Here is a 40,591-nt window from a genome sequence, read left to right on the forward strand (position 1 = left end):
GGGGTGCTGCCGAAGTCCAAGGTCGATCTGTACGCGGCGATCCGCCGTGATGCGAAGGCTGGTCTGTCGATTCGTGCTCTTCAGCGGAAGTACGGCGTCGGGTTCCTGACGGTGAAGGAGGCGCAGACGTCGGCCTGGTCGGAGCCGCGGAAGAAGCTTCCGCCGCGGCCGACGCGGCTGGATCCGTACAAGCCGTTGATCGACGAGATGCTGCGGGCCGACCTGGATGCGCCGCGCAAGCAGCGGCACACGGTGAAGCGGATCTTCGAGCGGCTGCTGGACGAACACGGTGCGGACGGGATCTCGTACCAGATGGTCCGTGGCTGCGTCGCCGACCGGCGTGAGGAGATCCGGGTCCGGGCCGGGCGGGGTGTGGTGGAAGCCTTCGTCCCGCAGACGCACAAGCCCGGAGCGGAGGCGGAGGTCGACTTCGGCGACGTGACGGTGCGGCCGGCCGGCGAGCTGGTGACCTGCTACCTGTTCGCGTTCCGGCTGTCCCGCCCGGGCAAGGCCGTCCACCGGATCTTCGCCTCGGCGGGGCAGGAGGTGTTCTTCGAGGGTCACGTCCACGCTCTCAACGTGCTGGGCGGGGTGCCGGCCGGGAAGGTCCGCTACGACAACCTCAGGGCCGCGGTCGCCCAGGTGCCGGGCTTCCCCCCGGCATCGCGTCGAGGCCGAACGCTGGGCCGCGTTCCGCTCCCGCTACGGTCTGGAGGCTCTCCACTGCCGGCCCGGAATCCGCGGCGCCCACGAGAAGGGCGGGGTGGAGGGCCAGATCGGCTGGTTCCGCCGCAACCACCTCGTCCCGGTGCCCGAGGCCGCGACGCTCGCCGAGCTCAACGCGGTGATCGACCGGTGGGACCAGGAGGACGAGAACCGCCGGATCCGGTCCCGTCCTCGCACGATCGGCGAGCACTTCGCGGCCGAGCAGCCGCTGCTGGCACCGCTGCCACAGGAACCTTCGAGACAGGCCGATTGTTCACCCTGCGGGTCGACCGCTACAGCCAGATCAGCGTCCGCACCAACCGCTACTCGGTGCCGGTCCGGCTGATCGGCCGGACCGTCCGAGCGATGCTGCACGCTTCCGAGCCGGTGGTCCACGACGGGCGGAACGAAGTCGCCCGGCATGAACGGCTGATCGCCAAAGGCGGCACCCGCCTCGAACTGGACCACCATCTGGAAGCTCTCGTGCGCAAGCCCGGCGCTCCGCCGGGAGCGACCGCGCTCGACCAGGCATGCCGGACACTGAGGCTGCCCACCATACGGTTCCGGTTCTCCGAGCTCGCCGAAACCGGCGGACGCGAGCAGATGTCCTACCTCGACTTCCCCTCCGAGCTCCTCCTGGCCGAAGGCGACGACCGCGCCCGCCGCCGCTCCGAGCGACGCATCAAGGCCGCCGACTTCCCCCGCGACAAGTCGTTGCGCAAGTTCGACTTCGACGCCAGCCCCAACATCGACCCGGCCATGGTCCATACCCTCGCCAAATGCGAACGGATCAGGAAGGGGCTGCCGCTCTGCCTCATCGGCGACTCCGGCACGGACAGGCCGCACCTGCTGATCGCGCTCGGCACAGAGGCCGCGATGACCGGCCACCGGGTCAAGTACGTCCTGGCGACGAAGCTGGTCGACGAACTGGTCGAAGCCGCCGACGAGAAGCAGCTGACCAAGACCATCGCCCGCTACGGCCGCGTCGCCCTTCTCTGCATCGACGAACTCGGCTACATGGAACCAGATCGCCACGGCGCCGAACTCCTCTTCCAGATCCTCACCGAACGCGAGGAGAAGAACAGCGTCGCCATCGCCTCCAACGAGTGCATCTCCGGCTGGACGAAGACCTCACCGACCCCCGCCTCTGCGCGGCCGTCGTCGACCGCCTCACCTTCGGCGGCAACATCATCGAAACCGGCACCGGCACCGGCTCCTGCCGCCTCGCCACCACCCGCGCCCAAGCGGAACGAGCAGCCGCCTGAGCGCAGTCAGCCTGCTCTATCGAACGGGCCCGCGTTCATCGACGATCACGGTCGGCTCCGACAGGAAGACATCCCGGCTGACGAGGCCGTAAGCGATGTTGAATGTGTCGAGCCAGTACGACCAACCGCGGATTCCCAGGGCGCTGGTGAACCGGTAGTTCAACTGCCAGCGGACCCACTGCCCGGGAAGCAGCCGAACTGCCGGCGGCCTGCGCGGCCGAGGTGGCAACCCGAAGAGCGGCTCCACCCGAGCGAGCACTCGGAGCCGATCACCTTCGTCCCGCAGGCTGACACCGATCTGGCGAAGGTCCTTCTGGCCCGAACGCGGCTCGAAACCATCACGCTCGGACATCTGGACGAAGTGGGCAGACCCGGAGGGCACCTGAGGCAACGAAAAGCCGACCGGCGCCGCGTTCCTGCGGGCAGCGGCCTCCCCGCCCCGAGACTGCTTCGTCCACGACGTCTTGATCCACTGCACCGTGATGTCCACCGCACCTGCCTTTCGCCGAGAGCCTACGGTCGACATCCGCTCGACGTCACCCGGGTTCCGACGCAACTGCCTGCTGCCAGTTCTCGGCGACATTCCAGACGGCCAGAGATCCGGACGCTCTCCGAAACCGCCGACAAGCGCTCTCCGATCTCACCTCCGCAGCCACCTCGTAGTCCGGCAGCCGTCTGCCACCAGGCCCCGACCAGGTCGCCCTTGGAGGCCGGGCGGGTACGGGCGAGCACGTGGAAGACGGAGGTGTGCCGCAATCGGGCGTGGGCGGGCGCATGCTGCAAGGATGTGGCCTGGTCAAGACCGGTCCTGCGGGCCCTTTCGACGAGCAGGACCGACCCGGTCCGGGAGACGACCTGGCGGCCGTCGTCCTGGACGCGGACACGGGGATGGGATCCGACAGAGTGCTTCACCTGGGAACTGCCTCCGGCGGTGGCAGGAACAAGGACCTCGGCAATTCTCATTCTTGCTGGTCAGAGGCGCTTCCTGCTTTCCTGGCCGCCTGCCGGACAGCCCGCCTCATGAAAGCGTGAGGCTAATACTCCAGTCTGACTTCGCGATCTTGCTGCGGATCCGGCTGGGAACGGGTACGGCCACCGCGTGATCATCGGTTGGTGTGTGGACAAACGAAGATCGTGCGGTGGCCGCAGGCCATAGCGCAGACCCTGCCCGCTGGCGGATGATGTCCGACCAGGCCATGGCCCGGATCGCGGGACGGTTCGGCCGGGTTGAGCCGCGGGCGAGTGCCCGCGCCTGTCTGCTCGGGCTGCTGTGAAGGCGGAGCGGAGGAACTGCTGGCAGCTGGCCGAACAGGCCGGCCATGCCCGACCCGGACCGATGCAGCGCCTGCTGCGCTACGCCCGCTGGGACGCCGATGCCGTCCGTGACGACCTGCGCGCCTACGTGGTCGATCACCTCGGCACCGACGGCGCGGTACTCATCGTGGACGAGACCGGCTTCGTGAAAAAGGGCCATGCCTCGGCGGGCGTGCAACGCCAGTACACCGACACCGCGGGACGCATCGAGGACTCCCAGGTCGGCGTGTTCCTCGCCTGCGCCACCGAGCGGGGACGGGCGTTGATCGACCGCCGGCTCTACCTGCCCGAGCACTCCTGGTGCCCCGATCACGGACGCCGCCGAGCGGCCGGGATCCCCGAGACGGTGCAGTTCGCGACCAAGCCCCGCCTGGCCGGTGAGATGATCGCCGCCGCGCTGGACGCCGGGATCACCGCCTCCTGGGCGACCGGCGACGAGGCTTACGGGCAGGACTCGCAGCTTCGTGGCGCCCTGGAGGCACGCGAAACCGGTTACGTGCTGGCCGTCGCCCGCTCAACGCGGGTGAGGATCAACCACGGCCGCACCGTTGTCCGCGCGGACACCGTCGCCGGCCGCCTGCCCGCCACGGCCTGGCAGCGGCACAGTGCCGGCAACGGCGCGAAGGGCCCGCGCCACTACGACTGGGCCTGAGTCCACATCGGCAGCGGCAGCCACCACCACCTGCTGATCCGCCGCAACCGGTCCACCGGCGAACTCGCCTTCTACCAGCGCTGGTCACCCACCGAAGTGACCCTGCCCGAACTGGTTCGCGTCGCCGGTGCCCGCTGGAGCGTGGAGGAATGCTTCCAGGCCGCCAAGGGCCAGGTCGGCCTGGACCACTACCAGGTCAGGCACCGGACCTCGTGGCACCGGCACATCACACTCGCCATGCTCGCCCTGGTCTTCCTGACCGCCCTCGCCGCCGACGCGGCCCCCGGACCGCCCGCAGGCACACACCACTTCCTCCGCGCCCGCGATCCGATCACGCTGACCGTCCCGGAGATCCGACACCTACTCGCCGCCCTCGCCCCACCAGCCATGACTGCGGCCCGGCTGCTGCACTGGTCCAACTGGCGCCGACGCCACCAGGCAACAGCTCGACGCAGCCACTACCGACGACGAAGTGCCGACGAACCCGCTGGATAGATCACGAAACCGCACTGGAGTACCAGACCTTAAAGCACAAATTGAGTGCCTGTTTCTGAACTCTGTGTCAGCAGGTCAAGGGGTGTCACTGGTGAGCTGACGCCCCGAGTCGCTACCGGACGAGGTAGCTCTCGATGTGGTCGATCACCGCTGACACGGCCTGCCGGTAGGCGGTGCTCGACCGGCGGACCTGGGACAGCAGCATGCCGCCCTGGATGGCGGCCAGCAGGGCGGTGGCGAGCGCGGCGGTATCGGCGCGCTCGCTCAGCTCGCCGCGTTCCTGCATGCGTGCGAGTCCCGACCTGATGGGGCCTTCCCACCGGTCGAAGGCGGAGACGAGTCTGGTCCGTGCCGACTGGTCGCTGTCGGCGAGTTCGCTGGCGAGCGAGCCGATCTCGCAGCCGCCTTCGCATCCTCTTGCGTCCTGCCGGTTCCCTGCCCGGTCGCACCACTCGCGCAGGGCCTCGATGCTGTCCAGGTTGTCCAGCAGCGGACGCTGCTGGGCGAGCCGGGTGTCCGTCTGGTGGTCGATGACCGCCAGGACCAGGCCCTGTTTGTCGCCGAAGTAGTGGTAGATCTGCGACGCGCTGACCCCGGCGGCCGCCTGGATGTCCGGGATGCTCGTGCCTCCCGCGCCGCGGTGGAACATCAGTTCCGCAGCGGCCTCGATGATGCGTTCGCGGGTCTTGCGGCCACCCTTGGTGAGCCGCTGCCTCTTCGACTCTCCGGCCTTCACTGGTGCGCTCATGTGCCCACGCTACCCAAGTTGGAATTGACATTCCAATCATGCTCCGTCGAAGATCCTGGAAAGGTCATTCCATACCGGGTGGCCGTCTCTTCGGCCAGGTGAGTGCCATGCCCCTTGACCCCCAGATCGAGACCCTGCTCAAGCAAGTGGCCGCAGGAGGCGGGCCGGCGCCCGAAACCCTGACGGTGGCGGAGAACCGCGCGTTCGGGCGCGCCTTCGGCGCCCTGGCCGGCGCTCCCGTACCGGTCGCCGACGTCCGGGACACCGCGGCCGCTGCCGACGGCCGCGACATACCCGTCCGTATCTACCGGCCTTTCACCGATCCGGATGCCGGGCCGCTGCCCGTGACGCTCTTCTTCCACGGCGGCGGGTGGGTCTTCGGCGACCTGGACACCCAGGACAACATGGCCCGCATCGTGGCCAGCCGCTCCGGCACGGTCGTGGTCTCCGTCGACTACCGGCTGGCACCCGAGCACCGCTTCCCGGCCGCGGTCGACGACGCCTCTGCCGCGCTGACCTGGGTCGCGGGCAACGCCCCGGGCTTCGGGGGCGACGGAGAGCGCATCGCCGTGTTCGGCGAGAGCGCCGGCGGCAACCTCGCTGCGGTTCTCGCACAGGAATCCCTGCGCCGCGGGGGACCTCGCATCACGCTCCAGGTGCTCGCCTACCCGGCGGTCGACCGGTTCGACGACAGCCCTTCGATGTACGAGAACATGACGGGCCCGGTCCTCTCCCGTTCCTACCTCGAGTGGTTCTGGGGCGCCTACCTCAGCACCCCGGACCAGGGCGCCGACCCGCGGGTCTCGCCTGCGCGCTGCGACGAACTGGCCGGACTTGCTCCCGCCGTCATCGTTACCGCCGAGAACGACCCCCTGCGCGACCAGGGCGACCACTATGCCCGCAAGCTGGCCGACGCCGGCGTGCCGGTCCAGCACCTTCCGGTCGAGGGAGCCGTTCACGGCTTTCTCTCGTTCACCGGCTCGGTGCGCCTTTCGCGGGACATACTGAACCAGCTCTCGGACGCTGTGGCCGCGGCCTTCAACTGACCCGGCCTGTGTGGCACCGCTCGATCAATCGGCGCCTGCCCTCCGCGGACGGCGGTGCGTTCGCATGGGTCATGTATTGATTCGCCTTCCGCGTAGGCCGGGGCTTCGCGGGACAGGACGAGGCAGTTACACGAGCACGTCTCGTCGCGTGTCGGCGGCTGCGTGTCGGTTGACGGCCCAGACCATGAGTGCGCAGAGGGCGAAGGCGGCGCCGAGGAGGCTGGATCCGGCCCACCCCGCGGCGGAGTACACCGCGGTGGTGCCGGTTGCTCCGACGGCGGAGCCGAGGGAGTAGAAGAGCATGTAGCCGCCGATGACGCTGCTCGTCCGGTGTGAGTATGCGGCCGTGAGCAGGTGTTGATTGCTGACGTGTACTGCCTGCACCGCGAAGTCGAGGACGATCACGCCGACGACGACCGCCCAGAGCGACCAGGACGCTTGGCCGGTCGCCGACCATGAAGCGGCCAGGAGCACAAGTGCACCTCCTGTGACGACGTTGGCGCGGCCGGCGTCGGCCCCCCGTCCGGCTCGAGAGGCGCCCAGCGCCCCGGCGAGCCCGGCGATCCCGAAGAGGCCGATCTGGGCCGTGCTCAGGTGCCATGGCTCGGCTCCGAGCGGCAGGGCCAGGCCGCTCCACAACACGCCGAAGGAAGCGAACAGGAAGAATGCGATCAGTCCCCGCGAGACGAACAGGCGCTCACGGAACAGGCCACCCAGCGAGATCAGCACCGCGCCGTACGTGGCCCGGACGTCGCGCGGGTCGGCTGGCAGGAGCTTCAGCACGAAGCAGGTGAGCGCGATGAGGAGCACGGCGAGTACCACGTAGATGCTTCGCCATCCCCAGAGTGCAGCGAGACCGCCCGCGAGCACGCGCGCTCCGAGAATGCCGATGATGACACCGGAGGTAACGGCGCCGAGTGTGCGGCCGCGTTCCGCTGCCGCAGACAGGTCGGCGGCGAAGGCCACAGTGGTCTGAACGACGACCGCGAACAAACCTGCGATGACCAGCCCGGCAAGCAGGAGCCACAGCTGGGTGGCGACTGCGGCCAGGGCCATGCCGACCGCGGCGAGGAGAAGATGCCCGGCAATGAGCTTGCGCCGGTCGAACATGTCCCCGAGAGGGACAAGAAGGGCCAAGCCGATCAGGTAGCCGAGCTGCCCCGTGGTGACGATCCATCCCAAGTCGGCTTCCGGCAGGCCCAGGTCATTGCCGATCCGGGCCAGTACGGGCTGCGCCACGTAGATCGTCGCGACCGCGACCGCGCAGATCACGGCGAACAGCATCCTCCGGCCGGACGCAGGACTCACCGCCACACCTCCAATGAGTAGCAAACTGCAACCAAAATGAAGGTACGGCAGAATGGTTTCGATCCGCAACTCTTCAGGAGGAGTGATGGCTCGCACAGCGCCCCGTGCCGAGGGGATGTCCTGGACCGATCCCGCCTGCCCCGTCGCGCGCACCCTCGACCTGGTCGGAGATCGATGGAGCCTGCTGATCATTCGCGACGCGATGGACGGTGCGCGAACATTCACCGACTTTCAGCACCGCACCGGAATCGCGCGCAACATCCTCACCGACCGGCTGCGACGCTTGGTCGAACGAGGGATCCTCGATCGGCAGACCGCCCCGACAGGGCGGCGACAGAACTACGTCCTCACAGAGGCGGGCCGAGACCTCTTCGCCGTCATCGTGGCTGTGCGTCAGTGGGGTGAACGGCACGCCTTTGCGCCAGGTGAAGCTCACTCGGTTCTCGTCGATGAAAGTGGTCTCCCGCTCCCGGAGCTGCGTCCCACCGACGCGCACGGCAGGCCCGTGGACGTCGATACGACCTCTGTGCTGCACGATCGCTGACACAAGGGAAGCCGCCTGACACTTCCGGCGGTCGGCGACATGTCCGGCCGGCAGCGCCGGGGCAACCGCGAGATGGTGGGTAACGCCTCCCGGCGGGTCACGGCGCCGTTGGCGCGGAGCGAGTTCGACTGCTGCGGCCCCGTACGGCCGGCGTCGACAACCTCCTGGCCCGCAACGACTAGCGGTGGCTGACCGTGCCGCGGCAGTTCTTCCGCTGGCCGTCGGGGCTCTCTGGACGGGGGTGCACTTCGAGGGCCCGAGCGCTGCTCAAGTTCCCGACTTCGGCGAGGAATCCGCGCGGAGACCGTCCGCGGACCCCGTGGCGCGCCAGCCGAGAAGAATCGTGCGGCACGCCTGTTCGGCGAGCCGTTGCGCCCGCTCGGTCCCGACGGTGTCGAGATGTCCGAGTGCGGCCATGCCGTGCAGAGTGCCCCAGAGGATCTCGCAGGCATCCGATTGATCAGGCAGGGTCACGCCATGCGCGTGAGACCACGCATCCAGCAATTCGGTGAGCAGGTCGATGGCGGGCGCCGCAGCACGTCGACGCTCATCCGCGTCGGTCACGGTGCCGTTCATGGCTTGGTAGAGGTGGGGGTGCTCGCCGGCGAAGCGGACGTACTGAGCGGCGACCCGCACGATGTGTCCGTCGATGTCCGATGCCTCGTCGACCCGTCTCAGCTCGGCCAGCAGCTGGTCGTAACCGCGTACGACCAGTTCCAGCACGAGCGCGTCCTTGTTGGCGAAGTGCTGGTAGACGATCGGCGCTGTGTATTCCATGTCAGCGGCGATACGCCGGATCGTCAGTGCCGCGGCGCCCTCGGACTCGAGAAGGCGCATGGCGGTCTCGACGATGCCGGCGCGGATGTTGGCCCGCTCGCGAGCGCGTCGTGTACTGCTCGGCATGTCCCGTCACTTCGCTTCGATGTGGCACTGCACAGTATCGCCCCGCTTGACGGTCGCGTCACCACGCCCTTAATCTAACGTTGGTAGAAAATCTAACAACGTTAGGAACGTGATGATTTACCACGTCAACCGCATCAAGCTCAAGGCGGATGCCCCGCCGGCGCAGGTGGAGGAGGCACTGGAGAGCCTGCGCAATCAGGGCCGGCAGGTGCCCTCGGTGAAGTCGTTCGTGGTGGGCCGCGACCACGGCGCCGATTTCGACTGGGGCGCCACATACGTCATCGAGGACCTCGACGGCCTCTGGGAGTACCTGACGCATCCCGCGACGCTGAACTCCGACAAGGTCGGCCTGCCCGTGGTCGAGCGACTCGACATCTTCGACATCAGCGACGACGAGGACCCCGAGCTGGCCGCGAAGATCGAGGAACTGCACCGGCGTCGTAACGAGCTGAGCCCCGAAACGCGCGAGATGCTGGCCGACGTACCCGCCTATCTCGGCGCGGGCCTCGAGGACGACCCCGAGAACTGATCGCCGGCCGGTCTCCGGCGGCTTGCACCCGTTGCCGGAGGCCGGCCGCCGCAAGTACGTCGAAGCGGCCCGGCCGTAGCGGCGTGCACCTGGGTCATGACAGCCGGAGCTGCCTTTCCTCTGGGCTTGGGAGCTGGTCAGGTGCTCCGGGCGGCTCGAACCGAGTGTCCGCCCGAGGAAGCGGAAGGTGTGCTCCAGGTCGAACGTGCGCATGAGAGCTGTGGCAAGCAGGCCCTGCTCACGTGGTGCACCTGCGCAGGACTACGAACGCTGCGGGCCCGGTGAACTGACCCACGTTGACGTCAGCCCGCCTCGACGCATTCCGCCGGCCGCACCGCTACAACACCCGACGCCGTCACTCACGCCTCGGGCACCACAGCCCGATCGCCTACGAGACAGCCGCCCGATCGACACCGACCACGCCCGCACCAGCCGCATGACCCGTGTCCGGAACACGGGGTCAAGGCCCCACCAACGTAGCCCGTGCTTCGCCTGACTCGGCTATCGAGCCATCCTGTGCCGGGGTGCCGGGGTGCCGGGGTGCCGGGGTGCCGGGGTGCCGGGGTGCCGGGGTGAAGGAACGGGAATACGGCCGGATCGCGATCGCGTTGCCGCTTCCGCGGTGGACAGTCGTCGGCGTCCGTCGTCGAGGACGTTGTGGCTGTTCGGGGCTATGACCGAGCTGCGCTGCGGCTCGTAGCCGGCGGTCCCGGTGTGGGCGGTCCCGTCGGGCGCCATGCAGGATTCCAGGTACAACGCGATGGGCCGTGGCCCGGCCCAGGGGGAGGCCGAGAAGGTGACTCTTCGTCAGTTCGAGTATGCCCTGGCTGTGGCGGAGGCAGGCTCGGTAACGGCAGCGGCGGAGTTGTTGCGTGTTGCCCAGCCATCGGTGTCGCAGCAGATTCGCGGCCTGGAGCGGGAACTCGGTGTGACGCTGTTCGCCCGTACGCCGGCCGGGCTGGTGCCCACCGCGGTCGGCCGCGCGTTCCTGCGGGACGCGGAGGTCGCGGTGCGGGCGGCGCGGCGGGCGAGGGCGACAGCGCGGGCCGGTGCCGAGGAACTGGAGGGTGAGCTGGTGGTCGCGGCGCAGATGGGCCTGGGCACGCGGCAGCTGCCGGGCGCGCTGAGCGCGTTGCGCCGCCGTTTCCCGCGGCTGGAGATCACCGTGTTCGAGGAGGCGAATCCCGCCGAGCTGGAGCGGCTGGCCCGCCGGGGAGTGGTGGACCTCGGCCTGATGGGCGGGCCGTGCAAGGAGGGCCTGTACGAGGGCCACCACCTCGGCGACGAGGAGTTCGTCGTGGTGCTGGGTCCCGAGCACGCGCGGCTCGCCGAGGACCGGGTCGAGCTGCGCGAAGTGGCGCGGGAGCCGTGGATCAGGTTCGACCACGGCAGCGCGCTCGACGGCGTGCTGCGGGACGTCCTGCGGGACAACGAGCTGGCTCCGGCCACGGTCGCCCGCGTGTCCCAGACGGCGACGGCGGTGCGCTGGGCCGCCCACGGTCTGGGGGTGACTCTCGTGCCGGCCTCCGCGGTGCCTCCCGGGTTCGAGCACCTCACGCGTCCCGTCGTTCCCGCCGTTTCCATGCCCACCGTCGCTGCGGTCCGGCCCGGCGCGGGCCCGGCGGAAATGGCCCTGCTGGAATTCCTGCGTCAAGAGACCTGGTACTACACCGGATTTTCCGGTAACCGGTCAGGGCCTGCTCACAGCTGGGTGGCGCCTCCGTCCACTACCAACTCGGCGCCCGTGGTGTAAGTGGCGTCGAAGGCCAGGAACGCCACTGCCCTGGCGACTTCTTCCGGAGTCCCGAAACGGTGCATGGGGTTCTCCGCGACCCGTTCCGCCTTGAACTGCTCTGCGGCCTCTTTGGGCATCGTCTTCTCCAGGATTCCCGTGTCGACCGGGCCGGGGCTGACCGCGTTGACGCGAATTTTACGCGGAAGGAGCTCGCGGGAAAGGCTGCGGGCCATGGAGCGCAGCGCTGCCTTCCCGGCCGCATAGACGCTGGACTCCAGCAGGCCCATGACGTTCGCGACCGAGGTTGTCAGGACGACGCCGGCGCCCGTGCTCAGCAGCGGGGCGAGCTTCTGCACGGTGAAGAAGGCACCCTTGACGTTGATCGCGAACGATTCGTCGAACATCTCCTCGGTCGTCGATACGAAAGGCGTGGGGATGGTGACGCCGGCGTTGACGAACAGGGCATCCACCGTGCCGAGTTGATCCCGTGCGTAAGCAGCCAGAGCGTCCAGGTCGGGGAGCGAGGCCACGTCGCCCCGGAAAGCCAGCGCGTGCTTGCCGAGGCGCTCCGCGGCGGCGTCGAGGGTGCTCTGGGAACGGCCGGTGATCACCACGCGTGCTCCGGCGTCCACCAGCAGCTTCGCCGTCGCGAAACCTATGCCACTGCTGCCGCCCGTGATCACTACGTTCTTGCCGCTGTATGTCTCGTTCATTTCCAAGATCCTTGCTTCTTCATTTCCTCGCCCAGTTCCTTGTCCCGCTTCATCGACGTCAGCCCACGGGGAACTCGCCGCCGTCCACCGTCAGGTTCCTCCCGGTCAGCCAGCTCGCCCGGGCCGATGCAAGGAACAGCACCGCGTCCGCGATGTCGTCGGGCCGGCCATCGCGCCCCAACGGAGGGACGATGTCGTCCTGGCCCGCCCCCTCCTGCAGGCTCCTGTGCTGTTCCCGCGTTGCCTCGCCGCCGGGGGTGGCGGTCCTGCCGGGAGACACCGCGTTGACCCGGACCCCGAACGGGGCCAGTTCCAGAGCCAGTCCCCGGCTGTAGTTCTGCAGCGCCGCTTTCGCCGCCGTGTAGTGCAGGAAAGCCGGTGCGGAGGTGGGGACGGCGGCCGAGGAGACGTGCACGACCGCACCCGAACGCCGCTCCCGCATCCCCGGAGTCAACAACGCGTCCAGTCGCACCGATGCCAGGTAGTTCAGATCCAGCTGGTCCTGCCACTCCTCGTCGGGGATGGCCAAGGCGTTCTTGAAGGGGCGCGCTCCACCCGCGTTGTTGACCAAGATGTCCACCCCGCCGAAGGCCTCCTGCGCGGCCTCGGCGACTGCCTTCACTCCGGCCTGCGTCCGCACATCGGCCTCCACGAAGACGGCGCCCTCCGGCACCGTGCTCGTCCTCGACCTGGCGGTCGTGAGCACCTCGGCGCCCGCGTCCAGGAACCGGCGCACGACAGCCGCGCCGATCCCGCGCGAACCGCCCGTGACCACGACTCGCTTTCCTGCAAAATCTCGCACTCGTGAATCAATATTGGCTGTGGTCATGCCGCTTGCCCTCTCAAATGCGAATCGATCCGCTCGGCGGTAAAGGGGAGACGTGTACGGGCGCTGATGCCGAAGAACCGCGGTACGCGTCTTGCCCCGTCGAGATGTCTCACCGTAGATCCGGAAAGGATGGGGAGGCAAAGACGGAAAATGAGCAGATGCTATAGGGGTTCCCTATGGGCAACCCGGTGTGTCGACGATCACGTAATTCCCCACGATCTGCGTGATCAGCGTCACGTAACTCCCCACCCCCGTGGTCATGACTTCCCACCGGGGCGCTGAGCTCTTTCAGCGTGGCCACTGATCGGGTGACGGGCTGGCTTCCCGCAACGCACGAGGCTCCCGTGCCGTTGGAGGAGGTGTTCTACGTCTCAACCCACCGGCGCGGGAGCCTCGTTGGTTGTCTGTCCTGCCGCACTCGACCTGCCTCACGCCCTGGTCGAGTGGGTCACCATGCTCATCGTCACCCGTGAGGGTGACCGCCGCTGCAGGCTCTCGCCGCACCAGCGTGCCCTGGTCGGCCTGGTGTACCTGCGTCGGCACGACACCCCGGCGCAGATCGCGGCCGGTTTCGGGATCTCGGTCGGCACCGCTCACGCCTACGTCGCCGCCGTCATCCATCACCTGTCCAAGCGGGCGCCCGGCCTGTTGCGGGTGCTGCGGGAGACCGATCCCGAGCACGTCCTCCTGGACGGCACGCTCGCCGAGTGCGACCGGGTCGGCGACGGTCGGGCCGACTACTCCCACGAACACCGCCGTCACGGAGTGAACGTGCAGGTCGTGACCGATCCCGCGGGCGGACTGCTGTGGATCTCACCTGCGCTGCCCGGCCGCACCCACGACCTCACCGCGGCCCGCACCCACAAGATCATCCGGATCTGCGAACGCCAGGGCGTCCCTGTCCTCGCCGACCGCGCCTACATCGGCGCCGGCCCCTGGGTGACCACACCGGTCCGACGCCCGCCCCGCCGAGAACTCACCCCGACCCAACGCACGAGGAACCGGGCACTGTCAGCGGCACGAGCACCAGTCGAGCGGGGCGTCGCAAGGCTGAAGTCCTGGCGGATCTTCCGCAGAGCCCGCTGCAGCCCCAACCGCCTGTCGTCAATCGCCGCAGCCGTCCTCACCCTGGAGCGTCAGCGCTGAAAGAGCTCAGTGAGTGGCCGGGGGCCGGACTTTCCGGAGCGCCAGGACCGGTCCTCGATCGGGCGTCGAGCGTCCGTCGAGCGGGGGACCGGTTCCGGCCGTCCGTCGTACGTCACTCGGCCGGTGCGTGCGTCACGTGACCGGTACGTGCGTCGTCACGTCGCCGGTACGTGCCTACACCGGTGCCGCCGCCAGGACGGGCACGGTCACCGTCCCCTGCTGCGCCGACGGCCGGGAGATCCGGCCGCGGCGGCCGGCGAAGACGTAGAGGCGCAGGACGAGGAAGCGGCCTGCGCCGGCGAGGCCGGAGGCGCCGAGGTAGACGATCTGCTCGGTCAGCATGCCGGGGGAGGGCTGCACCAGGTGCAGGACGTGCACGGCGACGCCGGTCGCCAGGTAGGCGGTGGTCGCCGAGCCTGCGGACTGCCAGTGCTCCCGCCATCCGGCGCCGCGCCCCTTGGCGAAGGTGAAGCGGGCGTGGAGTTCGGTGCACAGCAGGGTGGAGGCGACGGTGACGACCGCGTTCGAGAGCGCCCAGGGCATCGTCACCGCCAGCAGCGGTACCGCGAAGCCGGAGAGGACTCCGACGCCGCCACCGAAGATGACGAACCGTACGAAGGAGGCGACCGGGCCGGGGCGGGCCGGAGTCGCCACCCGGGGCTTCTTCGCAAGCAGCGACTTCATGGCGGCGTCCTTCCGGGAGTCGGGAGCTTCTACAGACTGCGGGCGGTGATGTCGCCGTAGGCGGTGGTGGCGTGGATGGTGAGACCGGCGGAGGCGCCGTCGGTGTTGTCGAGTGTGTTGCTGATGCGGCCGTAGGTGGTACCGGCGTCGAGGGCGGCGGAGGTGCCGCGGGCGGCGCCGACGGAGATGTCGCCGTGCTCGGTGCGCAGGGTGACGGCGCCGCGGACGGCCTCGTCGACGCGCAGGTCGCCCTTTTGGGTGCGCAGCTCGGCGGAGCCGCTCAGCCGGCCGACGGTGATGTCGCCGGCGAGGAGGGTGAGGCGGGCGTTCGCGGTCTCGTCGAGCTTGACCGCGCCCTGCGCGCCCTCGAAGGTGACGTCGCCGAGCCGTCCGACGCCCCGCAGTTCGGCACCGGCGGCCCTGGCCTCGACACGGGAGCCCACGGGGAGCTGGACGGTGACCTCGAGGGCTCCGGAGGGACCGAGGGTCCGGTTCCTCGCCGCCGGGGCCTTGATGCGCAGGACGCCGTCGGCGTAGGCGACCTCGGTCTGCTCGGCGGCCTGCACGTCGCGGCCCTTCGCGGCGTTCGCGGGCAGGATCTCGACCGTGGTGTCGGTCCGGTCGGCGGCGATGAACCGGATGTGTCCTGCCGGGACGTCGAGGACGGCCGCGACGGGGGCGGGGGTGTCGAACTTCTGCAACTTCCGCGTCGTGCTCTTGTTCTTCTGCATCGCGCACTCCTTCGGCCCGTTGTTTCTGATGATGGAAACGCTACGTTGCATTCATTGAGGCGGCAACACGCTCGTTGCGCCTGATGGACATATTCGCAGTTCATGGCCAGGAAATCGTTGCAATGGATCTAAAGCTAACGCAACGTCTTTCGTCCTGCTCGTTGCAATTGATTGAGGGTGAACGCTATAGTGGGGGCGCCACGGACCATGTGAGGAGACCGCGATGCCGGGAGGCAGGCTCACCCAGCAGGAACGCCAGCAGATCGCGCTGGGACTGGCCGACGGCCTCGCCTACGCGGAGATCGCCAGGCGCCTGGACCGCCCCACCTCGACGATCACGCGTGAGGTGATGCGCAACGGCGGCCCCACCGCCTACCGCGCCGACCTGGCCCACCGCGCCACCGAACGCCGCGCCCACCGCCGCAGGCAGACCGCGCCCCGGACCCCCGGGACGGCTCCGCAGCCCCACGGACGCGACGCCGAGGCGGTACGCGAGTACGAGGAGACGTTCACCACCGTCCTCATGGCCTCGGGCATGCCCAAAATGATGTCCCGGGTCATGGCCTGCCTCTCCCTCACCGACGAGGGCAGCCTCACCGCGTCCGAACTCGCCCAGCGCCTCCAGGTCAGCCCGGCGTCCATCTCCAAAGCGATCGCGTTCCTCGAGAGCCAGGCCTTCGTCCGCCGGGAACGCGACGAACGCCGCCGTGAGCGCTACGTCGTCGACGACGACGTCTGGTACCAGTCGATGATGGCCAGCGCCCGGTCCATCGCCCAGGTCGTCGAGATCGCCCGGCAGGGCGTCGGCGTGCTCGGCCCCGGCACCCCGGCCGGCGCCCGCCTGGAGAACATCGCCCGCTTCCTCGACTTCGTCTCCGAGAGCACCGCCCGCGCCGCGGAACAGGCCCGCGAGATCCTCTACACCAAGCTCGGAACGGCCTCGGACGGCGCCGCCTGAGCCACGTCGGGATCGCGGACACGGAGCCGTCTCGACGAGCACCGCCAGTGGATGCCGCGGCGGCGCCCACTTCGGTGCGCGTCCTGATGTGGCCGGCCCTCCCCGGGCCCGGGGAAGCGGCGCGGGCACCTCGCGTACCGGCGACTGCTCCGACGCCTGCGCGGTCATGGGTACTCCTGGCGGCGCGACGCACACGATTACCGGCAACCGTCCCAAGGTTCACCGGAGCCCTGCTCAAGCTCCACTGAAGCCCCACTGGAGAACAGCCGGAGAACTGCCGGAGGAACCGCCCGCCGTCAGCAACGCGCGGCCCCGTCCACCGCCGCGCACGCTCCGCCCCAGGCGTCCACGTCGATCGCGACCGATACCCACGTCGATCGCGACGGCCCCGTCGCCGGACGGCTCAGGACCGTCCGGGAGAGCTCCGGCGATCCGGCCGTCCCGCCGAGCGCTCCAGGGTGGCTCGGGACTCGACCGGCCCACGAGTCCCGACACTTACGCTGCCCGGCATGGTTCGCACTGATGAACACGACCGGGCACCGGTGCGCCGACGCCAGGGACCGTAAAACTAACGGCTGTTCCGCCCAGCAAGGAGGAGAAGTCGAGTGACGTATCAGAGCGTGGAGTCGGAGCAGATCGGGGCCGCTGGTGAGTCGAGCCGGGCAGAGCCGGCGAGGCCCGGAGCAACCGTTCGAACGGACCGGTCAGAACCTGCACGTTCACGCCGTGGCGACGATGCTTGTACGAGCAGTCGGCCCGGCCGTCGCCCCCACGGCCGCACTCGGCGAGCGTCCCGTCGAGCAGCACGTACTCCGGTTCGTGCCCGCGCAGGACCTTCAGCGGGCCGGGCGCCCGGGCGGCCAGGAGGTCGACCACCGCGGTGGTGCAGGCGTGGGCGGTGCTGGCCGAGATGCCGAAGCCGGCCGCCGTTTGGGCCAGGGTGTCGTGCTTGCGCAGGTACACCAGACCGACAAGCGCGCGTTGGTGCGGCGGGAGCTTGCAGCGGCGGTCACCCTCGCGGGTGACGATGAGCAGGGTGACCCACTCGACCAGCGCATGAGGCAGGTCGAGTGCGGCAGGACAGGAGACCACCGAGGCACCCGTGCTGATGAGGCGAGACTTCGAACATCTCCCTCAACGGCACAGGTGCCTCGTGCGTTGCGCCCACCCCGCCGTCACCCCATCGGCGGGCACTTCGAAAACGCTCGGTCAAGAAGAGCCGAAGGGATCAGGGACGGCGCCGAATCTGTGAACGGGAAGGACGGGCCGTGTTCCCGCCGGGCGGGACGTGGAATTCGAAGTTCGTGGAAGGTGCCGTCGTGGAGAGCACGTCGACCCGTTGCCCCGCCCGGATCCGCGATCAGTTGTGCTCCTCGTCGATGGTGACGGCGACCCCGTCCTCGACCTGGACGACGACAGCGACGCTGCCCTTCTTGGCCGCGGCTTCGAGGTCTTCCTCGGTGCAGGGCGTGACGGTCTCCGCGTCACCGCAGATCCAGCCGGCGCCGTTGATGACGGTGTCGGTGGCGGTGAAGAACGCACGCTCGTCACCGTCGCGGCTGAGGGAGTACTTGCCCGGGGCCAGGTACCCGAGCGTGCCGGAGAAGAGCCCCGACCTCTCGCCCTCGCCCGTACCGTTGCCGCTGTCGGTACCGGTGCCGCTGTCGGTGTGGTCCTCGATGATGCTGACAGCCACTCCGTCCTTGACGTCGACCGTCGCCCCGAACCCCTTCTTGGCCGCGGCTTCGAGCTCCTCCTCGGTGCACGGCGTGGCGGCCTGGCCGTCCGCGTCGCCGCAGATCTTGCCCGCGCCCTCGATGTCGGTGTCCTCGGAGGTGAAGAACGCCTGCTTCGTGCCGTTCGCGTCCGTGACGGTGTACTTGCCGGGGGCGAGGTAGGAGACCGTGCCGACCCACTTGCCCGACACCGTGCCGCTCTTCGAGCCACTCTGGGCCGACAGGGACTCGCTGCCGGCACCGGTGCCGCTCCCGCCGGCGTCGGACTTCCCCTTGGCGGCCGAGGCCGTGGCCGTGGCCGACTTGCCGCCGTCCTCCGTGGCCTCTCCCTGGCAGGCGGTCAGCAGCATCGTCGTGGCCACCAGGGCCGCGGCGGCGAGGACGGACTTGCGGCGGTGCGTGCGAAGCATAGTGGGACTCCCCCTGTTGATGGTGATGTGGCCGGGCCGGACTGGTCGATCCGGCTGGTCTCTGCCTCATCGATCACCATCCTGAACGGTGCGGCGACCCCCTGGGAAGCGCGGTTACGGTGTCATGACACTCTTGTCATGGTCACAGGACACCGCTTCCACGTCCCCGAGTCCATGCGGCACGGCCGCCTCTTCCTCACCGGTGACACCGCACACATCGTGCCGCCCACCGGCGCCAAGGGCCTCAACCTCACCGTCGGCGACGTGGTCACCTCCACGCGGGCCCTGGCCCACCACACCGGAACCGGCTCCGACGAGCTGCTCGACGCCCACTCCGCGACCTGCCCGCGCCGCGTCTGGCAGGCCGAGCGGTTCTCGTACGACATGACGCTCATGCGGTACGGCGCGCGACCCCGACTTCGTTCTGCCGGATGGCACGCTCGCCGAGTGCGACCGGGGCGGTGACGGACGGGCCGACCACTCCCACAAGCACCGCCGGTACGGCGGCCCGACGGCGACGGCGCCGGACCCCGGGACGAGAACCCCTCCCCGGCCCTCCTCCGGTGCCCCGCTTCCGCGGTCCGGGACCGGCTCGCTCACCGTGTCCCTCCTCCGATCCGGTGCCTGCCGGTGCGGGCACGCGGTCCCCCGCCGGGTTCACCGCCGGTTCCCGTCCTGCGGCGGCCGACGAGCGCCGGTACGCACATGCGCACGCACCCCCTGCAGGCCGAACAGGATGAGAAGCTCGACCACACCGCCGTCGGCGCTGCCCAGCCAGTGCGGCAAGGACGTGTCGAACTCGGCCTCCTCACCCGGCGTCAGCACCAGGTCGCGGTCGCCGAGCACGAGCCGCAGACGGCCGTCGAACACGTGGAGCCATTCGAAGCCCTCGTGGGTCCGCACGGTCGGTTCCAGCGGTTCCGGCCGGGCCGGGATGATCATCTTGAACGCGTGCACCCCGCCCGGCCGCCGGGACAGGGGCACGAACGTCATGCCGAACCGCCTGATCGGCCTGGGGTGAAACCGGGGGTCGCCGGTGGGCGGGGCGCCGACGAGGTCGTCCAGCGGAACGTCATAGATACGAGCCAACGGCAGCAGCAGTTCCAGGCTCGGCCTGCGCCGCCCGCTCTCCAGCCGGGACAGGGTGCTCTCCGAGACGCCGGTCGCCGCCGCGAGGCCGGCGAGGGTGATGCCGCGTTCACGGCGCAGTGCACGAAGCCGCGGCCCGACCGCGCCGAGCACGTCGCCGTCCGCAGGGTGATCCACCGGGCCATCTTGCCACAACCGCAAGATTCCGTGCCACGTCGCGGGGCGGCTCACCACACTGGGCAGCATCCCGACACAAGGAGCCCTGATGAACACCACCGATGCGGTCGCGTTCTGGGACGGCGTCTACGCGGACCGACCGGAGACCGGCGACCCCCGACCGAATGTCCGCCTCACCGAGACGGTGACGGGCCTGCCGCCCGGTGACGCGCTGGACCTCGGCTGCGGCGACGGCGGCGACGCGCTGTGGCTCGCCCGCCGGGGGTGGCGCGTCACCGCCATCGACATCTCGGCCGTGGCGGTCGGGCGGCTCGCCGCCCTCGCCCGCTCACGCGGCCTGGGCGGGCGCGTCAGCGCGGTACGGCACGACCTGCACGAGTCTTTCCCGTCCGGCGCATTCGACCTGGTCTGCGCCCACTACTTGCACACCCCCTTCGCGCTGGACCGGGCAGCCGTCCTGCGCGCGGCTGCGCACGCACTGCGCGCGGGCGGGCGGCTGCTGGTCGTGGACCACGGCTCGACCGCGCCGTGGTCGTGGAACCAGGATCCCGGCATCCGGTACCCGGGCCCCCGGGAGGTCGCCGCGGACATCGGTCTGGACCCGGCCGTGTGGTCGGTCGAGCGGGCCGACGCGCCCCGCCGGACCGCGACCGGCCCGGGCGGGCGCACCGCCGAGGTCACCGACCACGTCCTCCTCGTCCGCCGCACCGCCTGACCCCGCAGCCGACCCCGAAGGGAAGGAGACCCCGTGCCCGGCATCACGCGCCGCGACACCCCGCCGCCCCGGACCGGAGACGGCGAGACCGAGGTTCTGCGCGGATTCCTCGACTACCTCCGGACCTCGATCGCCGACAAGGTCGGCGGCGCTCCCGAACCGCACGTGCGCACAGCCGCCGTGCCTTCGGGTACGAACCTGCTCGGCCTGCTCAACCATCTGGCCTTCGTCGAGCGCGCGATCTTCCTCGGGGACGACGTCGCCGACTGGGAGGCGACCTTCCAGGCCGCGCCGACGGACAGCGTGGCCGATGTGGTGGTCCGCTACCGGGACGCGGTCGAGTGCGCGAACAGCGTGCTCGACCGGTGCGTCGACCCCGGCGCACCGGTCCCCCGGCCGCGGCCGGGCCGCCCCGCCCCCAGTGTCCGCTGGGCACTCACCCACATGATCGAGGAGACCGGCCGTCACGCCGGCCACGCGGACATCCTCCGCGAACTGATCGACGGCTCGACCGGCCGCTGATCCCCCGCCGGTTCGGCGCCACCGGGCCGCCGGAGTGGCGGCGGCCGGCACGCCGCTGCTGGGCGCCCGGCCCGGCCATGCCGCCCCCGGCTTCGTCCGACCCCGGCATCCCGCCGGACGCCCGGCCCGGCGGGGCCTACGACCGGTACGTGGCGAAGCTGGCCGCCGAAGACAAGTTCTCCGGCGTGGTGCTGCTGTCGCGCCGGGGCCGCACGGTGCTGTCCCGCAGCTATGGCATGGCCGGCAAGGAGAGGGGGATCCGCAACCACGAGGGCGTCACGGTCAACCTCTCCTCAGGGATCCAGCCGTTCCTCTCGGTGGCCGTCCTGCAGTTGGCGCAACCGGGCAAGGTGAGTCTGTCGGACACGGTGGGCACCCACCTGACGGGCTTCGCCGAAGACATCGCCGGGCAGGTGACCATCCACCACCTGCTCACCTCGACCTCCGGGCTGAGCGTCCCGGCATCGGACCTGCCGAGGGTGCCGCCGGCTTCGTCGAGGTCATGGCCGACGTGCGCCTTGAGCCCGGCGGCCCCGGAGGCGGCAGCGGTGGCGCAGCAGGCGGTCCTGAGGTGCCTGCTCCGCGGGAATAAGGAGGGTCCGGTGGGCCGCTGCCGGGCCCGCGCCGCCCAGGGCCGCGTTCGTCGCCTCAGCCTCCACCGCCTCGGCGCTGCCGCGCGGGACGGCTACGAGCGCTTCCTCCTCACGGGCCCTTCCCGCAGCCGGGCGGGCGGGAACTGCTCAGTCCCAGCTCTGCCAGAAGCCGTTCGGCCAGCTCGAAGGGCTGATTGCGGGGGCCGTGCGGCACGGAGACCGCGGATGCGAAGCTGCGCTGTGCGGCCAGGGCCCTGGGCCCCACCAGACCGGTGAGCCGGTGATGCCGCCACAGGAGTCCGGTCGAACGTGCGTCGACGACGACGAGGTCGGGGCGGCGCCACACGACCAGCGCCCACCGCCCGCCGTCGGTGCCGTCGGCGGCCCAGGCGCCGACCAGGGGCACGTCTTCGGCGGCGCCGACGGCTTCGAGGGCCACGAGAGCGGGATTGTTGAAACGGCCGACGACGTGGAGCAGCAGCTTCTCGTGGCGGTGGACGTCGCGCCCTCTCTCCGCCAGGGCCGAGACCGCCTCGTCGAGGGGGTCGTCCTGGACGACGTCCGCCGCCACGGCGAGCACGGATTCCGGGTGCACGGTGGGGCCGAAGGCGGTCGCCAGCAGGGACGCGTACTCGGCGACGTAGGCGTGCTCCGCCGCAGGAAGCAGGTGCCCCACTGCCGCGGAGGCTTCGTTGAGGGCGAGGGTCCCGCAGGTCACCTCGTACCGTGGGACGTGGCTGCGGAGCACGGCGAGGGCGACCGCGGCGAGACTGCCGACCTGGGGCTCGAGCCGGCCGGGGAGGGCGCGCCCGGCCAGGGCCCGCAGGGACCGGGAGAGCAGGGGCAGCCAGCCGGTGTCGGCCGGTGGCCACGCACCTGCGGCCACGGTCCACAGGATCAGCCGCACGACCAGCATCCGCTCGGGCGGGTCCAGGCGGGGGGCCAGCTCGACGATGCGCTCGGCCCAGCGCCGGTACCTGCGGCGTACCTCCGGCCCGGCCCGTCGGAGGTCGGGCAGTGACGGGGGATTCGTCACCGTGCCGGGCACCTCGGCGTCCTGCTCCGCCGCGACCGCCTCGGTGTCGTCCTCGTCGAGCGCCGGCTCGACGTCGTCGGTGAACCGCTCGTCCCAGGTCACCGTCAACAGGTCCGGGAAGGACGCTTCCGTTCCCAGGGACAGCGGAACACCGAGTGCGAAGCGTGCGAGCGGGTGTCCGATGCGCCCCGCGCATCGGTCCAGGTAATCCTCCCATCCGCCCTCGTCGTCCGGCACCCGCGACTTCGCGTCCGTGCCGGGAGCCCTGCCGGTCGCCGTGGGGACCGCCGGCGCCGGGCCGAGCGCCGTCCGCAGGGCCTCCAGGTCTCCCAGGAACCGCTCGGCGAGCCGGGGGTCCTCGAACAGGTCCGACGGCCGTGTCGCGGATGCCTGGGACCGGCCGGGAACCGTGCGGCGCAGTACGCGCTCGGCGTCGACGACGAACACCGTGTTGCCGAAGCTCGGGACGCCGGCGTCGTCGACGGCCACCAGGCGCACGCGGCTGCCCGCGTCGGCCGGAGCCGTCACGGTCACCGTGGCCCGGTCGGGGGGAACGTCCGCGATGCGTTCCCAGACCTCCGGCGGAGCCGCGGCCGCCGACAGCTCCAGACGGGTCGCGTGGGGCAGCGGCCGGGCGAGGCTCACCTCCAGGCCGTCGGTCACGCGTACAGCCCCGAGCAGCAGCGGTCCGCCTTCGGCGCGCGGGCGGGGCCGGGCCGGGGCGGTGCGCAGCCGGGTGACGGGTTCCTCAGCGCCTTTCGGGAAGAGCGTGGTGGAGCGGGGGGCGATGAGGCCGAGTTCGCAGTTGCCGCCCCCGCCCTGGGGGAGCAGCAGGGCCGGGGGAGAGAGGTTCGGGCTGCCGGTCAGGGTCCAACGCCGCCCGTCGGTCGCCCACTCGACGAGTTTGCCGTGGCGGTACCGCTGCTCGTGGTCGCTGATGACCCGGCCGCCGTGCTCCCGGAGCAGCTCGGCGACCGACGGGCCGTCGAGGTCGGTGAGTCCGGGCTGGTAGGCCAGGGCCAGCCGACTCGGGCGGAAACGGTCGACCAGCCGTCGCAGCGCGCGGGCATGCCGGTCGTGGAACGGGGCGAACACGCACAGTTCGTCGACCGGCCCTTCGGGCAACTGGTCGATGATGGGTGCGTGCAGGCTGTGCACGACGCGTACGTGCCGGTCCACGGGGATCCTGTCGCGGTGGAGCCGGTCCAGGAGCGCTGCGACCCGCTGCAGCGCCTGGGGGACGCCGGCGGAGAACCGCACCTTCTGCGGCAGATCGCGCAGCCACGCCGACAGGTCCGCCACCGCCGCGGGGCTCCGGTCGCCGCTCACCCGCAGCACCGTCCACAGCTCGGCGTTGGCCTGCCATCCGGCCAGGGTGGTGTTGCCCGAGCCGAGCGCGATGGTGGCGCCTTCCGGCCCGGCCAGAACCATCAGCTTGGGATGGAAGGCGGGCCCACCCGCGTACGCCAGGCCCGCCAGATAGCTGCGGCCGGCCCGTCGGACGGACCGGGGGTCGTTCCGCGTCACGGTCACGTCCCCGACCACGGTGACGCGCGCGCCCGTCGCCTGGGCGACGCCGAGGACGATCTCCTCGAAGAAGCCGAAGTCGGCCGTGAAGCTGAGGAACAGCGCCTCTTCCAGATCGTGCCTGCCGTTGCGCTCCTCCTCCAGGAGGAGCGTCAGTGGAGACGCGAGCCCGGGCAGTGCCTCCACGGCCGGTGCCGGTTCGGTGTCAGTCAAGGAGCTCCCTCCCGAAGCGGGTCACCGACCAGCACCGGTCGTACCGCAGCACGCCGCAGGTGGCCAGGACGGTGCTCAGCTGGCCCAGCCGCAGTCCCACGTCACCGCGGCCCTCCCGGCTGGTCCGGTACAGCCATCCGTCACGTTCACGGAGGCGGGTCGGCAGCCACAACGAGCCGTCGGGGCGACGGCGGACCTTGGTCAGCGCCACGCGCTGCGACCGTGCCACCAGGACGTGGACGAGGCGGCGAGCCGCGTCGCGCAGCCCCGTGGGTCTCTTCTCCTCCAGCCACCGCCCGACCCACTCGGGACCGAGTTCGACGCCGCGCGGGCCGAGGAAGGTGTCCCGGGCCCGGCCGGAGAGTTCGTCCGTCCGACGTGCCCCGACAGCCAGCACCCGCAGTTCGGTCAGGGGCAGGGGTTCGTCCGCCAGGCGCAGGTCGTGCTCGGCGGGCAGCGGCACACCGGTCGTGCTGCGAGTCGCGGGCAGCGAGGACAGGAACGCGTCCACCGTGACGTCGGGCAGTTCCTCGGCGAAGCGGTCGGCCAGTTCCTCGACCGGGATCATCCCTTCCACCTGTTCCACGAGCCAGGACCACAGGCGGCGCCAGGCACCGACGGAGTAGTTCCGCAGGACCACCCCCCGCCACGCGGGTGCCACGTCGATGCCTCCGGCCACGGCATCGGTGGTCAGGAAGTCGCCGTAGGCCAGCACGTGTCCGACGTCCCGGGCGAAGTGCACGACGTGGTGCGTGTCGGCCACCCGTGTCAACAACCGGATCGTCTGACGCCGTGTCGTCGAGCGGGGTCCCGCATCGGCCGCGTCGGACCCGCACATCAAGCGCGCCAGCCACGCCCCGTCAGGGCGTTCGCCGCCCGCGCACACGCACAGCCGGGCTCCGAGCGGAGCGAGGTCCTCCACGCGGAGTGTCTCCTCGGCTGCCAGGTCCAGCAGTTCGCCCAGACCGTCGCGGACGGCCGTCCCGTCGAGCCGTGGCCCAGGCACGGGCATGGGGCCGGGGCTGAGAATGCCCAGCACCGTCTCGGACCCGGCGTACGGGCCCCAGAAGCCCCACGCGTTGCGCACGTACCCGCCCCTGCCGGGGACCGCCGACTCGGCCACGGCGACCGATCCGGAGTGAAGCCGCCGGGCCAGGGCGTCGATCCCGTGGGCGCGCGGCAGCCATTCATGCACGTGGGAGTGGTGGGCGAACGACACGGCGGCCAGGGCCACCTCGGCGCGACGCAGCAACTCCTGGGCGGCCGGAGCGGTCGATCCTGCCGCACCGGCGTGCGCCGCGATCAGACCGTGCAGGGCGTAGTAGCGCGCGTGAGGGGTCACCGTGGTGACTCCCGGCACGAGGTGGTCGACCATGCGCATCACGTGCCGCTCCACCGACAGCGGGTAGCGCCCCGCGGTGACGTCCAGTCCCGGGCTGCTCCACTCCGGCCCCTCCACGAGACCGGCCCCGGCTCCGTCCGCGGGCGGAGCGGCTGTGGACTCAGTCATGGGGCCGCGGGAACGCGGAGACCGCCACACCCGGTTTCCCGCCCTGCTCCGCCGGAAGGACCGGCCTCACCGCCGCTCCACCAGGACCTCTCCTCCACACGTTTCGCCCCCAGCGCACTCCGACGAGAGATGGCCTCGGTCGACCATTCTGGCGCAACTCCGGTGTCTCCCGTACCTGTTACGCCGGACGCACCGGGGGCATCCGGTTGTCGACGCGGGACCCACGGGCCTCGCCGGGCCCCGTTGTGCATGACGAGACGCGGTTCGGGCAACGCGCCGGGATCACCGGCCCGACGACGGTTCTGGGCTCCGGAACCGTGCGCAGACCATTGGCCACCCCTTTTGAGCAGATGGCACGGGCACGCCGACGGGGTGCCGGGCCGGGTGGGGCGCCGGCCGCGGGGAGCGGTGGCGAGGTGACCTCCCTCGCCGAGCAGGCGTCGGTGTCCGATCAGCGCCACCGGCCGGCCGTCGATCCCGCACCGGCAGCGCCCGGCCTCGGGATGACGAAGGGCCCGCCGCCTGGTTCTTCCGTCTGTTCCTCTCCGTCTGTTCCTCGTCAGGAAGCCGGGGGCAGCGTCCGTTCCGCCAGCTGCCCGACCGCCGTCATCCGGGCCGAGTCCCACCCGGGCTGGGGCGGGAGGCTCCGGAGCAGGCCCCGCAGCCGCTTCGCCTCCACCACGGTCACGCCATGCAGTTCGAGCCGGCCACGCGGCGCCGGGACCTTCGCCCCGTGCACGGCGACCACCGGGCGGACCGGGACGCCCAGAGCGCGGGCCGCCTGTTCGGCCTCCCACACCACCGTCTGCAGGGTCCGGGTCTGGTCGTACCGGCCGTAGCGCAGGACGCCGCCCTGCACGGTCAGCCGGGACTTGTCCGACGTCCAGTTCTTCGTGTCGACGTACACGGCACCGGCGGCCGTGAGGACCAGGTGGTCCAGGTTCGCACGGCCCCCCGGAATCGCCCGGTCGTGGAGCACCACCGCGTGGCCCCGGCGGACGAGCGGGGCCAGGAGCCTGGCCGTTCGCGCCTCCCCGGCGGCGCCCACCACCCAGCTGTTGGGGGCCCTCCGGTACAGCCGCCGGACGCCGAGTCCGGTGACGACGAGCGCGGCCACCAGACCGAGCTGCCAGCTCCCCACGGTCCCCACGGCCCAGCCGGCCACCGCGGCGGCCGCCACCAGGAGCGGCAGCGCCACCCGGGCCCGCCGATGCTGTGCCGCCCGCTCGGCCGCCCGTGCCGCTTCTCCTCTCCGGCCCGCGCTCGCGCCCGCCCCGCCCCGGTGTCCAGCTGTCGCCATGCGCTGCCCCTCCCTCGTCATGCCCTGTGTCGGGACGGTAGCGGCGGGCGAGGACGCCGCGCAGGAGGGCCTGCGGACACGGTGGGGGTTCACGTGGCGCGAGTCTTGCCGTCCGCGGCGATCCGGTTGTGCCCAGGTTCTGGCGCCTCCACCGCCGTCGGAGGGAGCGGTGGTGCGTGCCAGGGCGGCGGCGATCAGCTTCCGGGAGCACACCGGACCGTCCGACGGGTTCCGGGCGGGCGAGGCGGGAAGCGGCATGATGTGATCAGGCGATCCGTCCTGGACGGCCCGGCCATGACGGAGGCGGTGAAGCCGCGGCCGGCGCGGCCGGTGACGCCCGCTTCGGGGCCCACCACGGGATGTCACTTGCGCCGACGCTGCGCCACGCTGTGCGAGCGGAGGCAAGACTGCCGCATCGTCCGGCAAGTGACCGGAATGACTGCCATCCCCCTGCACAAGCTCGGCTCACGGAAAGAGTCGCGCACATGGTTCGCCACCGCAGCAGCCTCGGCAACGGAGCCAGGCGACAACCAGTTGCGCATATGGGGATCGGCCCAAGGCACGAGGGTGCCGCCCAACCACGGCGCCTCGCAGCTGCATCGTCTCGCGCGGGGATCGCCGGACCGCCGAAGCCCGGCCAGCCACCGCAGCGATCCCGACAGTCGGCGTCTCCTCGTGCCCATGCCTCGTCGTACCGGGTCCCACCCGCCCGAACGACCCGCTACGCGCTCACGCCCACGGAGAGGCTCATGGAAGGCCCGACGCCTGCCTGAACAAGGGGAAAGGAGGAAGTCATCCCGAACCGCGCTCCAGGACAGCTTCACCGTCATCCGTTCTGCCTTGTTCTCGTACGGCCAAAACGAACGAACCGGCACACAGCACCGCGTGACGTTCCGCTCCGGATTCCGGCACTCCTCCGATCGGCAACATGCTCCTACGCCCCGAACGACACCCCTGCCGCTGTCTTGCGTGCCTTCGCTGAGGAAGGCGTAACAACCCACTGACCCCATCGACGGGCGGTTCGAGAACCAGGACTGGCCCGCACAACAGTCGTGGGACGGGGGCCCGTCCACGGGAACGACGGCCCTGGTGCTCCTCGACGCGAACGGTGTGCGCCACGACGATACGGATGCGCGTCGGGGAGTGCCGGGGGCAGCGGGGTCCAGGGGCCGGGGAAGGTCCCTGGTACCACCGGCCTTGACCGCCCTTGTCGAAGACGTCGAACAGGTGACGCCCGACATCAGCCACGAGGGAGCATCCAACGACGGGCCCGCACTCATAGAGAATGGAGAGGCTCACGTCTTCGCAGCTCAGAGGCCCTGACAAGGCCGCAGAACATGACTCACAGGTCATTTTCAGCTCGCGGAAATCGCGTGCGAAGTCAAGTCAGCCCATGTTCATTGCGACCTATGTGCGCAATTCCGCGATCAAGATCGGGGCCCTTGCCGACATGACTCAGAAGTCATGTTCGACGCGCCCGACGCGTAGACGGGTCGCGTTGTTGCCATCTATGCGCGCAATTACTGCTGGGCGGATTCAACCAATCGTTGCAACAGCGGCGTGCACCGATCGTAGATGATCGTCGGGGGTTTTCGCGGGTGTTTTCCAGTTGGGGGCCTTGTGGGGGGGGCGTGGTGATGGCGGGCAGTTCGTCGGTGTTCCATCTCGACAGGTCGGTATGGTCACGGCACCGTGGCCGCCCGGTGGGGGGCTGTTCTTGGTCGGTGGGATGGTTGTGGTGGTTCTCGGTGCGTGGCAGGTGAACAGGCATGGTGGAGGGGGTTGTTCGCTGTACGAGCGTGCCGATCGCCGGCCGGTTCAGCCCGATGAGTCAGGTCTTTTTCCCGGTGTCCCGGCACGGCGCGGTCGGCTGCTTCGGCGGGCTGCTGGCTGATCATCACGTTCTTCGTGACGTGGCCGCCTGGCTTGTTGCGGGCTCTGGCCCGTGGGACGCGCAGGGTGCGGCCGGTGCGCGGGCAGGCCACGAGCTCGTGTTTGAGGCGGCCGCGGCTTTCGACGTGGAGGGACTGGTAGATCGCCTCGTGGCTGATGCGCATGGATTCGTCCTCAGGGAAGTCGATTTTCAGGCGGGCCGAGATCTGCTCGGGGCTCCAGGCGTTCGCCTATCGACGGTTCTTGCGGTGCGGCTTGTTGCGCCCCTTCCGTTCAGGAAGCTGCGGCCCGGGAAGTACCGTGCCGTCCGGGGTTCGGATCACGCCCGGCAGGCGGTCTTGGGCGTACTCCCGTAGCCGCTCGTTCCCGGCCAGCTTCGCTTCCTCGGGCTGCCGGGCCACCGGGCCGGCCTTTTACTGCGTGGCCGGGGTCCGGTACTCGAGTTTGCCACCGGGGGTGGCCGTGTTGCGCCGCAGCTTCCGGGAGATCGTCGAGGGTGTCCGGCCCAGCTGCTTGGCCATCTTCCGTACTGTGGCGCCCTGCACGCGCCACAGGGTGATTTTCTCGCGTTCGGCAAACGAGAGGTAGCGGCCCGAGCCGGCGGGATCGATCTGCGGTATCCCGCCGGCATGCCGGAGCCACCGGGTGCCCACCGCCGGCGCCGCCCCGGCGGCGACGGCCGCATCCTGGCTGGTCAGTCCCTTGGCGATCTCGCGCCAGAACAGTCTCTCGGCCTCCCGCCGGGTCGGGGGCCGTCCCGGCGGCTTCATGGGCGACCGCCTCGTCAGCTCCGTCATCCAACGTGCTGGTCGCCCCACAATGCACTTTTCTGATCAGGGGTGTTGCAATGACTGGTTGAACCTAAGCTGCGTTCCGTGGTCGCTGTGGAAAACGGCACCGGTCGGGCTGCTCGGTGTTCGGGTGGCAGCCCGGAGCGCGTCGGTGACCAGTTCGGTGCGTGTGTGGTCGGTGATCGGCCGGCCCGCCAGAGGGCGCGAGAAGCGGTCGATCGCGGTCGCCAGATACGGGAACTCGTCGTCGTCCGCCGGCAGGTAGGTGACGGCGCCGACGTACTTGGTGTTCGGCGTGCTCGCGGTGAAGTCGCGCCGCAACAGGTCCGGCACGGGGGTGGCGGACGGTTAGGACACGGTGGTGCTCACGCGGCTGCGCAGCCGCAGCCCGGCGATACCGAGCTTCCGCATCACCCGCCCGACGCGCTTGTGGTTCACACGCTCGCCCTCTCCGCGCAGCTCGGCGGTGATCCGGGGGGGGCGACCGCAGGTGCCGTCCCACTTCGGGTTGCGCCGCCCGGATGTGCTCGGCAGGCGCAACGTCGGACTGCTCACGTGCGGCGCGGGCCTCGCGGCCGGCCTGCCGCTTGTGGAAGCCGGAACGGGCGGCCTCCGGCACGGCACACAACCGCTTCACGCCCCAGGCGTGGTGGTGGTCTCGGCGATCTCGGCGATCTCGCTGTCGAGCGCGAAGGAGGTCCTGTCGCCGGAGAACGCCCTGTCCTGCATGATCTTCGAGGCGCGCAGGGTGGGGCGGCGGTGGACGACGGTGACCGGCTTGGCGAAGCGGGTGAGGAAGGCGGCTTCTTCCACGGCGGTGTCGCCGTCGCCGGCCACGACGATGCCGTGGTCGCGGAAGAAGAACCCGTCGCAGGTCGCGCACCAGGACGGGCCCCGGCCGGACAGCTCGTCCTCGTTCGGCAGGCGGAGCTTGCGGTGGTCCGAGCCGGTCGCGACGATGCCGCGGTCGCGGAAGAAGAACCCGTCGCAGGTCGCGCACCAGGACGGGCCCCGGCCGGACAGCTCGTCCTCGTTCGGCAGGCAGAGCTTGCGGTGGCCCGAGCCGGTCGCGACGATCGCCGTCCTGGCGCGGTGCACGGTGCCGGCGGAGTCGGTCAGCAGCTTGACGCCGCCGGTCAGGTCGGCATCGACGGTGTCGTCGTCGATCATCTCGGCGCCGAACCTCTCGGCCTGGGCCCGCATGTTCTCCATCAGGACCGGGCCGTCGACGCTCTCGGGAAAGTCGGGGAAGTTCTCCACCTCGGTGGTCGTGGTCAGCGATTTGCCGACGAAGATGCTGCTGCCGAACAACAGGGGGTTGAGCTGGGCGCGGGCGGTGTATCCGGCGGGGCCGGAGCCGATGACGATGACCCCGCGCACCTGGGCGGGCTGCGTCAGGGGGCTCATGCCTCCCGCCCGGCGCCGTTTTCGGCGATGAGGGCCTCGATGCGGGTCTTGATCTTGTCGCGGATCGGGCGGGCGGCGTCGACGCCCTTGCCGGCCGGGTCTTCGAGGGCCCAGTCGGGGTACTTCTTGCCGGGGAAGATCGGGCAGGCGTCGCCGCAGCCCATGGTGATGACGTCGTCGGATGCCTGGACTGTTATTGGTCACGAGCGTTGTCGACGCCGGCCGGGCTTGATCATGGCGAGGACCTCCGGTGTGGTGGAGCTGTCCAGGACTGCACCGCAAGGGGGTCTTCGTGTCCCACCGCAGTGCCCGGCTGGCCGTGCACGGCAGGCGGCTGCTGGTCGGGCGTGTCCGCTGCGGCCGTCCCGTCGCGCATGTGGCCGCGGAGGCGGGCATCTGGCGGCCCGCCGCCCACAAGTGGCTGCGCTGCTGGAGGCAGGAGGGGGAAGCCGGTCTGTAGGACCGGTCCAGCCGGCCCCGCAGGACGCCGCACCGCATTCCCGCCGCGGTCGAGGCCCGGATCTGCCGCCTGCGACAAGACCGCAAGCTGGGGCCGGCCCGGATCGGTCCGATTTTTGGGACTGCCCGCCTCGACCGTGCACCGGGTCCTGGCCCGGCACGGCCTGAACCGCCTGGCTTTTCCGGACCGGCCCACCGGGACCGTCATCGGCCGCTACGAGCGCGACCGGCCGGGCGAACTGCTCCACGTGGACGTGAAGAAACCCGGCCGCGTCCCCGACGGCGCACGGCCGGCGCGTCCACGGCCGGGCCGCCTGCCCCGACCGACGGCGCACGACCGGTTTCGACTGCGTCCATTCCGCTGTCGACGACCACAGCCGCCCGGCTTACCGCGAGGTCCACCCGGACGAGAAGGCCGCCACCTGTGCCGGCTTCCTGACCCGGGCCGCGGCCTTCTTCGCCGTCTGCGGCAGCGGCCGCATCGAGCGCGTACTGACCGACAACGCCTGGCCCTGCCGCAAGAGCCTCGCCCGGCGGCAGGCACTCGCCGGCCTCGGCGCGGCCGGCGAGCTCACCTGTGCCTACCGGCCGCAGACCAACGGCAAGGTCGAACGCTTCAACCGCACCCTGCTCGACGAGTGGGCCTGCCTGCGGCCCCACACCAGCAACAGCGAACGCGCCGATGCTCTGGCAGACTTCCCGCACACCTGCAACCACCGCCGCTGCCGCACCGCACTCGAAGGCCAGCCGCCGATCAGCCGTGTGAACAACGCTGCGGGTCGGTACACCGCCACGGCATCGGCGGCACCTTCGCCGTGTGCGACGGCGAGGTCCACCGCGGGGAGAACGCGGGCAGGCCGACGCCGGGTTCGGTCAAGTCCGGCGCGGCCGACGTCGAGGCCGCCGTCGTGGGACTCCACCCGGTGGGCGGCCTGCCCCTGCCCCGGTTCCGCGCGGTGCGGACGCAGGGCGTGACGCTGACCAAGGAGTGAGGAGGGGTGCCGTCGACCGGCGCCGGACTTTGTGCCGCCGCGGCCTTCCGCGAACCGGAGTCGTCCGGGCCGGGCAGGGTGCGGCGGCACAGTTCTCGGTCAGCCGCCGCGCCCCCGCGGGGCTGTCCCGGTCAGCCCACCACTGTCCAGGTGTCGCCGCCGGCCAGCAGGGCGGCGAGGTCGCCCTTGCCGTTCTGCTCGATGGCGGTGTCGAGCTGGTCGGCCATCTGGGTGTCGTAGACGGGCCGGTTCACGGAGCGGAACACGCCGATCGGGGTGTGGTGCAGGGTGTCGGGGTCGGCCAGGCGGGACAGGGCGAAGGCCGTGGTCGGCGAGTCCGCGTGGGCGTCGTGGACGAGGATCTGCGCCTCGTTCTCCGGGGTCACCGTGACGACCTTCAGGTCGCCGGTGTGCGGATCGCGCAGGACGCCGCGTGAGCGGCCCGGGCCGAAGCGGATCGGCTCTGCGTGCTCCAGGCGGATCACCGCCTCCTCGGCCCGCTGCTTGTCCTTGAGGACGTCGAAGGCGCCGTCGTTGAAGATGTTGCAGTTCTGGTAGATCTCGATCAGGGCGGTGCCCCGGTGGGCGGCGGCCTCGCGCAGGACACCGGTGAGGTGCTTGCGGTCGGAGTCGACGGTGCGCGCCACGAAGGACGCCTCCGCGCCGAGGGCCAGGGAGACCGGATTGAACGGTGCGTCCAGCGAGCCCATCGGCGTCGACTTGGTGATCTTGCCGACTTCGGAGGTGGGCGAGTACTGGCCCTTGGTCAGGCCGTAGATGCGGTTGTTGAACAGCAGGATCTTCAGGTTGACGTTGCGCCGCAGGGCGTGGATGAGGTGGTTGCCGCCGATGGACAGCGCGTCGCCGTCACCGGTGACCACCCACACCGACAGATCGCGGCGGGATGCGGCCAGGCCCGTGGCGATCGCCGGGGCGCGGCCGTGGATGGAGTGCATGCCGTAGGTGTTCATGTAGTACGGGAAGCGGGAGGAGCAGCCGATGCCGGAGACGAAGACGATGTTCTCCTTGGCCAGGCCCAGCTCCGGCATGAAGCCCTGGACCGCGGCCAGGATCGCGTAGTCACCGCAGCCGGGGCACCAGCGCACCTCCTGGTCGGACTTGAAGTCCTTTGCCGTCAGCTTGAGTTCAGTGATCACAAAGATTCTCCTCCAGTGCACGGGCGAGTTGCTCGGCCTTGAACGGCATGCCGTTGACCTGGTTGTGGGAGTGGGCGTCGACCAGGTACTTCGCCCGGACCAGCGTGGCGAGCTGCCCGAGGTTCATCTCGGGGATCACCACCTTGTCGTAACGCTTCACCACCGCGCCGAGATTCCTCGGGAACGGGTTGAGGTGGCGCAGGTGGGCCTGGGCGATGGACTCACCGGCGCCGCGCAGCCGGCGCACGGCCGCCGTGATCGGCCCGTACGTCGAGCCCCAGCCCAGCACCAGCGTCCTGGCCTCGTGCGGGTCGTCGACCTCCACGTCCGGCACGTCGATACCGTCGATCTTCGCCTGCCGGGTGCGGACCATGAAGTCGTGGTTGGCGGGGGCGTAGGAGATGTTGCCCGTGCCGTCCTCCTTCTCGATGCCGCCGATGCGGTGCTCCAGCCCCGGCGTGCCCGGCACCGCCCACGGCCGGGCCAGGGTCTGCGGGTCACGCTTGTACGGCCAGAACACCTCACTGCCGTCGGGAAGCGTGTGGTTGGGGCCCTGCGCGAACCGCACCGTCAGATCCGGCAGCTCCTCCAGCTCCGGGATCCGCCACGGCTCGGAGCCGTTGGCCAGATAACCGTCCGACAGCAGCATCACCGGCGTGCGGTACGTCAGCGCGATCCGCGCCGCCTCCAGAGCGGCGTCGAAGCAGTCGGCCGGCGTCCTCGGCGCGATCACCGGGAGCGGCGCCTCGCCGTTGCGGCCGTACATCGCCTGCAGCAGGTCGGCCTGCTCGGTCTTGGTCGGCAGACCGGTCGACGGCCCGCCACGCTGGATGTCCACGATCAGCAGCGGCAGCTCCAGCGAGACGGCCAGCCCGATGGTCTCCGACTTCAGCGCCACCCCGGGCCCCGACGTCGTCGTCACCGCCAGCGCGCCGCCGAACGCCGCGCCCAGCGCCGCGCCGATGCCCGCGATCTCGTCCTCGGCCTGGAAGGTGCGTACGCCGAAGTTCTTGTGCCGGCTCAGCTCGTGCAGGATGTCCGAGGCCGGGGTGATCGGGTACGAGCCCAAAAACAGCGGCAGGTCCGCCTGCCGGGAGGCGGCGATCAGCCCGTAGGACAGGGCCAGGTTGCCGGAGATGTTGCGGTAGGTGCCCACCGGGAAGGCCTTCGCGGCCGGGGCGACCTCGTAGGAGACGGCGAAGTCCTCGGTCGTCTCGCCGAAGTTCCAGCCCGCCCGGAAGGCGGCGATGTTGGCGGCCGCGATGTCCGGCTTCCTGGCGAACTTCGTCCTCAGGAACTTCTCCGTGCCCCCGGTCGGCCGGTGGTACATCCACGACAGCAGGCCCAGCGCGAACATGTTCTTGCTGCGTTCGGCCTCCTTGCGGGTGAGGCCGAACTCCCTCAGCGCCTCCACCGTCAGTGTCGTCAGCGGCACCGGATGCAGGCTGTAGCCGTCCAGCGAGCCGTCCTCCAGCGGACTGGTCTCATAGCCCGCCTTCTGCAGCGCCCGCTTGGTGAACTCGTCCGTGTTGACGATGATCTCCGCGCCGCGCGGCAGGTCACCGACGTTGGCCTTCAACGCCGCCGGGTTCATCGCAACCAGCACGTCCGGCGCGTCGCCCGGGGTGAGGATGTCGTGGTCGGCGAAGTGCAGCTGGAAGGAGGACACACCCGGCAGGGTGCCGGCCGGGGCGCGGATCTCCGCGGGGAAGTTCGGCAGCGTCGACAGGTCGTTGCCGAACGACGCCGTCTCCGACGTGAAGCGGTCACCCGTCAGCTGCATACCGTCACCCGAGTCCCCCGCGAACCGAATGATCACCCGGTCCAGACGACGGACGTCCTTGGCCCGAGCGGTGCCGCGGTCCGGTGCTTGCGCAGAGGTCATGTGCTCGCCTTCCCCCCAGGGGAGTGTCAAGTTGCTTCGGTCCTGCGGTGTGTCGGCCGCTGAAGATGGCCGATTCCCCACTGAATCTTCACGAAAGTTATCGATATCGTGCTCCCGTGGTGACCCCTGTGCCTGATGCGGTTCCCGGCCCCGGTTGCGTGACCCACCCCTCGTATACATCGTACGCAAGTGCGTGTACGATGTATCGAGAAAGGCTGGAACAAGTCTGTACGGGGGGCTGGTGCAGTGGGCGGTGCGACGATTCGCCTTCGTTTGGATGTTGTCTCCGCGAGGCGTAAATCGCCGTGCCCGGCGGGGCCTTATTCGGCGACGTCTGTTTCTTTTTGTTTCGGCGGCGTTTCCGTTTTTCCTATTGCTCGGATCGTCGAGTATTGAAACTTTGACGGATCGAGTGCGCCGTCTGTACCCTTCTCGTAGATCTGCTTTGACATCGGCTCGACGCTCCGCTAAATCGGATGAATATGGGGGATTTCTCGGATGGGGCATCAGTCCGTAAGGCTTCTTGAACCACAACCACGTGCTCCGCTTCAGGCGCCCATGCGGAGTGCGCACACCGGGCCGGGGGCGAGGCGAGTCCGTAACGCGCTGCGGGTGCTCGCGGTCGAGAGTGAGACCCACGTGGCCAAAGAACTGGTGCGCGATCTGTGGCGGCACGGCTATCACGCGGAGAGCGTGGCCACGGGCGCCCAGGCCCTGCAGCAGTACCGCAACGCCGACCTGCTCCTCGTCGACCTGGACCTTCCCGACCTCGACGGGGTCGAACTGTGCCGAACCATCCGTGCCGTGTGCGACGTGCCCATCATCGTCGTGACGTCCCGTGACTCCGAGCTCGACCGGGTCCTCAGCCTGCGGGCCGGCTCGGACGACTACGTGCCCAAGCCCTACAGCCTGGCCGAGCTGATCGCCCGCATCGAGGCCGTCATGCGCCGGGTGCTGCGGCAGCCGGTCACCGTCGACGAGGCCCTCACCATCGGCCCGCTGGGCATCGATCCACGTGCCCGGGAAATTTGCCTGGACGGCCGTCCCATAGAAGTGACGCGCAAGGAATTCGATCTGCTTTACCTGCTCGCCTCGCGCCCGGGAAGCGTTGTCACCCGAGAGCAGATCATGGCGCAGGTCTGGCGGGATTCCCGGTCGGAGCCGGGGCGCACCATCGACACCCATGTCAGCAGCCTGCGGAGCAAGCTGGGCGCGAGCAGCTGGATCATCACGGCCCGCGGAGTCGGTTTCCGTCTGGGACATCCCTGACGCTGTCTCTTCTCTGAGGATTCGTCTCGCATTCGAGAACGGATCCATGAAAAACCCAGGATAGGCGATCCGAAAAGGGGCCGCCCGGTCAATGGCGATCGGCGGTCCTTCTCCATTGTCGCGTCCCGGGGAATGGTCCGCCGTGGAATGCGGGGATCGTGACCGTTCGCAGGGGTCCGTCCGGGCCGGGGCGGGCTCAGGCCGCGCCGCGCCACCCCGGCAGCGGTCCGGCGGCCCAGGAGGTGGCTGTTCTGCGCCTGGCCGAAAACGGCGTCCAGCGCGCCCCGTGACGACCGGTGCCCGCATCCGTCGGCTGCGCCGCCTGAGCGGCGTTCGCGGCGAGCACGCCGGCCAGTGCCACCGCCACCGCGGCGACCTCCTCGGCGGTGGGGTCCCCGCTGGTGATGCGCCAGGACTGCGTGGTCGGCATCGCGGTGACGCCCGCTGCGGGGTTGTCCTCTGCTGTCATGCTTCCTCCTCATACGAGTAGGCGGTCCTTCGGAACCGGTCGGTTCCGAAGGGCCGCCTGGCTGCTGTGCGGGGTCAGACGCGGGACCGGCGGATCGCCTCCAGCGCGGCCACCGCGACGAAGCCGACGATCAGGTGCATCGCGATCAGGGTGGCCGCGGTCCCGCCGTCGGTCTCCTGGGTCAGCGGGCCGATCGCGGTGAGCACCGCCACCGCGCCGCCCACGATCTGCGCCACCCGCAGGAGCACCGGCTTCCAGCGGGCCAGGAGCACGGCCGCCGTGACGCCGATCAACGGCGCGGCGACCGACATGAAGATCACGTCACCGGCGCCGATCTCGTCCGGCTTGCCGTTGAGCTCGATGACCAGGGAGGCTCCGGCGGCGTCGCCGATGAACAGGACGATCAGGTTGACGACTGCGGCGATGACGGCGCCCCCCACCACGGCCTGCCACGCGGGCAGTGCGCGCCGTCCTTGAGCGGTGCGGGTGGCGGCGGGGTTACTGCTGGTCATGGAGCCCTCCGGGCTGTCGTACCGCATCGGCCTCGGGCTGGGCCCGCACCCGGTGCGGTGCTTGTTTACAGGGGTGATGTGCGCTTCCGGCGCGAGGACCGACCGCCCGACCGATCCGTCAGGCGGGGTCCAGGGACAGGGCGTGCCGGAAGACGTTGGTGGGGTCGTAGGTGGTCTTGACCCGCTGCAGCCTGGGGTAGTTGCCCTTCCAGATGATCGAGTACCAGGGCACACCCGAGGTGTTCTGCGCCGGATCGCGCATGTCGACGTCGGGGTAGTTGATGTAACCGCCGTCCTGCTGGTCGTTCGGCACCGGGAAGCCGCCGGTCGCTCCGTGGACGTTCTTGCGCAGCGTGCGCAGCCAGTTGACCTCGGCCTCGTCCTGGGCCGGGTCGGCCCAGTTGTTCGAGTACCAGAACTTGAGGACGGAGTCCCGCTGCGGGATCGCCGTCGCGGACGACGAAACCGTGTTGATCTTGCAGCCGTAGGCCGCCAGATACACCAGGCCGGCGCCGTAGTGGTTCGGGTCGCTCAGCGATCGGTAGATCGCGCCGACCTGGGCCCCGGTCAGCGGCTCGCGCAGATGCCCGCCCATGGACTTCTGCCGCGAGTACGCGCCGTAGCTGGCAGTCGGCTCCAGGACGATCTCCAGCCAGGTGCCCTCCTTGACGTCGACCGTCGGCTCCACCCCGACACCCGCGTTGACCGCGCGGATGTAGTCGTCGTGCAGCTTGGCGGTGTTCGCCAGCGTGGCGTCCATGCGGATCTCGAGCTGGACCGTGCCCGCGAGCGACGAGTGCAGCTGCAGCGAGCTGTGCATCACGGCGTACGGGGAGCCCGGAGCGCTGTTCGCGGCGTGCCAGGCACCGTGGTTGAGCACCAGACGGGTGAAGCTTGCCTCGGTCAGCTTCGCCCACGGCCAGGTCACGATGGTCTTGCGCATCCGCGCGGGCGGCTTCGGCAGCAGCGCGGACGGGCTGCCGGACGCGCCCGGACTGCGGAACCAGAACCGGGTCACGATGCCGAACCCGCCGCCACCGCCGCCCGTGTGGGCCCACCACAGGTCGCGGTTCGGGTCGCCGGCGTTGCGCGTGGCGATGACGGTGCGCGCCTTGCCGCCGCGGTCCGCGACCACGACCTCGACCGCGTACAGGTGGTCCACGACGAGGCCGTACCGGCGGGACAGCGGGCCGTACCCGCCACCGGTGACGTGGCCGCCGACGCCCACCTCCGGGCAGACACCGCCCGGGACGGTGACGCCCCAGCCCTCGTACAGCGCCTTGTACACCTCACCGAGACGGGCACCGGCCTGGACGGCGAAGGCGTTCATCGCCGGGTCGAAGGTGATGTCCTTCATCTCGGACAGATCGACGAGGACGCGGAACTGCGGGTCGTCGACGAGCCCTTCGAAGCAGTGGCCGCCGCCGCGCACCGTGATGCGCTGGTTGTTGGCGATGGCCTGGTTCACCGCCTTCTCCACCTGGGAGGCGCAGTGCACGAGCCAGATCTCGTCCGGAGTGGCCACGAAACGGTTGTTGTAGCCGCGCTCGGCGAGCTCGGCGTAGCGGGCGTCGCCCGGCCTGACGATCACCTCCGGCGCGACCTGCGCGGCCTGGGCCGTGGGCGAGGTCGGTGCGGTGAAGCCCGCGGTGGCGCCGGCCACCGCTATCGCGGAGCCCAGGAACCTGCGTCGCGAAAACATGTTGAGCCCTATCTGTGCTGGGATGTTGACAAGTCACCGCATGGACGCATGCGGGCCGGGGGTGGATGTCAGCCAATCAGCCCCCGGGGGTCGTCACCACGTGCTTGACGTGGATCTGTGATGCCTCGATGCGAAAGTTGACGTTCCGCGCACTCCGGTCAGAACCCGGACCCGGTCCGGGCCGCCTTCCGCAGTGCCGCGGACAGCGCCTCCTCCGACTGGGATCCGGTCAGCGGCCGTACGCCGTCCATGAAGAACACCGGCACCCCGGTGACGCCGAGCCGGCGCACGCGGTCGAGTTCGGCGCGCAGCCGGTCCGTCTCGGCGGCCTTCTGTGCGGGCGCGGCACCGGGGCTGTCCGGCGTGAGGCCGATCTCCTCCGCGAGCCGGGTGAGGGTGGCGGGATCGCCGATGTGCAGCCCGTCCGTGAAGTGCGCGCGGAAGAGGCGCTCCACCATCGGCTCGGCCAGACCCTGCCGGGCGGCGCGTGCGATGAGCCGGTGGGCCTCGAACGTGCCGGTGGCCACAGCGCGTTCGTAGTGCAGCTCCAGCCCCTCCGCGGCCAGCTGCCGGGCGAACCGCAACGTCTGCTGAACGGCCTCCGCTCCGAACACCCGCTCCAACACGGGGAGCAGGGGCTCCCCCTCGGTACCGGCGCCCGGTGCGAGCTCGAACGGCAGGAACTCCACCGTCAGGTGCCGGCCCTCGGCGCGCAGCCGTTCCGCCACCCGGGTGAAACGGGTGTAGCCGAGATAGGAGTGCACGCAGATCACGTCGAGCGCGATCCGTACGCGCACCGTCGTGTTCCTCGGCGTCTGCTGTTCCACGACTGTTGCCTCCAACGGCTGATGCGGTCAGGTGCGGTCTACTGGGGCGGGTTGCCGTGCTTGCGGGAGGGCAGGTCGGCGTGCTTGGTCTGCAG

The 40,591-nt window shown here is 70.3% G+C and carries 33 protein-coding genes and 11 pseudogenes; 18 read left to right on the forward strand and 26 right to left on the reverse strand.

Annotation, left to right across the window (positions count from 1 at the left end):
- Nucleotides 1-312: 312 nt before the first annotated feature.
- Together ABD363_RS32555 and ABD363_RS05035 are read left to right on the forward strand one after the other, a co-directional pair.
- Nucleotides 313-1,146, forward strand: a pseudogene (locus tag ABD363_RS32555) (Mu transposase domain-containing protein); the annotation flags it as partial.
- Between the two features lie 30 nt (nt 1,147-1,176).
- Nucleotides 1,177-1,970 (forward strand): annotated as a pseudogene (locus ABD363_RS05035) (ATP-binding protein).
- 16 nt (nt 1,971-1,986) lie between these two features.
- Here ABD363_RS05035 and ABD363_RS05040 read toward each other — a convergent pair.
- On the reverse strand, nt 1,987-2,460 hold the full coding sequence (locus ABD363_RS05040) for a hypothetical protein (RefSeq protein ID WP_344600119.1): 474 nt from the start codon (nt 2,458-2,460) through the stop codon (nt 1,987-1,989).
- 278 nt (nt 2,461-2,738) lie between these two features.
- Nucleotides 2,739-2,882, reverse strand: a pseudogene (locus ABD363_RS32560) (IS1380 family transposase); the annotation flags it as partial.
- A gap of 266 nt (nt 2,883-3,148) precedes the next feature.
- Here ABD363_RS32560 and ABD363_RS05045 point away from each other — a divergent pair.
- Nucleotides 3,149-4,431 (forward strand): annotated as a pseudogene (locus ABD363_RS05045) (IS701 family transposase).
- A 112-nt stretch (nt 4,432-4,543) separates the two neighbouring features.
- Here ABD363_RS05045 and ABD363_RS05050 read toward each other — a convergent pair.
- Entirely contained in the window at nt 4,544-5,179 is a 636-nt protein-coding gene (locus ABD363_RS05050) for a TetR/AcrR family transcriptional regulator (protein ID WP_344600120.1), read from the reverse strand.
- 107 nt (nt 5,180-5,286) lie between these two features.
- Here ABD363_RS05050 and ABD363_RS05055 point away from each other — a divergent pair, with 107 nt between their 5' ends.
- Nucleotides 5,287-6,225, forward strand: a complete 939-nt coding sequence (locus ABD363_RS05055; RefSeq protein WP_344600121.1) for an alpha/beta hydrolase — start codon at nt 5,287-5,289, stop codon at nt 6,223-6,225.
- Between the two features lie 126 nt (nt 6,226-6,351).
- Here ABD363_RS05055 and ABD363_RS05060 read toward each other — a convergent pair whose 3' ends face one another.
- Nucleotides 6,352-7,509, reverse strand: coding sequence for an MFS transporter (locus ABD363_RS05060; RefSeq protein WP_344600122.1), 1,158 nt, complete (start codon nt 7,507-7,509; stop codon nt 6,352-6,354).
- A gap of 109 nt (nt 7,510-7,618) precedes the next feature.
- Here ABD363_RS05060 and ABD363_RS05065 point away from each other — a divergent pair, with 109 nt between their 5' ends.
- Complete coding sequence (locus ABD363_RS05065) at nt 7,619-8,077, forward strand: winged helix-turn-helix transcriptional regulator (RefSeq protein WP_344600157.1); 459 nt, start codon at nt 7,619-7,621, stop codon at nt 8,075-8,077.
- A gap of 267 nt (nt 8,078-8,344) precedes the next feature.
- Here the strand turns inward: ABD363_RS05065 and ABD363_RS05070 are convergent, their stop codons facing one another.
- Nucleotides 8,345-8,980, reverse strand: coding sequence for a TetR/AcrR family transcriptional regulator (locus ABD363_RS05070; protein WP_344600123.1), 636 nt, complete (start codon nt 8,978-8,980; stop codon nt 8,345-8,347).
- A 112-nt stretch (nt 8,981-9,092) separates the two neighbouring features.
- Between ABD363_RS05070 and ABD363_RS05075 the strand changes: the two genes are divergently transcribed.
- Together ABD363_RS05075 and ABD363_RS05080 are read left to right on the forward strand one after the other, a co-directional pair.
- Entirely contained in the window at nt 9,093-9,509 is a 417-nt protein-coding gene (locus tag ABD363_RS05075) for a Dabb family protein (protein ID WP_344600124.1), read from the forward strand.
- A gap of 796 nt (nt 9,510-10,305) precedes the next feature.
- Nucleotides 10,306-11,262, forward strand: coding sequence for a LysR family transcriptional regulator (locus ABD363_RS05080; protein WP_344600158.1), 957 nt, complete (start codon nt 10,306-10,308; stop codon nt 11,260-11,262).
- On the opposite strand, the gene ABD363_RS05085 is transcribed toward ABD363_RS05080, so the two are convergent.
- Complete coding sequence (locus ABD363_RS05085; RefSeq protein WP_344600125.1) at nt 11,211-11,957, reverse strand: SDR family oxidoreductase; 747 nt, start codon at nt 11,955-11,957, stop codon at nt 11,211-11,213. The two genes, ABD363_RS05080 and ABD363_RS05085, sit on opposite strands and share 52 nt — an antisense overlap.
- A gap of 58 nt (nt 11,958-12,015) precedes the next feature.
- Nucleotides 12,016-12,786 (reverse strand): SDR family oxidoreductase, encoded by a 771-nt coding sequence (locus ABD363_RS05090; RefSeq protein ID WP_344600126.1) that lies wholly within the window; start codon nt 12,784-12,786, stop codon nt 12,016-12,018.
- Between the two features lie 396 nt (nt 12,787-13,182).
- On the opposite strand from ABD363_RS05090, the gene ABD363_RS05095 reads away from it, so the two are divergent.
- Complete coding sequence (locus ABD363_RS05095) at nt 13,183-13,932, forward strand: transposase family protein (RefSeq protein ID WP_344600127.1); 750 nt, start codon at nt 13,183-13,185, stop codon at nt 13,930-13,932.
- 174 nt (nt 13,933-14,106) lie between these two features.
- Here ABD363_RS05095 and ABD363_RS05100 read toward each other — a convergent pair whose 3' ends face one another.
- Together ABD363_RS05100 and ABD363_RS05105 are read right to left on the reverse strand one after the other, a co-directional pair.
- Nucleotides 14,107-14,616 (reverse strand): GtrA family protein, encoded by a 510-nt coding sequence (locus tag ABD363_RS05100; protein WP_344600128.1) that lies wholly within the window; start codon nt 14,614-14,616, stop codon nt 14,107-14,109.
- A 29-nt stretch (nt 14,617-14,645) separates the two neighbouring features.
- Nucleotides 14,646-15,317 (reverse strand): DUF4097 family beta strand repeat-containing protein, encoded by a 672-nt coding sequence (locus ABD363_RS05105; protein ID WP_344600159.1) that lies wholly within the window; start codon nt 15,315-15,317, stop codon nt 14,646-14,648.
- A gap of 253 nt (nt 15,318-15,570) precedes the next feature.
- Here ABD363_RS05105 and ABD363_RS05110 point away from each other — a divergent pair, with 253 nt between their 5' ends.
- A complete protein-coding gene (locus ABD363_RS05110; protein ID WP_344600129.1) occupies nt 15,571-16,305 on the forward strand; it encodes a GbsR/MarR family transcriptional regulator in 735 nt (244 codons plus the stop codon).
- Between the two features lie 648 nt (nt 16,306-16,953).
- Here the strand turns inward: ABD363_RS05110 and ABD363_RS05115 are convergent.
- Both ABD363_RS05115 and ABD363_RS05120 read right to left on the reverse strand, forming a co-directional pair.
- Nucleotides 16,954-17,397 (reverse strand): annotated as a pseudogene (locus tag ABD363_RS05115) (transposase family protein); the annotation flags it as partial.
- A 268-nt stretch (nt 17,398-17,665) separates the two neighbouring features.
- On the reverse strand, nt 17,666-18,451 hold the full coding sequence (locus ABD363_RS05120; protein ID WP_344600130.1) for a hypothetical protein: 786 nt from the start codon (nt 18,449-18,451) through the stop codon (nt 17,666-17,668).
- A 159-nt stretch (nt 18,452-18,610) separates the two neighbouring features.
- Between ABD363_RS05120 and ABD363_RS05125 the strand changes: the two are divergent.
- Both ABD363_RS05125 and ABD363_RS05130 read left to right on the forward strand, forming a co-directional pair.
- Nucleotides 18,611-18,859 (forward strand): annotated as a pseudogene (locus ABD363_RS05125) (FAD-dependent monooxygenase); the annotation flags it as partial.
- Nucleotides 18,858-18,956 (forward strand): annotated as a pseudogene (locus ABD363_RS05130) (IS5/IS1182 family transposase); the annotation flags it as partial. The pseudogenes ABD363_RS05125 and ABD363_RS05130, both read left to right, overlap by 2 nt.
- Before the next feature lie 152 nt (nt 18,957-19,108).
- Here ABD363_RS05130 and ABD363_RS05135 read toward each other — a convergent pair.
- Nucleotides 19,109-19,717 carry a helix-turn-helix domain-containing protein gene (locus ABD363_RS05135; protein ID WP_344600131.1) on the reverse strand — a complete coding sequence of 203 codons (609 nt, stop codon included), beginning with the start codon at nt 19,715-19,717 and terminating at the stop codon, nt 19,109-19,111.
- A gap of 88 nt (nt 19,718-19,805) precedes the next feature.
- Between ABD363_RS05135 and ABD363_RS05140 the strand changes: the two genes are divergently transcribed.
- The 3 genes and pseudogenes from ABD363_RS05140 to ABD363_RS05150 form a co-directional block, all read left to right on the forward strand.
- Nucleotides 19,806-20,432, forward strand: coding sequence for a class I SAM-dependent methyltransferase (locus ABD363_RS05140; protein WP_344600132.1), 627 nt, complete (start codon nt 19,806-19,808; stop codon nt 20,430-20,432).
- A gap of 33 nt (nt 20,433-20,465) precedes the next feature.
- On the forward strand, nt 20,466-20,954 hold the full coding sequence (locus ABD363_RS05145) for a DinB family protein (RefSeq protein WP_344600133.1): 489 nt from the start codon (nt 20,466-20,468) through the stop codon (nt 20,952-20,954).
- 77 nt (nt 20,955-21,031) lie between these two features.
- Nucleotides 21,032-21,358 (forward strand): annotated as a pseudogene (locus ABD363_RS05150) (serine hydrolase); the annotation flags it as partial.
- 298 nt (nt 21,359-21,656) lie between these two features.
- Here the strand turns inward: ABD363_RS05150 and ABD363_RS05155 are convergent.
- The 3 genes from ABD363_RS05155 to ABD363_RS05165 form a co-directional block, all read right to left on the reverse strand.
- Complete coding sequence (locus tag ABD363_RS05155) at nt 21,657-24,323, reverse strand: hypothetical protein (RefSeq protein ID WP_344600134.1); 2,667 nt, start codon at nt 24,321-24,323, stop codon at nt 21,657-21,659.
- Entirely contained in the window at nt 24,316-25,833 is a 1,518-nt protein-coding gene (locus ABD363_RS05160) for a hypothetical protein (RefSeq protein ID WP_344600135.1), read from the reverse strand. Before ABD363_RS05160 ends, ABD363_RS05155 begins: the two co-directional genes overlap by 8 nt.
- A 559-nt stretch (nt 25,834-26,392) precedes the next feature.
- On the reverse strand, nt 26,393-27,133 hold the full coding sequence (locus ABD363_RS05165; protein ID WP_344600136.1) for a nuclease-related domain-containing protein: 741 nt from the start codon (nt 27,131-27,133) through the stop codon (nt 26,393-26,395).
- A gap of 1,769 nt (nt 27,134-28,902) precedes the next feature.
- Between ABD363_RS05165 and ABD363_RS32565 the strand changes: the two genes are divergently transcribed.
- The gene (locus ABD363_RS32565; protein ID WP_425577941.1) at nt 28,903-29,382 is read left to right on the forward strand and encodes a hypothetical protein; all 480 of its coding nucleotides are present in this window, start codon (nt 28,903-28,905) and stop codon (nt 29,380-29,382) included.
- A gap of 57 nt (nt 29,383-29,439) precedes the next feature.
- Here ABD363_RS32565 and ABD363_RS32570 read toward each other — a convergent pair whose 3' ends face one another.
- From ABD363_RS32570 to ABD363_RS05190, 5 genes and pseudogenes are all read right to left on the reverse strand, one after another.
- The gene (locus tag ABD363_RS32570; protein WP_425577942.1) at nt 29,440-29,796 is read right to left on the reverse strand and encodes a helix-turn-helix domain-containing protein; all 357 of its coding nucleotides are present in this window, start codon (nt 29,794-29,796) and stop codon (nt 29,440-29,442) included.
- A gap of 63 nt (nt 29,797-29,859) precedes the next feature.
- On the reverse strand, nt 29,860-30,150 hold the full coding sequence (locus ABD363_RS05175) for a DDE-type integrase/transposase/recombinase (RefSeq protein WP_344600137.1): 291 nt from the start codon (nt 30,148-30,150) through the stop codon (nt 29,860-29,862).
- A 15-nt stretch (nt 30,151-30,165) separates the two neighbouring features.
- Nucleotides 30,166-30,372 (reverse strand): IS3 family transposase, encoded by a 207-nt coding sequence (locus ABD363_RS05180; protein ID WP_344600138.1) that lies wholly within the window; start codon nt 30,370-30,372, stop codon nt 30,166-30,168.
- A 108-nt stretch (nt 30,373-30,480) separates the two neighbouring features.
- A pseudogene (locus tag ABD363_RS05185) lies at nt 30,481-31,224 on the reverse strand (NAD(P)/FAD-dependent oxidoreductase); the annotation flags it as partial.
- Nucleotides 31,221-31,415 (reverse strand): annotated as a pseudogene (locus ABD363_RS05190) (low molecular weight phosphatase family protein); the annotation flags it as partial. The pseudogenes ABD363_RS05185 and ABD363_RS05190, both read right to left, overlap by 4 nt.
- A 101-nt stretch (nt 31,416-31,516) precedes the next feature.
- Here ABD363_RS05190 and ABD363_RS05195 point away from each other — a divergent pair.
- Together ABD363_RS05195 and ABD363_RS05200 are read left to right on the forward strand one after the other, a co-directional pair.
- Nucleotides 31,517-32,469: pseudogene (locus ABD363_RS05195) on the forward strand (IS481 family transposase); the annotation flags it as partial.
- A gap of 29 nt (nt 32,470-32,498) precedes the next feature.
- The gene (locus ABD363_RS05200; protein WP_344600139.1) at nt 32,499-32,675 is read left to right on the forward strand and encodes a DUF6299 family protein; all 177 of its coding nucleotides are present in this window, start codon (nt 32,499-32,501) and stop codon (nt 32,673-32,675) included.
- Nucleotides 32,676-32,806: 131 nt separating this feature from the next.
- On the opposite strand, the gene ABD363_RS05205 is transcribed toward ABD363_RS05200, so the two are convergent.
- Together ABD363_RS05205 and ABD363_RS05210 are read right to left on the reverse strand one after the other, a co-directional pair.
- On the reverse strand, nt 32,807-33,832 hold the full coding sequence (locus ABD363_RS05205) for a 2-oxoacid:ferredoxin oxidoreductase subunit beta (RefSeq protein WP_344600140.1): 1,026 nt from the start codon (nt 33,830-33,832) through the stop codon (nt 32,807-32,809).
- Nucleotides 33,822-35,717, reverse strand: a complete 1,896-nt coding sequence (locus ABD363_RS05210; protein WP_344600141.1) for a 2-oxoacid:acceptor oxidoreductase subunit alpha — start codon at nt 35,715-35,717, stop codon at nt 33,822-33,824. The genes ABD363_RS05205 and ABD363_RS05210 overlap by 11 nt, the downstream gene beginning before the upstream one ends.
- Nucleotides 35,718-36,215: 498 nt before the next feature.
- Here ABD363_RS05210 and ABD363_RS05215 point away from each other — a divergent pair, with 498 nt between their 5' ends.
- Nucleotides 36,216-36,986, forward strand: a complete 771-nt coding sequence (locus ABD363_RS05215; RefSeq protein ID WP_425577943.1) for a response regulator transcription factor — start codon at nt 36,216-36,218, stop codon at nt 36,984-36,986.
- 196 nt (nt 36,987-37,182) lie between these two features.
- Here ABD363_RS05215 and ABD363_RS05220 read toward each other — a convergent pair whose 3' ends face one another.
- From ABD363_RS05220 to ABD363_RS05235, 4 genes are all read right to left on the reverse strand, one after another.
- Nucleotides 37,183-37,455, reverse strand: a complete 273-nt coding sequence (locus tag ABD363_RS05220; RefSeq protein WP_344600143.1) for an acyl-CoA carboxylase epsilon subunit — start codon at nt 37,453-37,455, stop codon at nt 37,183-37,185.
- 74 nt (nt 37,456-37,529) lie between these two features.
- Nucleotides 37,530-37,967, reverse strand: coding sequence for a DUF6069 family protein (locus tag ABD363_RS05225; protein WP_344600144.1), 438 nt, complete (start codon nt 37,965-37,967; stop codon nt 37,530-37,532).
- Nucleotides 37,968-38,085: 118 nt separating this feature from the next.
- Nucleotides 38,086-39,669, reverse strand: coding sequence for an FAD-binding oxidoreductase (locus tag ABD363_RS05230; protein WP_344600145.1), 1,584 nt, complete (start codon nt 39,667-39,669; stop codon nt 38,086-38,088).
- A gap of 158 nt (nt 39,670-39,827) precedes the next feature.
- A complete protein-coding gene (locus tag ABD363_RS05235) occupies nt 39,828-40,496 on the reverse strand; it encodes a DsbA family oxidoreductase (protein ID WP_344600146.1) in 669 nt (222 codons plus the stop codon).
- Nucleotides 40,497-40,591 lie beyond the last annotated feature (95 nt).

The sequence above is a fragment of the Streptomyces glaucus genome (assembly GCF_039533365.1).
GTDB classification, from domain to species: Bacteria; Actinomycetota; Actinomycetes; order Streptomycetales; family Streptomycetaceae; genus Streptomyces; species Streptomyces glaucus.

Excerpts from the sequence above, each read along its gene's own strand:
- ABD363_RS05055 (WP_344600121.1), top strand. The coding sequence starts at position 5,287 with ATGCCCCTTGACCCCCAGATCGAGACCCTGCTCAAGCAAGTGGCCGCA.
- ABD363_RS05210 (WP_344600141.1), bottom strand. The coding sequence starts at position 35,717 with ATGACCTCTGCGCAAGCACCGGACCGCGGCACCGCTCGGGCCAAGGAC.
- ABD363_RS05230 (WP_344600145.1), bottom strand. The coding sequence starts at position 39,669 with ATGTTTTCGCGACGCAGGTTCCTGGGCTCCGCGATAGCGGTGGCCGGC.
- ABD363_RS05060 (WP_344600122.1), bottom strand. The coding sequence starts at position 7,509 with ATGCTGTTCGCCGTGATCTGCGCGGTCGCGGTCGCGACGATCTACGTG.
- ABD363_RS05085 (WP_344600125.1), bottom strand. The coding sequence starts at position 11,957 with ATGAACGAGACATACAGCGGCAAGAACGTAGTGATCACGGGCGGCAGC.
- ABD363_RS05220 (WP_344600143.1), bottom strand. The coding sequence starts at position 37,455 with ATGACAGCAGAGGACAACCCCGCAGCGGGCGTCACCGCGATGCCGACC.
- ABD363_RS05120 (WP_344600130.1), bottom strand. The coding sequence starts at position 18,451 with ATGCTTCGCACGCACCGCCGCAAGTCCGTCCTCGCCGCCGCGGCCCTG.
- ABD363_RS32565 (WP_425577941.1), top strand. The coding sequence starts at position 28,903 with ATGGTGGAGGGGGTTGTTCGCTGTACGAGCGTGCCGATCGCCGGCCGG.
- ABD363_RS05065 (WP_344600157.1), top strand. The coding sequence starts at position 7,619 with ATGGCTCGCACAGCGCCCCGTGCCGAGGGGATGTCCTGGACCGATCCC.
- ABD363_RS05140 (WP_344600132.1), top strand. The coding sequence starts at position 19,806 with ATGAACACCACCGATGCGGTCGCGTTCTGGGACGGCGTCTACGCGGAC.
- ABD363_RS05110 (WP_344600129.1), top strand. The coding sequence starts at position 15,571 with ATGCCGGGAGGCAGGCTCACCCAGCAGGAACGCCAGCAGATCGCGCTG.
- ABD363_RS05090 (WP_344600126.1), bottom strand. The coding sequence starts at position 12,786 with ATGACCACAGCCAATATTGATTCACGAGTGCGAGATTTTGCAGGAAAG.
- ABD363_RS05050 (WP_344600120.1), bottom strand. The coding sequence starts at position 5,179 with ATGAGCGCACCAGTGAAGGCCGGAGAGTCGAAGAGGCAGCGGCTCACC.
- ABD363_RS05100 (WP_344600128.1), bottom strand. The coding sequence starts at position 14,616 with ATGAAGTCGCTGCTTGCGAAGAAGCCCCGGGTGGCGACTCCGGCCCGC.
- ABD363_RS05225 (WP_344600144.1), bottom strand. The coding sequence starts at position 37,967 with ATGACCAGCAGTAACCCCGCCGCCACCCGCACCGCTCAAGGACGGCGC.
- ABD363_RS05075 (WP_344600124.1), top strand. The coding sequence starts at position 9,093 with ATGATTTACCACGTCAACCGCATCAAGCTCAAGGCGGATGCCCCGCCG.
- ABD363_RS05215 (WP_425577943.1), top strand. The coding sequence starts at position 36,216 with ATGGGGCATCAGTCCGTAAGGCTTCTTGAACCACAACCACGTGCTCCG.
- ABD363_RS32570 (WP_425577942.1), bottom strand. The coding sequence starts at position 29,796 with ATGAAGCCGCCGGGACGGCCCCCGACCCGGCGGGAGGCCGAGAGACTG.
- ABD363_RS05160 (WP_344600135.1), bottom strand. The coding sequence starts at position 25,833 with ATGACTGAGTCCACAGCCGCTCCGCCCGCGGACGGAGCCGGGGCCGGT.
- ABD363_RS05165 (WP_344600136.1), bottom strand. The coding sequence starts at position 27,133 with ATGGCGACAGCTGGACACCGGGGCGGGGCGGGCGCGAGCGCGGGCCGG.
- ABD363_RS05070 (WP_344600123.1), bottom strand. The coding sequence starts at position 8,980 with ATGCCGAGCAGTACACGACGCGCTCGCGAGCGGGCCAACATCCGCGCC.